The sequence below is a fragment of the Cupriavidus sp. KB_39 genome (assembly GCF_052114485.1).
Lineage (GTDB): Bacteria > Pseudomonadota > Gammaproteobacteria > Burkholderiales > Burkholderiaceae > Cupriavidus.
Window position 1 is genome coordinate 1 of sequence record NZ_JBFREV010000043.1, and the last position, 57671, is coordinate 57671.

Annotated in this window: 53 protein-coding genes, 1 other RNA gene, 1 pseudogene and 1 riboswitch (1 of these 56 running past the window's edge); of the genes and pseudogenes, 30 read left to right on the top strand and 25 right to left on the bottom strand. The window is 67.5% G+C overall.

Annotated elements, in window-relative coordinates; translation table 11 throughout:
* Positions 1-374: 374 nt before the first annotated feature.
* The gene (locus tag AB4Z27_RS24460; RefSeq protein ID WP_441645470.1) at positions 375-1775 is read right to left on the bottom strand and encodes an aminotransferase-like domain-containing protein; all 1401 of its coding nucleotides are present in this window, start codon (positions 1773-1775) and stop codon (positions 375-377) included.
* A 102-nt stretch (positions 1776-1877) separates the two neighbouring features.
* Here AB4Z27_RS24460 and cyoA point away from each other — a divergent pair, with 102 nt between their 5' ends.
* The 4 genes from cyoA to cyoD are packed head-to-tail and all read left to right on the top strand — an operon-like array spanning position 1878 to position 5876.
* A complete protein-coding gene (gene cyoA / locus AB4Z27_RS24465) occupies positions 1878-2870 on the top strand; it encodes a ubiquinol oxidase subunit II (protein ID WP_092290785.1) in 993 nt (330 codons plus the stop codon).
* Positions 2871-2875: 5 nt separating this feature from the next.
* Positions 2876-4852, top strand: coding sequence for a cytochrome o ubiquinol oxidase subunit I (cyoB, locus tag AB4Z27_RS24470; RefSeq protein ID WP_092290783.1), 1977 nt, complete (start codon positions 2876-2878; stop codon positions 4850-4852).
* Between the two features lie 2 nt (positions 4853-4854).
* The gene (cyoC, locus tag AB4Z27_RS24475; protein WP_092290781.1) at positions 4855-5520 is read left to right on the top strand and encodes a cytochrome o ubiquinol oxidase subunit III; all 666 of its coding nucleotides are present in this window, start codon (positions 4855-4857) and stop codon (positions 5518-5520) included.
* A complete protein-coding gene (gene cyoD / locus AB4Z27_RS24480) occupies positions 5520-5876 on the top strand; it encodes a cytochrome o ubiquinol oxidase subunit IV (protein ID WP_441645471.1) in 357 nt (118 codons plus the stop codon). The genes cyoC and cyoD overlap by 1 nt, the downstream gene beginning before the upstream one ends.
* 52 nt (positions 5877-5928) lie before the next feature.
* Here cyoD and AB4Z27_RS24485 read toward each other — a convergent pair whose 3' ends face one another.
* From AB4Z27_RS24485 to lptF, 3 genes are read right to left on the bottom strand one after another with little or no spacing between them, the layout of a single operon-like run.
* On the bottom strand, positions 5929-6342 hold the full coding sequence (locus AB4Z27_RS24485; protein ID WP_441645472.1) for a sirohydrochlorin chelatase: 414 nt from the start codon (positions 6340-6342) through the stop codon (positions 5929-5931).
* Positions 6339-7502: an LPS export ABC transporter permease LptG gene (lptG, locus tag AB4Z27_RS24490; RefSeq protein WP_092290775.1), complete on the bottom strand. Its 1164-nt coding sequence runs from the start codon at positions 7500-7502 to the stop codon at positions 6339-6341. The genes AB4Z27_RS24485 and lptG overlap by 4 nt, the downstream gene beginning before the upstream one ends.
* Positions 7499-8620 (bottom strand): LPS export ABC transporter permease LptF, encoded by a 1122-nt coding sequence (gene lptF / locus AB4Z27_RS24495; protein ID WP_092290773.1) that lies wholly within the window; start codon positions 8618-8620, stop codon positions 7499-7501. Before lptF ends, lptG begins: the two co-directional genes overlap by 4 nt.
* A gap of 163 nt (positions 8621-8783) precedes the next feature.
* On the opposite strand from lptF, the gene AB4Z27_RS24500 reads away from it, so the two are divergent.
* Genes AB4Z27_RS24500 through AB4Z27_RS24510 form a run of 3 tightly spaced genes read left to right on the top strand, consistent with a single transcriptional unit; the run spans position 8784 to position 11278 of the window.
* Positions 8784-10313: a leucyl aminopeptidase gene (locus AB4Z27_RS24500; protein WP_092290771.1), complete on the top strand. Its 1530-nt coding sequence runs from the start codon at positions 8784-8786 to the stop codon at positions 10311-10313.
* Positions 10314-10334: 21 nt separating this feature from the next.
* Positions 10335-10772: a DNA polymerase III subunit chi gene (locus AB4Z27_RS24505; RefSeq protein ID WP_441645473.1), complete on the top strand. Its 438-nt coding sequence runs from the start codon at positions 10335-10337 to the stop codon at positions 10770-10772.
* Positions 10769-11278 (top strand): hypothetical protein, encoded by a 510-nt coding sequence (locus tag AB4Z27_RS24510; RefSeq protein WP_092290767.1) that lies wholly within the window; start codon positions 10769-10771, stop codon positions 11276-11278. The genes AB4Z27_RS24505 and AB4Z27_RS24510 overlap by 4 nt, the downstream gene beginning before the upstream one ends.
* A 75-nt stretch (positions 11279-11353) precedes the next feature.
* On the opposite strand, the gene ilvD is transcribed toward AB4Z27_RS24510, so the two are convergent.
* Positions 11354-13027 (bottom strand): dihydroxy-acid dehydratase, encoded by a 1674-nt coding sequence (gene ilvD / locus AB4Z27_RS24515; RefSeq protein WP_441645474.1) that lies wholly within the window; start codon positions 13025-13027, stop codon positions 11354-11356.
* 165 nt (positions 13028-13192) lie between these two features.
* On the opposite strand from ilvD, the gene AB4Z27_RS24520 reads away from it, so the two are divergent.
* Together AB4Z27_RS24520 and lgt are read left to right on the top strand one after the other, a co-directional pair.
* On the top strand, positions 13193-14170 hold the full coding sequence (locus AB4Z27_RS24520) for a LysR family transcriptional regulator (protein ID WP_092290763.1): 978 nt from the start codon (positions 13193-13195) through the stop codon (positions 14168-14170).
* A gap of 47 nt (positions 14171-14217) precedes the next feature.
* Positions 14218-15036, top strand: coding sequence for a prolipoprotein diacylglyceryl transferase (lgt, locus tag AB4Z27_RS24525; RefSeq protein WP_092290761.1), 819 nt, complete (start codon positions 14218-14220; stop codon positions 15034-15036).
* 6 nt (positions 15037-15042) lie between these two features.
* Here lgt and AB4Z27_RS24530 read toward each other — a convergent pair whose 3' ends face one another.
* A complete protein-coding gene (locus tag AB4Z27_RS24530; RefSeq protein ID WP_441645475.1) occupies positions 15043-16062 on the bottom strand; it encodes a M48 family metallopeptidase in 1020 nt (339 codons plus the stop codon).
* Positions 16063-16082: 20 nt separating this feature from the next.
* Positions 16083-17171, bottom strand: a complete 1089-nt coding sequence (locus tag AB4Z27_RS24535) for a YjgN family protein (protein WP_092290756.1) — start codon at positions 17169-17171, stop codon at positions 16083-16085.
* Between the two features lie 770 nt (positions 17172-17941).
* Here AB4Z27_RS24535 and AB4Z27_RS24540 point away from each other — a divergent pair.
* From AB4Z27_RS24540 to AB4Z27_RS24560, 5 genes are all read left to right on the top strand, one after another.
* Positions 17942-18667 (top strand): GntR family transcriptional regulator, encoded by a 726-nt coding sequence (locus AB4Z27_RS24540; protein ID WP_255370682.1) that lies wholly within the window; start codon positions 17942-17944, stop codon positions 18665-18667.
* A complete protein-coding gene (locus tag AB4Z27_RS24545) occupies positions 18664-20115 on the top strand; it encodes a malonyl-CoA decarboxylase domain-containing protein (RefSeq protein WP_092290754.1) in 1452 nt (483 codons plus the stop codon). Before AB4Z27_RS24540 ends, AB4Z27_RS24545 begins: the two co-directional genes overlap by 4 nt.
* Before the next feature lie 96 nt (positions 20116-20211).
* Complete coding sequence (locus AB4Z27_RS24550; RefSeq protein WP_092290752.1) at positions 20212-21222, top strand: Bug family tripartite tricarboxylate transporter substrate binding protein; 1011 nt, start codon at positions 20212-20214, stop codon at positions 21220-21222.
* Positions 21222-22004, top strand: coding sequence for an enoyl-CoA hydratase/isomerase family protein (locus AB4Z27_RS24555; protein WP_441645476.1), 783 nt, complete (start codon positions 21222-21224; stop codon positions 22002-22004). Before AB4Z27_RS24550 ends, AB4Z27_RS24555 begins: the two co-directional genes overlap by 1 nt.
* A gap of 90 nt (positions 22005-22094) precedes the next feature.
* A complete protein-coding gene (locus AB4Z27_RS24560) occupies positions 22095-23648 on the top strand; it encodes a malonate--CoA ligase (protein ID WP_441645477.1) in 1554 nt (517 codons plus the stop codon).
* A 54-nt stretch (positions 23649-23702) separates the two neighbouring features.
* On the opposite strand, the gene AB4Z27_RS24565 is transcribed toward AB4Z27_RS24560, so the two are convergent.
* From AB4Z27_RS24565 to AB4Z27_RS24590, 6 genes are all read right to left on the bottom strand, one after another.
* On the bottom strand, positions 23703-24395 hold the full coding sequence (locus AB4Z27_RS24565) for an SIMPL domain-containing protein (RefSeq protein ID WP_441645478.1): 693 nt from the start codon (positions 24393-24395) through the stop codon (positions 23703-23705).
* Between the two features lie 119 nt (positions 24396-24514).
* Complete coding sequence (locus AB4Z27_RS24570) at positions 24515-25327, bottom strand: sulfite exporter TauE/SafE family protein (RefSeq protein WP_092290744.1); 813 nt, start codon at positions 25325-25327, stop codon at positions 24515-24517.
* 10 nt (positions 25328-25337) lie between these two features.
* Complete coding sequence (locus tag AB4Z27_RS24575) at positions 25338-25778, bottom strand: EVE domain-containing protein (protein ID WP_441645501.1); 441 nt, start codon at positions 25776-25778, stop codon at positions 25338-25340.
* Between the two features lie 112 nt (positions 25779-25890).
* Positions 25891-26107, bottom strand: a non-coding RNA gene (ssrS, locus tag AB4Z27_RS24580) — 6S RNA.
* A gap of 324 nt (positions 26108-26431) precedes the next feature.
* Positions 26432-26770, bottom strand: a complete 339-nt coding sequence (locus tag AB4Z27_RS24585; protein WP_092290740.1) for a cell division protein ZapA — start codon at positions 26768-26770, stop codon at positions 26432-26434.
* A complete protein-coding gene (locus AB4Z27_RS24590; protein WP_092290738.1) occupies positions 26767-27102 on the bottom strand; it encodes a hypothetical protein in 336 nt (111 codons plus the stop codon). The genes AB4Z27_RS24585 and AB4Z27_RS24590 overlap by 4 nt, the downstream gene beginning before the upstream one ends.
* A gap of 201 nt (positions 27103-27303) precedes the next feature.
* A riboswitch (cobalamin riboswitch) is annotated at positions 27304-27567 on the top strand.
* A gap of 74 nt (positions 27568-27641) precedes the next feature.
* Here AB4Z27_RS24590 and AB4Z27_RS24595 point away from each other — a divergent pair.
* The 7 genes from AB4Z27_RS24595 to cobC are packed head-to-tail and all read left to right on the top strand — an operon-like array spanning position 27642 to position 34580.
* Positions 27642-29600, top strand: coding sequence for a TonB-dependent receptor plug domain-containing protein (locus AB4Z27_RS24595; protein WP_441590724.1), 1959 nt, complete (start codon positions 27642-27644; stop codon positions 29598-29600).
* Between the two features lie 36 nt (positions 29601-29636).
* Positions 29637-30644: a FecCD family ABC transporter permease gene (locus AB4Z27_RS24600; RefSeq protein ID WP_441645479.1), complete on the top strand. Its 1008-nt coding sequence runs from the start codon at positions 29637-29639 to the stop codon at positions 30642-30644.
* Positions 30641-31456 (top strand): ABC transporter ATP-binding protein, encoded by an 816-nt coding sequence (locus AB4Z27_RS24605; protein ID WP_441645480.1) that lies wholly within the window; start codon positions 30641-30643, stop codon positions 31454-31456. Before AB4Z27_RS24600 ends, AB4Z27_RS24605 begins: the two co-directional genes overlap by 4 nt.
* On the top strand, positions 31457-32116 hold the full coding sequence (gene cobO, locus AB4Z27_RS24610) for a cob(I)yrinic acid a,c-diamide adenosyltransferase (protein WP_092290730.1): 660 nt from the start codon (positions 31457-31459) through the stop codon (positions 32114-32116).
* A gap of 19 nt (positions 32117-32135) precedes the next feature.
* Positions 32136-33200, top strand: a complete 1065-nt coding sequence (gene cobT / locus AB4Z27_RS24615; RefSeq protein ID WP_092290728.1) for a nicotinate-nucleotide--dimethylbenzimidazole phosphoribosyltransferase — start codon at positions 32136-32138, stop codon at positions 33198-33200.
* A gap of 22 nt (positions 33201-33222) precedes the next feature.
* Complete coding sequence (locus AB4Z27_RS24620; RefSeq protein WP_441645481.1) at positions 33223-33999, top strand: adenosylcobinamide-GDP ribazoletransferase; 777 nt, start codon at positions 33223-33225, stop codon at positions 33997-33999.
* A complete protein-coding gene (cobC, locus tag AB4Z27_RS24625) occupies positions 33984-34580 on the top strand; it encodes an alpha-ribazole phosphatase family protein (protein WP_441645482.1) in 597 nt (198 codons plus the stop codon). Before AB4Z27_RS24620 ends, cobC begins: the two co-directional genes overlap by 16 nt.
* Positions 34581-34596: 16 nt before the next feature.
* Here the strand turns inward: cobC and AB4Z27_RS24630 are convergent, their stop codons facing one another.
* Genes AB4Z27_RS24630 through cobU form a run of 4 tightly spaced genes read right to left on the bottom strand, consistent with a single transcriptional unit; the run spans position 34597 to position 38218 of the window.
* Complete coding sequence (locus AB4Z27_RS24630; protein ID WP_441645483.1) at positions 34597-35496, bottom strand: cobalamin-binding protein; 900 nt, start codon at positions 35494-35496, stop codon at positions 34597-34599.
* Between the two features lies 1 nt (position 35497).
* Positions 35498-36526, bottom strand: a complete 1029-nt coding sequence (cobD, locus tag AB4Z27_RS24635) for a threonine-phosphate decarboxylase CobD (protein WP_441645484.1) — start codon at positions 36524-36526, stop codon at positions 35498-35500.
* Positions 36523-37491 carry an adenosylcobinamide-phosphate synthase CbiB gene (gene cbiB, locus AB4Z27_RS24640; RefSeq protein WP_441645485.1) on the bottom strand — a complete coding sequence of 323 codons (969 nt, stop codon included), beginning with the start codon at positions 37489-37491 and terminating at the stop codon, positions 36523-36525. Before cbiB ends, cobD begins: the two co-directional genes overlap by 4 nt.
* A gap of 10 nt (positions 37492-37501) precedes the next feature.
* The gene (cobU, locus tag AB4Z27_RS24645) at positions 37502-38218 is read right to left on the bottom strand and encodes a bifunctional adenosylcobinamide kinase/adenosylcobinamide-phosphate guanylyltransferase (RefSeq protein WP_092290717.1); all 717 of its coding nucleotides are present in this window, start codon (positions 38216-38218) and stop codon (positions 37502-37504) included.
* A 169-nt stretch (positions 38219-38387) separates the two neighbouring features.
* On the opposite strand from cobU, the gene AB4Z27_RS24650 reads away from it, so the two are divergent.
* Positions 38388-39860 carry a cobyric acid synthase gene (locus tag AB4Z27_RS24650; protein WP_441645502.1) on the top strand — a complete coding sequence of 491 codons (1473 nt, stop codon included), beginning with the start codon at positions 38388-38390 and terminating at the stop codon, positions 39858-39860.
* A 61-nt stretch (positions 39861-39921) separates the two neighbouring features.
* Positions 39922-40587: a nucleotide-binding protein gene (locus tag AB4Z27_RS24655; RefSeq protein WP_441645486.1), complete on the top strand. Its 666-nt coding sequence runs from the start codon at positions 39922-39924 to the stop codon at positions 40585-40587.
* On the opposite strand, the gene AB4Z27_RS24660 is transcribed toward AB4Z27_RS24655, so the two are convergent.
* Positions 40576-41136 carry a GNAT family N-acetyltransferase gene (locus AB4Z27_RS24660; protein ID WP_441590711.1) on the bottom strand — a complete coding sequence of 187 codons (561 nt, stop codon included), beginning with the start codon at positions 41134-41136 and terminating at the stop codon, positions 40576-40578. The two genes, AB4Z27_RS24655 and AB4Z27_RS24660, sit on opposite strands and share 12 nt — an antisense overlap.
* A 206-nt stretch (positions 41137-41342) precedes the next feature.
* Between AB4Z27_RS24660 and AB4Z27_RS24665 the strand changes: the two genes are divergently transcribed.
* Positions 41343-42539: a PepSY-associated TM helix domain-containing protein gene (locus tag AB4Z27_RS24665; RefSeq protein ID WP_441590709.1), complete on the top strand. Its 1197-nt coding sequence runs from the start codon at positions 41343-41345 to the stop codon at positions 42537-42539.
* A gap of 8 nt (positions 42540-42547) precedes the next feature.
* On the opposite strand, the gene AB4Z27_RS24670 is transcribed toward AB4Z27_RS24665, so the two are convergent.
* The 5 genes and pseudogenes from AB4Z27_RS24670 to AB4Z27_RS24690 all read right to left on the bottom strand — a co-directional run bounded on the left by AB4Z27_RS24670 (position 42548) and on the right by AB4Z27_RS24690 (position 45491).
* Positions 42548-43066: a type II toxin-antitoxin system YhaV family toxin gene (locus AB4Z27_RS24670; protein ID WP_441645487.1), complete on the bottom strand. Its 519-nt coding sequence runs from the start codon at positions 43064-43066 to the stop codon at positions 42548-42550.
* Positions 43066-43419, bottom strand: coding sequence for a type II toxin-antitoxin system PrlF family antitoxin (locus tag AB4Z27_RS24675; RefSeq protein ID WP_441645488.1), 354 nt, complete (start codon positions 43417-43419; stop codon positions 43066-43068). The genes AB4Z27_RS24670 and AB4Z27_RS24675 overlap by 1 nt, the downstream gene beginning before the upstream one ends.
* Before the next feature lie 130 nt (positions 43420-43549).
* Positions 43550-44187, bottom strand: a pseudogene (locus AB4Z27_RS24680) (4-phosphopantoate--beta-alanine ligase).
* A 156-nt stretch (positions 44188-44343) separates the two neighbouring features.
* Complete coding sequence (locus AB4Z27_RS24685) at positions 44344-45246, bottom strand: segregation and condensation protein A (RefSeq protein ID WP_092290703.1); 903 nt, start codon at positions 45244-45246, stop codon at positions 44344-44346.
* A gap of 53 nt (positions 45247-45299) precedes the next feature.
* Positions 45300-45491: a DUF3460 family protein gene (locus tag AB4Z27_RS24690; protein ID WP_092290701.1), complete on the bottom strand. Its 192-nt coding sequence runs from the start codon at positions 45489-45491 to the stop codon at positions 45300-45302.
* A gap of 342 nt (positions 45492-45833) precedes the next feature.
* Here AB4Z27_RS24690 and AB4Z27_RS24695 point away from each other — a divergent pair, with 342 nt between their 5' ends.
* Genes AB4Z27_RS24695 through bamE form a run of 3 tightly spaced genes read left to right on the top strand, consistent with a single transcriptional unit; the run spans position 45834 to position 52335 of the window.
* Complete coding sequence (locus tag AB4Z27_RS24695) at positions 45834-47597, top strand: autotransporter assembly complex protein TamA (protein WP_441645503.1); 1764 nt, start codon at positions 45834-45836, stop codon at positions 47595-47597.
* Positions 47597-51745 carry a translocation/assembly module TamB domain-containing protein gene (locus AB4Z27_RS24700; protein ID WP_441645489.1) on the top strand — a complete coding sequence of 1383 codons (4149 nt, stop codon included), beginning with the start codon at positions 47597-47599 and terminating at the stop codon, positions 51743-51745. Before AB4Z27_RS24695 ends, AB4Z27_RS24700 begins: the two co-directional genes overlap by 1 nt.
* Before the next feature lie 44 nt (positions 51746-51789).
* Entirely contained in the window at positions 51790-52335 is a 546-nt protein-coding gene (bamE, locus tag AB4Z27_RS24705; RefSeq protein ID WP_441645504.1) for an outer membrane protein assembly factor BamE domain-containing protein, read from the top strand.
* A 55-nt stretch (positions 52336-52390) separates the two neighbouring features.
* On the opposite strand, the gene metG is transcribed toward bamE, so the two are convergent.
* The gene (gene metG / locus AB4Z27_RS24710) at positions 52391-54469 is read right to left on the bottom strand and encodes a methionine--tRNA ligase (RefSeq protein WP_441645490.1); all 2079 of its coding nucleotides are present in this window, start codon (positions 54467-54469) and stop codon (positions 52391-52393) included.
* 263 nt (positions 54470-54732) lie between these two features.
* The gene (locus AB4Z27_RS24715; RefSeq protein ID WP_092290695.1) at positions 54733-55368 is read right to left on the bottom strand and encodes an OmpA family protein; all 636 of its coding nucleotides are present in this window, start codon (positions 55366-55368) and stop codon (positions 54733-54735) included.
* 375 nt (positions 55369-55743) lie between these two features.
* Here AB4Z27_RS24715 and apbC point away from each other — a divergent pair, with 375 nt between their 5' ends.
* The 3 genes in view from apbC to AB4Z27_RS24730 are tightly spaced (at most 18 nt apart) and all read left to right on the top strand, a layout consistent with a single transcriptional unit that may run on beyond the window.
* Positions 55744-56832 carry an iron-sulfur cluster carrier protein ApbC gene (apbC, locus tag AB4Z27_RS24720; protein ID WP_092290693.1) on the top strand — a complete coding sequence of 363 codons (1089 nt, stop codon included), beginning with the start codon at positions 55744-55746 and terminating at the stop codon, positions 56830-56832.
* 14 nt (positions 56833-56846) lie between these two features.
* Complete coding sequence (locus AB4Z27_RS24725; protein ID WP_092290691.1) at positions 56847-57392, top strand: DUF3305 domain-containing protein; 546 nt, start codon at positions 56847-56849, stop codon at positions 57390-57392.
* An 18-nt stretch (positions 57393-57410) separates the two neighbouring features.
* A protein-coding gene (locus AB4Z27_RS24730; RefSeq protein WP_441645491.1) for a DUF3306 domain-containing protein crosses the window boundary here: on the top strand, positions 57411-57671 show its 5' end (the start). 363 nt of this gene lie beyond the right edge of the window; the window shows 261 of its 624 coding nt (coding positions 1-261); the start codon lies at positions 57411-57413; its stop codon lies beyond the right edge, outside the window.

A 57671-nucleotide genomic window follows, 5' to 3' on the forward strand; every position in this document is an offset into this window, starting at 1 on the left:
CCGCTGTCTATTTCATGGCGTTTGGCGATCTCACCATAGCCTGCCTGACCGTCCAGGTAGCTCTGGATAACTGTCAGCCTGAACTGCTCCGAGTACCGATACATGAAAACACCCCAAAAGTTGGTGTCCAACTTTTGGGGTGCAGTTCATGTGCACCGGGGCTTTTTTTGGTTCATCGCCGATCACGAATCCGGTTTGCAAATCCGTACATCGACGCAGAAKATACGGATTATCATTGGCTTGAATGCATACAAACGATGTAGTTGCATGGATTGTGGTAGGCTCAGCCATCGAACTGGTTTGTCCGTCAGGCGCTGAGCCAGGCGGACTCACGATCGGAGGCTGGAACGGTTTGAGCGGACTGAGCCGACGTCTCAAATGACCTGAAAYGTGTCGCGCRCCGGCCTTCGCGCGAGAAGCCCTGACAGCTTCTTGAGCGCAAGCGACAACTGCCCGCGTTCGGCGACCCCACCGAGTGAAATCCGGATGGCACCTGGCACGGACGTGCCGTCCGCAAAAGCGTCGGCGCCGGTCACGCGAAGATCTTCGGAACGCGCGGTCCGGGTGAAGTCTGCCGATGTCCAGTAGCTCGGCAGTGGATGCCAGATATGAATGCCCAAGGCAGGGTTGGCATCGAAGCCCGCCAGCCATTGTCTGGCGATTTGCTGCCGCGCGTCAGCCTCCGTCCGAATGCCGTCAAGGAGCGTCTTCGCGGCACCATCGAGGATCCACTGCGTGGCGAGCGCCGTCGCCAGCGGCGACGCCATCAGCGTGATGGCCCGGAGCGCRGTCAGCATCGCGTTCTGAACGGTCGGATCCTTCACGACCACATACGCGGTCCGCAGCCCCGGGCTCAGACACTTCGAGAGCGTCGAGACATAGGCGGTCTGCTGCGGCGCCAGGGTAGCGATAGGTGGGGGCGCATCAGGTGTGAGCAGCCAGTAGGGGTCGTCTTCGATAATCAGGATGCCCTGCCGCTCCGCGACACGGGCGATGTCTCGGCGTCGTGCCTCGGGCATCGTATGCGTCGTCGGGTTCTGTAGCGTTGGATTGAGGTAGACCAGCCGGACCCCTTCCGTCTGACATGCCGCTTCCAGGCTGTCTGGGCGCATGCCGTCGCCATCGACCGCAATCGTGACGATGCGCCTGCCGAGTTGCGATGCGGCGGCCCGGACCCCGGGATAAATCAAGGGCTCGGCGGCAATCGCGCCGCCTTGTTCCGTGCCAGCCATGATCAGGGCTGCCAACGCCGTCTGCGCACCGGGGCATGCCACGACGTCGTCCTCGGCGACCGAGCCCAGCATCGGCGCTAGCCAACGCGCGCCGGCAGACCGGTCGGTTGTCGTGCCGCCACCCAGGTGGTAGGTCATCAACAGTGCCGGATCCGCGCGCAGGGTGAGTTGCCCAATTCCCCGTCGCAGCATCTCGCCGACATCGATGCCGGGCGCCGGAGGTGGCACGTTCATGCTGAGATCCACGGCCTGGGACAACTCGTAAGCCGGTAGCGCAATGAACGTCCCTTGAGAGCCACGGGCGACGGTAAGACCGCGTCGGGCCGCCTCGTTCAGGCCACGGGTCACGGTCGTCAGGTCGACGCCGAACAGGGACGCGAGCTGTCGCTGCGAGGGCAGGCGGTCGCCCGGGGTAAGACTCCCGCCTTGCATCGCCGTCTCGATCAGGTCGGCGATCTGAAGGTATCGCGATCCGCTTCCTTCTCGAAGTGGCCGGGCCCAGTCGGGCCGGGCGGGTGCCTCGTTCGAGTGTTGATTCGGCATCGAAATCTYTTGTATGGGCGTTGTCTTACATTAGCATGCCTCGCGGTTCGGGTAAATCCATACAAAACCGGATAACCCGTTTTTCTTGCGAAGGTGGTTGTTATGCATGTGCGTGTGGCCGATACGCGGGGCGTCCGTCGGCGAAAGTCTCCCCGTTTCCTTTCTCCTGTTCTCTGGCGTTGGCTGACCCTCGCCGCGCTACCGCTAAGCCTGGCCGGTTGTTCGTGGGATCTGCTTGACCCCAGCGGGTCCATCGGCGTGCAAACGCGGGACCTGATCGTGCTGGCCACGGCGTTGATGCTGATGGTGGTGATCCCCGTGATCATCCTTACGCTGGTGTTTGCGTGGCGGTACCGCGAAGGCAATACCAAGGCCGAGTACGCGCCGCGCTGGTCGCATTCGACCCGCATTGAAGTGGTGGTGTGGGGGATTCCGTGCGTGATCGTGGCGCTGCTCGGCATCATCATCTGGGACACCACGCACAAGCTCGACCCGTTCCGCCCGATCGAATCGAAGGTGGCGCCGCTGGAAGTGGACGTGGTGGCGCTCGACTGGAAGTGGCTGTTCATCTATCCGCAATACGGCGTGGCGTCGCTGAACGAGCTACCCGTGCCAGTGGGGACGCCGATCAACTTCCGCATCACGGCCGAATCGACCATGAACGCGCTGTTCATCCCGCGCCTGGGCAGCATGGTCTACGCCATGGCCGGCATGCAGACGAAGCTGCATCTGATTGCCGACAAGCCTGGCGTGTTCGATGGCCGGTCCGCGGCGTATAGCGGCGCCGGTTTCTCGGACATGCATTTCCGCACCGTCGCCACGTCGCGGGCCGAGTTTGATGCGTGGATCGAGCGCGCCCGGGCATCGGGCCACATGCTTGACGAACAGACCTACCGCAAGCTGGAGCAACCCAGCAGCAAGGACCCCGTCACGCTCTACGCCAAGGTCGATCCGCGCCTGTTCCAGGGCGTGGTGGACCAGTACATGGCCAGCAATGGCGACATCTGCCGCGCTGACAGCCCGGTGACCATCAGCGCCATTGCCGGCGCCAACATGCCGCCGCTCCCGGCGCAGCAGCAGACCCTGGAGCGCTAATCATCATGCTTGGAAAACTCTCTCTCGACGCCATCCCCCTGCACGAGCCCATCATCATGGGCACGCTGGTGATGGTGCTGCTGGGCGGCGCCGCGCTGTTGGGCGCCATCACGTACTACAACAAATGGTCCTACCTCTGGAAAGAGTGGATCTGCTCCGTCGACCACAAGCGCATCGGCGTGATGTACATCATCCTGGCGCTGGTCATGCTGCTGCGCGGCTTTGCGGATGCCATCATGATGCGCACCCAGCAGGCCATCGCCGTGGGCGAGGCAACCGGCTACCTGCCTCCGCATCACTACGACCAGATCTTTACCGCGCATGGCGTGATCATGATCTTCTTCGTGGCGACGCCGTTCATCCTCGGCTTGATGAACGTGATCGTGCCGCTGCAACTCGGCGCGCGCGACGTGGCGTTCCCGTTCGTCAACTCGCTGAGTTTCTGGATGTCGGCGATGGGCGCGGTGCTGGTCATGATGTCGATGTTCGTCGGCGATTTCGCGGCCACCGGGTGGGTCGCTTATCCGCCCTTGAGCGGGCTCGGCTACAGCCCCACGGTAGGCGTCGACTACTACATCTGGTCACTGCAGATATCGGGGCTGGGCACCACGCTGACCGGCATCAACTTCATCGTCACGATCCTGCGCATGCGCGCACCGGGCCTGAACCTGATGAAGATGCCGGTGTTCACGTGGACCGCGCTGATCACCAACATCCTGATTGTCGCCATCTTCCCGGTGCTGACCGCCACGCTGGCGCTGCTGGCCGCCGACCGCTACCTGGACATGCACTTCTTTACCAGCGAGCTTGGCGGCAACGCGATGATGTACGTGAACCTGATCTGGATCTGGGGCCACCCCGAGGTCTACGTGCTGATCCTGCCKTGCTTTGGCGCGTTCTCGGAGATCATCGCCACGTTCTCGCGCAAGCCGCTGTTCGGCTACACGTCGATGGTGTACGCCACATCGTCCATCGGTGTCCTGTCGTTCTTCGTCTGGCTGCACCACTTCTTCACCATGGGCTCGGGCGCCAGCGTCAATGCCTTCTTCGGCATCATGACGTCGATCATCTCGATTCCGACCGGCGTGAAGCTGTTCAACTGGCTGTTCACGATGTACCGCGGACGCATCCGCTTCCATTCGTCGACGCTATGGACGATTGGCTTCATGGTGACGTTTGCCGTGGGCGGCATGACCGGCGTGCTGCTGGCCGTGCCGGGCGCGGACTTCGTGCTGCACAACAGCCTGTTCCTGATTGCCCACTTCCACAACGTGATCATCGGCGGCGTGGTGTTTGGCTGCCTGGCGGCCATGACGTTCTGGTTCCCGAAAGTGTTCGGCTTCACGCTGAACGAGTTCTGGGGCAAGGTCGCGTTCTGGTGCTGGCTGATTGGCTTCTACCTGGCGTTCATGCCGCTGTACGCGCTGGGCCTGCAAGGCATGACGCGCCGCATGAACCACTATGAGAATCCCGATTGGCAGCCCTACCTGATCGTTGCCCTGGTGGGGGCGGTGGTCATCGGCTGCGGCATCCTGGCGATCCTGTGGCAGCTGTTCGTCAGCGTGCGCGACCGGAACAAGAACCGCGACCTGTCCGGCGATCCATGGGACGGCCGGAGCCTGGAGTGGGCTACTGCCTCGCCAGCGCCGTTCTACAACTTCGCGCACGTCCCGCACATCACGTCGCTGGAACAGCATTGGGATGACAAGGAAGCGGGCCGCGCCTACGTGGCGCCTGCCGCGTACGAAGACATCCACATGCCGCGCAACACGTCAGCGGGCTTCATCGTCTCGGTGTTCGGGCTGGTGCTCTGCTTTGGCCTGGTCTGGCACATCTGGTGGATGGCGGGCTTTGGCCTGGCCGCGATGATCTGCACGTTCATCGCCCGCGCCTATGACCGCGATGTGGACTACTACGTCCCGGCCGCCGAAGTGGAGCGCATCGAGCGCGCCCGCTTTGCGCAACTGAAGGGGGCCAACTGATCATGACGACGACCTTGAAACTGCGCGCAGACGCCGCGCAGGCACCGCACCACGAGACCCACGCCGCGCATGCGCACGATGACGATCACGCGCATCACGCCGAACAGGCGCAAGGCAGCCTAACGCTTGGCTTCTGGCTGTACCTGATGAGCGACTGCCTGATCTTCGCCTCGCTGTTCGCGACATTTGGCGTGCTCGTCAACGGCACGGCCGGCGGCCCGACCGGACGCGAACTGTTCGATCTGCGCTTCGTGCTCGGCGAAACGGTGCTGCTGCTGACCAGCAGCCTCACCTTCGGCGTGGCGATGCAGAAGGTACGGAACGGCAAGGGCAACCCCAACGAAGTCATCCGCTGGATGGTGCTGACGTTCGCGCTCGGTGCCGCCTTCGTCTGCATGGAGATCTTCGAGTTTCACGAACTGCTGCACGAGGGCGCAGGCCCGAACCGCAGCGCCTATCTGTCGGCGTTCTTCATGCTCGTGGGTACGCACGGCCTGCACGTCAGCGCCGGGCTGCTCTGGATCATCGTGATGGTCAACCAGGTGCAGGTGTTCGGTCTCGATGACATCGTGCGTCGTCGCCTGGCCTGCCTGAGCCTGTTCTGGCACTTCCTGGACCTGGTCTGGATCGGCGTTTTCACCATCGTCTACTTGCGGGAGTTCCTGTGATGGCCAACCRACGACATGCGCATGAGGATGACCATGGCAGCCTGCGCAGCCACCTGACCGGCTACGTGCTCTCGCTGGTGCTGACGTTCATCTCGTTCGGTGCGGTGATGGGCGAGCTGTTGCCGCCGCGCGCGGGGCTGCTGATGATCGTGACGCTGTGTATCGTCCAGTTGCTGGTGCAGCTGGTGTTCTTCCTGCACCTGGGCCCGCGCAAGGGCCAGCGGGGCAACACGGCCATCTTTGCGTGTACCGTGTTCCTGATCGCCATTGTCGTATCGGGGTCGTTGTGGGTCATGCACAACGCCAACCTGAACATGATGCCGATGCAGTCGGTGCCTGTTGGCAGCAGCCGATAGATTGCAGGCAATTGGCACGTCCATCGGTGAGGCTGATGGACGTGTCTTCAGATCATTCCCCTATCGGCGATTGCCGCGATGGTGTTGTTGCCACCGCCCCCACGCAGTACGCCGCAATCGCGTCCAGCACGCTTTCGGCCTCGCCCACCGCCGTGGCGCAGCCAATCCGCATCGCCGGAAATTGCGCCCGGCATTGGTCGATCAGCGCCGGCAGGTCGCGGCGGATGTGGCCGCCCTGGCCGAAGAACACCGGTACGACAGTGACTTCCGCCACGCCAACGCCGGCCAGTTCGGCCAGCGCCACGGGCAGCGACGGTTCCATCAGTTCGAGGAATGCCAGCCGCACGGCGRTGTCCGGCAGCAGGGCAGACAGCTTGGCCTGCAGCCGGTCGAAGGGCTCGCGCCAGCGCGCGTCGCGCGCGCCGTGGGCGAAGAGGACCAGGCCGGTGGTGGCCACGGCCGTCAATGCCGGTCCACCCAGCGCAGGGCGCTCAGCGCCAGGGCCAGGTAGAGCGTGCCGGGGACGAGCGCCGAGACGATCGGCGGCCAGGTGTGCAGCAGGCCGACGTGCGAGAACAGYGTGTTCGACAAGTGGAACGACAGCCCCAGCATGATGCCGCCGAACACCTTCACGCCCACCGCGCCGGCGCGCGCGTGCAGGTACGCGAACGGCAGCGCCAGAGCCACCATCACGAACAGCGTCAGCGGATAGACCACCTTCTTCCAGAAGGCGATTTCATAGCGCTGCGTGTCCTGCTTGTTGTCGCGCAGGTGGCGGATGTAGCGGAACAGGTCGAGCGTGGACATCCGCTCCGGGGTGACCAGCAGCACCGACAGGATCTGCGGCGTCAGCTCCGAGTGCATCACCATGTTCGGGAACTTGGCCTGCTCGGCGCGGAAGTCCGGCGCCAGGGCGTCGCCCTTGGCGCCGTCGGGGTGGGGCAGCTCGATGAAACGGGTTTCGTTGACGTCATTGAGCTGCCACGCCTGACCGCCCTGGTAGCGGCCTTCCTTGGCCACGCGGATCACGCGCAGGCGGTATTGCTGGTCGAATTCGTAGATGGTGATGCCGTTGATGGTCTGGTCCGGCTTCAGCCCCTGCACATTGACGAAGCGGGTGACCTCGCCGCCGGCGCCCTCGGGCGTGGTGTCCTTGTCGCGATCCTTGACCCAGACCCCGGAGCGGAAGCCCGCCGACACCGTGGCGCCAATCGCCTCCAGTTTCACCTTCTGGGCGTATTGCTCAGCCGCGGGGCCGATGAATTCGCCGAAGATGAAGGTGACGACGGCCAGCGGCACGGCCAGCTTGAACAGCGAGAACAACGCCTGCCGCGTGTTCAGGCCGGCCACGCGGAAGATCGTGTATTCCGACTGGCTGGCCAGTTGCGAGAAGACGTAGATCGCGCTGATCAGCACCGCGATCGGCAGCACCTCGTACACCCGGGTGGGCGCTTCCAGCATGACGTGGAAGAACGCCACCAGCGAGGTGTAGCCGCCTTGCACGCTCTCCAGCTCATTGAGCAAGTCGAAGAAGACGAACAGCGACAGCACCGCGAACAGGATGAACGCGAACACGCCATAGATCAGGCGGCCGAAATACCGCTCGTAGACCTGGAGGATCCTCATGCCTGGCTCCCCTTGGGCGCCTTGCGGCGCATGCCGAACACGGCGCGCCAGCCGCCCAGGCTGCGGTTCTGCCGGTATCGGAACATGCCCACGGCGCCCAGGAAGGCCAGCACGTGGATCGGCCAGAGCGCCATCCAGAAGGAAAGCGTCCCGGAGCGCACCCAGGCCTGCGCCAGGTTGATCATGTTGCTGTAGGTCAGGTAGATCAGCACGGCGAAGACGAGCGGCGTATAGCGGCCCAGGCGCGGGTTCACGTACGCGAGCGGAATGGCGATCATCACGAAATTGAAGGCGAGGATCGGCAGCGAGACACGCCAGAGCAGTTCGCCCAGGTTCTCACGGGTGGGATTGCGGATCAGGTCGATCGTGTCGCGGGACTTGGGCGGGATGTCGCTCTCGCTCTCGGGTGGCTTGTTGTCCACCTTGACGGCATAGCGGTCGAATTCCAGGATGCGGTAGTCGAGCTGGCCCGGCGTGCCGGCGTAGCGCCGGCCGTGTTCCATCACCACCAGGCGGTCGCCGTTCGGCATGGTCTGGAACTGGCCCTGGTGGGACAACGCCACGCCGATCTTGCCCGCCTCGGCATTGGCCACGAAGACGTTGCGCGCGTACTTCATGTCCGCGTCGATGCCCTCGATGAACAGCACGTAATTGCCGTTGGCCGGCTCGATGAAGCGGCCCGAGGCGATCATCGACAGCACGCCGCGCTGCTGGAAGCGGTCGCGGAACAGGCTGCTCTGCTGGTTGGCCCACGGCCACGCGAACATGCCCAGCAGCAACGCCATGACGAAGAACGGCGCGGCGAACTGGAGCACCGGCTTGATCAGGTCGCGCAGGGAGATGCCGGCCGAGAACCACACCACCATCTCGGAGTCCTTGTACCAGCGGGTCAGGACGATCAGCGTGGAGATGAACAGCGTGGCCGACAGCAGGATCGACAAATAGCCGATGGTGGCCAGGCCGATCAGCATCAGCACGTCGTTGGGGCTGGCCTTGCCATTGGCGGCCATCCCCAGGATGCGGATCACGAGCGACGTGAGCATGAAAGTCAGCATCACCAGGAACACCGCGCCGGCGGTGTAGGCGAGCTCGCGTCGCAGGGCTTGTTGAAAGATCATGCGGAATCGCTTCCGGCTGCCGGCCGGAGCGGGCGATGTACCGGGGGCCGAGGGACTGGCAGGACCGCGGGCTGTCAGCGTGGCGGATCGGCGGCGGCAGATCGCGGATGAAAATCGCGGATAATGGGGCCTTTCTTTTCGACGAGCCCCTGAAGGAAGCGCGATGGAATTTAGCACAAAAGCCCTGGATTGGAGCAAAGCCGGCCAAAATGGTTTCCTGGCCACGAAGACCGACTGCCTGGTGGTTGGCCTGTTCGAGGGCCAGAGCCTGGCTGGTGTGGCCAAGGCACTGGATGTCGCCACCAAGGGGCTGGTGGCGCGTCTGGTGAAGCAGGGCGACTTCGAGGGCAAGCGCGGCACCCAGCTGATGCTGCACGAAGTGGCCGGGATTGGCGCCGCCCGCGTACTGCTGGTGGGCCTGGGCAAGGAAGCCGAGTTCTCGGACAAGGCTTTCGTGGAGGCCGTGCGCACCGCCGTGCGTGCGCTGTCCGGCACGCGGGCCGCATCCGCCCTCTGGTGCCTGGCCCAGCAGCCGCCGGCCCAGCGCGACGTGGCCTGGGCCGTGATCACCACCATCACCCTGGTGCGTGACGCCGGCTACCGCCTGCTGGAGCGCCATCCGGAACTCAAGCGCCCGCCCAAGGGCGTGGGCACGGACAAGTCGTCGCTGCGCAAGATCGTGCTGGCCGTGGATGCCGCCGACGCCAAGCAGGCCACCCAGGCCGTGGTGCGCGGTACCGCCATCGCCAACGGCATGGAGCTGACCCGCGACCTCGGCAACCTGCCGTCCAACATCTGCACCCCGACCTACCTGGCCAATACCGCCCGGGCCATGGCCAAGCGCCACAAGCTCAAGGCCGAGATCCTGGGCCGCAAGCAGATCGAGGCCCTGAACATGGGCGCCTTCCTGGCCGTGACCAAGGGCAGCGTCGAGCCGCCGCAGTTCATCGTGCTGCGCTACGACGGCGCCGCCGCCAAGCAGGCCCCGGTGGTGCTGGTGGGCAAGGGCATCACCTTCGATACCGGCGGCATCTCGCTGAAGCCGGGCGAGGGCATGGATGAGATGAAGTACGACATGTGCGGCGCCGCCTCGGTGCTCGGCACGATCCAGGCCGTAGCCGAAATGGGCCTGAAAATCAACGTCGTGGCCGTGGTCCCGACCTGCGAGAACATGCCCAGCGGCATCGCCACCAAGCCGGGCGACGTGGTGACGAGCATGTCCGGCCAGACGATCGAGATCCTGAACACGGACGCCGAAGGCCGCCTGATCCTGTGCGATGCGCTGACCTACGTGGAACGCTTCAAGCCCGCCGCCGTGGTGGACGTGGCCACGCTGACCGGCGCCTGCATCATCGCGCTCGGCCACGTGAACAGCGGCCTCTTCGCGCGCAACGACCTGCTGGCCGACCAGCTGCTGGACGCCGGCCGCAAGGCCATGGACACCGCCTGGCGCATGCCGCTGGACGATGACTACCAGGACCAGCTCAAGTCGAACTTCGCCGACATGGCCAATATCGGCGGCCGCCCGGCGGGCAGCGTCACGGCGGCCTGTTTCCTGGCGCGCTACACGGAAAAGTACGACTGGGCCCACCTGGACATCGCCGGCACGGCCTGGAAGAGCGGGGCGGCCAAGGGCGCCACCGGTCGTCCGGTACCGCTGCTGACGCAGTTCCTGATGGATCGCGCGTCGTAAATCGACGGAAAGGTAGCCGGGATGACGCGCATCGACTTCCACAGCAACGTGCCGGACACGCTGGCCTACGTCTGCCGCCTGGTTCGCAAGGCGTACGGCGCSGGCCAGAAGGTGGTGGTAWACGGCACGGCACAGCAGCTGACGCAGCTCGATGCGCGGCTGTGGACGTTCTCGCCGCTCGACTTCCTGCCGCATTGCGGGCTGGACAGCCCCAACGCGGCGGTGACGCCGATCATCCTGGCCGCCACGCTCGAGGGCGTGCCGCACCACCAGATCCTCGTCAACCTGTCGCCCGAGGCGCCGGCGCAGTTCGCCAGCTTCGAGCGGCTGATCGAGGTCGTGGGGGCCGGCGAGGCCGAACGTGCCGCCGGGCGCGACCGTTACCGCTTCTATCGTGAGCGCGGCTATCCGCTCACGCACCACGACATTGGCCAGTCCGCCAAGGGAGAATCCGCATGAGTGAACGTACCACCTCGCGGGTGATTCCGCGGCTGGGCCCGAACGACAGCGTGCCGTTGCTGACCGAGGTCGTGGACCTGCCCGACCTGCCGGAGACCGCCTTCGCGCCGCCGCCGGGGCATGCCTCCATGTCGATCAACACGCCCGCCAGCACGGTCATCGACACGGCAAACATGCCTGAGTCAGGGCTGGTGTCGTCAGTCGGCGATACCGAGGGTGGGGTGGAGGACGATCCGGAAGCGCCGATGATCGACCCGGTGCCCTTTCTGCCGGGTGAGGATGACCTGCGCGCGGTGCGCTCGGAACTGCTGACGCGCGTGATGATGCGTTTCCGCACCGAGTGGCCGCAGGTGGTGGAAGCCCATACCGAAGCCACGCTGCAATCGCGGCTGGCGCCGCTGACCGCGCAACTGGCCAGCGAGCTGACGCAGGCGTTGGAGGCGAGGCTGGTGGAATGGCTGGATGCGACGCTCGAGGAGATCGAGCGCGATCCGGGCGGGATGTAGCAGAGAAAGCAGGGAAAGCAGAGAGTCTTCCCCTCTCCCGCAGGCGGAAGAGGGGAGACGGGGACCCAGGCAGGGTCAGTCCGTCACGGCGCCCTTGCTGGCCGTCGAGGCCAGTTTCGAGAACTTCGCCAGCACGCCACGCGTGTAGCGCGGCGCCGGCTGCTGCCACGTGGCGCGGCGCTTGGCCAGTTCCTCATCGGATACGTTCAGCTCCAGCTTCAGCTGGTGCGCGTCGATCGTGATCGAATCGCCTTCCTTCACCAGTGCGATGGTGCCGCCCACGAACGCCTCGGGCGCCACGTGACCGACCACCATGCCCCAGGTACCGCCCGAGAACCGGCCGTCGGTGATGAAGCCCACCGATTCGCCCAGCCCCTTGCCGATGATGGCCGAGGTCGGCGCCAGCATTTCCGGCATGCCCGGGCCGCCCTTCGGGCCCAGATAGCGCAGCACGAGGATGTCGCCGGCGTTGATCTTGTCGGCCAGGATGGCGTCCATCGCGCTTTGCTCGTCCTCGAACACGCGCGCCGGGCCGGTGATGACCGGGTTCTTCAGGCCGGTGATCTTGGCGACCGCGCCTTCTTCGGCCAGGTTGCCCTTCAGGATGGCCAGGTGGCCCTGCGCGTACAGCGCCTTGTCGAGCGGCAGGATCACGTCCTGGTCCGCGCGCGGCTGGTCGGGCACGCCTTCCAGTTCCTCGGCCAGCGTGCGGCCGGTGATGGTCAGGCAGTCGCCATGCAGCAGGCCGGCGTTCAGCAGCAGCTTCATCACCTGCGGAATGCCGCCCGCGCGGTGCAGGTCGGTGGCCACGTACTGGCCCGACGGCTTCAGGTTGCAGATCACCGGCACGCGGCGGCGGATGCGCTCGAAGTCGTCGATGGTCCACTCCACCTCGGCCGAGTGCGCGATGGCCAGGTAGTGCAGCACCGCGTTGGTCGAGCCGCCCGTGGCCATGATCAGCGTCACGGCGTTCTCGATCGACTTGCGCGTGATGATGTCGCGCGGCTTGATGTCCTTCTTGATCGCMTCGACCAGCACGCGCGCCGATTCCGCGGCGCTGTCGACCTTTTCCTSGTCCGGGTTGGCCATCGTCGACGAGTACAGCAGGGACATGCCCAGCGCCTCGAACGACGAGCTCATGGTGTTGGCCGTGTACATGCCGCCGCAGGAGCCGGTGGACGGGCAGGCGTTCTTTTCCACGCCCTCGAAGTCTTCCTGGCTCATGCGGCCGGCGGTGAACTCGCCCACGGCTTCGAACGACGACACGATGGTCAGGTCGCGTCCCTTCCAGTTGCCCGGCTTGATGGTGCCACCGTAGACGTAGATGCCCGGCACGTTGGTGCGCGCCAGCGCGATCATGCCGCCCGGCATGTTCTTGTCGCAACCGCCGATCACGACCACGCCGTCCATCCACTGGCCCTGGGCTGCGGTCTCGATGCAGTCAGCGATCACTTCGCGCGAGATCAGCGAGTACTTCATGCCCTCGGTGCCCATCGACATGCCGTCCGAGATGGTCGGCGTGCCGAAGATCTGCGGGTTGGCGTCGGACGCCTTGATGGCGTCCACGGCCGCATCGGCCAGGCGCTGCAGGCCGGCGTTGCAGGGGGTGATGGTCGAGTGGCCATTGGCGATGCCYACCATCGGCTTGTCGAAGTCTTCCTTCTGGTAGCCGAGCGCGTAGTACATCGAACGATTGGGGGAGCGCGCCACGCCTTGCGTGATGTGCTTCGAGCGTTTGTTGAATGCCATGGTGGGGGTCTCTCCGGGGAGTTTGCGGCGGGCTCGGACGTGGTCGATGCCACGGCCTGCCGTGTTTGTGGCCTGAAGGATGCCGCCTGCGTAGTATCATGTCAAATATATTATTTGACCTGTATTGAGTCGAAAAAYCTATCACAGCGACGAACGGGAGCGTGCGTGGACCTGCGGCAACTGCGGTACTTCGTGACAGTGGCGGAAGAGCTACATTTCGGCCGCGCGGCAAGGCGGCTGGCCATGACCCAGCCGCCGCTCTCGCAGCAGATCCAGTCGCTGGAGGAGGAGATCGGCGTGCAGCTGTTCGCGCGCACGCGCCGGTCCGTGATGCTGACGCCCACCGGCCAGCAGTGGCTGCCCGAGGTGCGCCGCGTGCTGGCCGATGCCGCCGCGCTGCCCGGGCTGGCCCAGCGGCTGGCGCGGGGCGAGGTGGGCTCGCTGGCGCTGGCCTTCGTCAGCACGGCCGACTACGGCATCCTGCCCGAGCTGCTGCGGCATTTCCGCGCTCGGCACCCCGAGGTGCAACTGCAACTGCGCGAAGCCACCAGCGACGTCCAGCTGGAGGCGCTGGCCGAGGGCGCGATCGACGCGGGTCTTGTCATCCGTCCGCAACTGGCCGTGATGCCGCACGGGCTCTCGTACCTGCCGCTGGTGCGCGAGCCGCTGGTGCTGGCCGTGCCCGATGGCTGGCGGCCCGCCAGCCTCGCCGCCGATGCCCCTGCGCCGACCGAAATCGCCCTGCGCGACGCCGCGCACGAGCCGCTGATCATCTTCCCGCGTCGTAGCGCGCCGGCGTTTTATGACATCATTACGGGCTACTATGCGCGGGACGGCCTGACGCCGGCGATTGCCCAGGAGGCCATCCAGATGCAGACCATCGTGAGCCTGGTGTCAGCTGGCATGGGCGTGGCGCTGGTGCCCGCATCGCTGTGCAACCTGCGGCGTACGGGCGTGTCCTACCTGACGCTGCGCGATGCCGGCCCGCTGATCGAGACCGGCCTGGTCTGGCGCGAAGGCGCCGCCGGGCCTTCGGCCGGGCAATCGGGGATGGCGCCGGTGCTGCGGTCGTTCATCGACATCGCGGCCGGGCTGGCCACCGCCATCGGCCTGTCGCAGGACGATGGTATCAAGGCAGCATGACCCCGACGGCATCACCCCAGACACTATATAAATACCTCTCCTCCGCCATGCTCGTTCATCCGCAATTCGACCCGGTCGCGCTTCACCTGGGCCCGYTGGCCATCCGCTGGTACGGTCTGATGTACCTGGCCGGCTTCATCATGTTCCTGTGGTTCGGCCGCCTGCGCGTGCGCCAGCCGCACATCGCCGCGCGCGGCTGGGCCACGCGCGACCTCGACGACATGCTGTTCTACGGCGTGCTCGGCGTGATCCTGGGCGGGCGGCTGGGCTACGTGCTGTTCTACAAGCCGACCTACTACCTCACGCATCCACTCGAGATCTTCAAGGTCTGGGAGGGCGGCATGGCGTTCCACGGCGGCTTCCTCGGCGTGCTCGTGGCGATGTGGGTGTTCGGCAAGGTGCGGCGCCGGCACTGGCTGGAAGTGACCGACTTCATCGCGCCGATGATCCCGTGCGGGCTGGCTGCCGGCCGCATCGGCAACTTCATCAACGGCGAACTGTGGGGCCGTCCGACCGACCTGCCGTGGGGGATGATCTTCCCGCAGGCTGGCGACAACATCCCGCGCCACCCGTCGCAGCTGTACCAGTTCGCGCTGGAAGGCGTGGCGCTGTTCCTCATCCTGTGGCTGTTCTCGCGCAAGCCGCGCCCGATGGGGGCGGTGTCCGGCGCGTTCCTGATCGGCTACGGCGGCTTCCGCTTCCTGGCCGAGTTTGCGCGCGAGCCGGACACCTTCCTCGGCCTGYTGGCGCTGAATTTCTCGATGGGCCAGTGGCTGAGCCTGCCGATGGTGCTGGCCGGCGTGCTGATGATGGTCTGGGCCTATCGCCGCCAGGGCAACGGCGCCGCGGCGGGCGCGGCGCGCTGATCGCCGTCAGTTCCCGGCGGCCCGGATGGCCTCGATCCGCTCGCGCGTGAGCGGGTGGGTCGAGAAGAAGCTGGCATCGTCCTCGGACTTGTCCGACGACTTGCCGCCATGGGCGTCTTCCAGCTTCCCCAGCACATCGGCAAGGGCGGAGACCGGCAAGCGGTTCCGCCGCATCACCTCTACCGCGTAGGCGTCCGCCTCGCGCTCATGGTCCCGCGAATAGCGCATGGTCAGCATCGCGGCCGGCACCGTGGCGAGCACCGTCGAAAAATCCCCGAAGAAGTACGCCGCCAGCGCGCCGACGGCCGATGCCTGGATCACCTGCTGCAGCCCGTGGCGCTGCGCCACGTGGCCGGCCTCGTGCGCCAGCACGCCCATCATGCCGGCACCGGTGCCGATCAGGGCCACCAGTTCGTCCGTGACCACGATGGTGCCGCCCGGCAGCGCCAGCGCGTTCGCGCCGAGCCGGTCGCCGTGGCGGAACAGCAGTTGGTAGGCGTGGTCGGGATCGTCGGGGCGACGTAGCGCGGCAAAGTTKTCGCGAATCCGCTGCTGGTCGGCGGCGGGCAGCTTGCTTGGCGTCACGAGGCCGTGGTCGAGGCTGTCGAGCGTGGCCTGGCCCAGTTGCGCCTCGATGGATGCCGGCACGGTCGACGCCAGCACCCCGGCGCTCCACGGCAGCAGGTAGAAATAGGCGCCCAGCACGACGGCCAGCATCCCCAGCAGGGCGAGGCCCGTAAGCCGCCAGCTGTTCTGCGCGCGCGACACCCAGCCCTCGCGGTGGCCGGTGCTGGCCAGCATGGCCTCGAACGTGGCGTGGTCAGCCACCTCGCAGTACGCGCCGTCATCGAAGGTCACCAGGCGCGGCGCCCGCTTGTTGCGCTCGGACACCCGCAGCGAGGCCAGCGGCGCACGGCGCACCTCCGCGCCCTCGGCATCGTGCAGGATGGCCTGCCCGCCCTGCACGATCAGCACGACGGGATGGGCGCGCGACGAGCGCGTGTCGAAATACCGGGCCGCTACCATGGCGATGCTCCGCGCCGCGCTCAGAGCGCGATGTCGATGTCGTACCAGTCCACGGTGGCGTCGCCCAGCGCGCTGACCTGCTCGGCTTCGCCGGCCACGAAGGCGTCCAGCGGACCGGCGGCGAACATCGTCACCGATTCCACGCGGTAGCGGGTGGAGCGGACTTTCGCGAACGGCAGGAACAGGCCGCAGGTGAGGGCGATGGCGATCCAGTTGGTAATCGTGATGAAGATCATGCGGCCCGCGCCCACGCGGCTCTCGAAGCGGTGCGGGGCCAGCGTGGTGTGGCTCCAGACCAGGTTCTGGAGCTTGGCCGTGAAGTAGGGGCCGGTCAGCATGATGCCGAAGTAGGTGAACGCGACCGTCCCACCGAGCACGATGGCCACGCCGCCCTTGGTATCGGCCCCGGCCGGGATGGCGATGGCGCTGAGCACGGCGCCGACGATCATGAACAGCGCCGTCACCATGCCGGTACGCAGGTACACGCCATAGAAGTCACCAGACGTGGCATCGAACGCGAACGGTGCCGTGCCAAAGCGCGTGTGGTTGTGCTGGTACTGCTTGAAGCGCTGGTGCGCCAGCGGCGCCAGCAGGCCGAGCGTCAGCGTCGACAGGATCGGCCACAGCAGGAACACCTTGTAGGCTTCCTTGTCGCCGCCGGTGAAGGCAAAGCGCAGTCCGCGATAGCTCGAATTGGCCATGCGGAAGCGCAGCGAGCGCACCAGCAGGTACGGCCACACGGCGGCAAAGACCACCGCGAACACCAGCGGCAGCACCGGGCTCACCACGCCGCTGAACTGGACCACCATGGCCAGCACCAGCACGATGGCGCGGCCCTTGAGGATGGCGCCCGGTTTGCCGTGATAGTCGAACGCGGCGTCATCGAGCCGTGTGTTGCGATAGAAATACTGGAGCGTGCGGACCTTGGCCCACGCGGAGTAGATGCCGAGCGTGACCACCGTGAGCAGCGCGTTGACGATCCAGATACGGAAGTATTCCGAGCCCGATCCGGTAAACGAGAGCTGAAGCGGTGCCGGCGGCGGGGGCGTATGCCCAAAATCCGATGATCCCGCACCGATGAAGTGCTCGCCCTTGTGATCCCATGCCATGTTTTGACCTCCCTGGTCGTCGGGGCGTCGTGGGTCGGCATTCTGGCGCCAACCGCCCTCGTTTCATATTTGCAACCGATTTGCCCGGGCCTTTCGTGCGCCGGGCGACACATTGTGGCACTGCGCTGACGGCTGTCCATCACAAAACGCCGGAATAGACGTGTCAGAGAGTGTTGGCGCGTCGAGGTCAGTCGTAACGACGGAGAAACATCCTGTTACATGCTCCATGAAATGTAACAAGTCGTCAATCGTCCACCTCAATAAAATCAATGACTTAACTCGGATGGCACGGTATTCGCTTTATGACTTGTTACAAAAAGACGGGTGGCATGGCGAAGCTGCCCGCGGCGATGGACCGAGGGAGGACATCGACCGGGATGACGCCACGCAGCAGAAAAGCAACGGGAAAGTCCGCGTCCCAACGGGACGCTTCAGCGGGGGCAGGCGCGGGCCAGCGCCAGGTAATCACTCTGGTCCACGCACGTCGGCAACGARCGCCGGCAAGCGATGAGATGTCCGACGGCGGTTCTTTCAGGCGCGGACGATTTCCCCGGCAGGGAGGCCTGGGGAAGTCGTCCGCTGCACCTATTTGTACTCCCCGAATGTCTCCGAAACGGCTGGCGAGGTTTGCGCGCCACGCCTTTTGTCGCTTTCCGCATTGCAGCATCGAAACCGCTTGCCACGCTGCCGGCGCTCCCCATAATTATGAATTATTGCGGCGCATACGCCGCGTGGGCAGTCTTCCCCGGCATCCCGGGACCGGAGGCATCGTGCGAATCATCCGGCAGGCGCTGTACCTCGAAGTGGCAGACCGTTTGCGGGCGATGATCGACGATCACACGCTGATGCCCGGCGCATGGATCGACGAAGTGGCGCTGGCCGCCTCGCTCGGCACCTCGCGCACGCCGTTGCGTGAGGCGCTCAAGGTGCTCGCGGCCGAAGGRCTGGTGCGGCTGGAGCCCCGGCGCGGCTGCTTCGTCAACGCGCTGACCGAGCAGGATCTCGATGAGATCTTCCCGCTGATGGCGCTGCTCGAAGGCCGCTGCGCCTACGAGGCCGCGCGCAACGTCACGCAGGCCGATCTCGACGCGCTGGAGGGCCTGCACGCCGACCTCGCGCGCTACGCCCAGGCTGGCGACATCGACGCCTATTACGAAACCAACTATCAGATCCACGAGGCGCTCCAGCGCCTGGCCGGCAACCGCTGGCTGTCCGGCGTGGTCAGCGACCTGCGCAAGGTGCTGCGCCTGTCGCGCCACAAGAGCCTGAAGCTGCCGGGCCGGATTCACGAATCGTGCGCCGAGCACATGTCGGTGTTTTCCGCGCTCAAGGCGCACGACCCGGAAGGGGCCGAGGCGCTGATGAAGACCCACGTGCTGCGCCAGCGCGGCGCGCTGCGGGCGCTGGATCGTGCCGATCCGGCCCCGGAGCCTGCCGAGTCCGCAGCCGCCGCCTCACCCGTTCTCCGCAACGTTCTCGCCGCAGGAGTCTCATGAGCGCCCTCGATCCCGCCGAACAGAAAGTCAGCGCCCCGCTGGAAGCCACGGAACCGGTCGGCGATACCTTGTTGTCGCGCTTCGGCCGCTGGTGGAGCCGCAAGGGCGAAGGGGAAACCGCCCCGGCCAAGCGTGCCAAGGCGGAGGAGGCTGACGCCCCGGCGCTCTCCACGCGCGCGATGAAGCGCCAGCGCGAGCAGCTTCGCCCCTGTTTCGATGCCCGGCTGACCGATGGCGCCGCCAACGCCGCSGCACAGGCSTGGCAGGCCGAGTACGAGGCCGCGCCKGAGCCGGTGCGCCAGGCGATGCTGACGGTGCTGGCCGAAGTGGCGGCGGGTGCCGATGGTGCTGGCGCGAAGTCGGGCAGCGCGCAATCGGCCTCCCAATCTGGCGCGGCGTCCGGCCTGTCGCAGGCGCTGTCCAACGCACGCATCCGCTTCTTCAAGCGGCTGGCCGCGCACCATGGCAAGAGCGACAACAGCGCGTGCGGCCTGCACTTCCTGATCCAACTGCGCGCGGACATGCTCCGCTGGCACAAGCGCGTGCCGGGCCTGCGCGTGCTCGACGAAGACCTGGAAGCGCTGTTCTCGAACTGGTTCGATGTCGGCCTGCTCGAGTTGCAGCCCATCACCTGGGACTCGCCCGCCTCGCTGCTGGAAAAGCTGATCCGCTACGAGGCCGTGCACGAAATCGCCTCCTGGACCGACCTGCGCAACCGGCTCGATTCGGACCGCCGCTGCTACGCGTTCTTCCATCCGCGCATGCCGCGCGAGCCGCTGATCTTCGTCGAGGTGGCCTTCGTGCCCGAGATGGCGGCCAACGTGCAGGCGCTGCTTGACGAGGCCGCGCCGCTGGAAGACCTGCGCCGGGTCAAGTGGGCYATCTTCTATTCGATCTCCAACACGCAGGCCGGGCTGCGCGGCGTGAGCTTCGGCAATTTCCTCTTGAAGCGTGTCATCGAGGAATTGCAGCGCGAGTTCCCCAAGCTGAAACAGTTCGCCACGCTGTCTCCGCTGCCCGGGTTTGCCGACTGGCTGCGCAAGCAGCACGGCGACGCCATCGTGACGATCCTGGGCGAGAAGCGCCTGGCGCGCTGGACCGAGCGCCAGGGCACGCCGCCCACGGATGGCGCCGGCTGGCTGGCCGCGCTGCCCGCCGACGCGCCGGACCCCGTGGTGCGCGATACCGCGCTGACGCTGGCCGCCCACTACCTCGTGCGCGAGGGCGCGCCGGGGCAGCCGGCGGACCCCGTGGCGCGCTTCCACCTGGGCAATGGCGCCTGCGTGGAGCGGCTGAACTGGGCTGCCGACCTGTCGCGAAAAGGCCGCGCCCAGTCGTGCGGCATGATGGTGAATTATCTTTACGTGCCGGAGGCGCTGGATGACAATCTGGCACGCCTTGGCGATGGCAATCCCCGCATGAGCCGTGCGGTGGGCAAGCTGCTGTGACCCCTGGGTCGGGCACGGATGRCGCCAGGCATTTTTGTCGGGTGAATGTAGTACTTCGATTGACTTTCCGCAGCAAGTAGAGAGAGGAGACAGTACATGAAACGTCGTCAGTTCCATCTGACCGCGTGCGCGCGTGCGTTCGCGGTCGTGGCGGGTGTAGCCGCCGCGTCGGCAGGGTCGATGTATGCGCCGGCCGCGCTGGCCGATACGTGGCCGAGCAAGCCGGTCACCGTGATCGTGCCGTTCCCCGCCGGCGGCGGCACCGACGCCTTCGCGCGTCCGCTGACCGCCCAGTTGTCCAAGCAGCTCGGCAAGCAGTTCGTGATCGACAACCGCGGTGGCGCGGGCGGCACCGTGGGCGCCAGCATCGCCGCCAAGGCCGCGCCGGACGGCTACACCATCTTCATCGGCGGGGCGCACCACGCCATCGCCCCGTCGTTCTACAAGAAGCTCGATTACGACATCGAGAAGGACTTCATCCCCGTCACCGTGATTGCCCAGCCGCCGCAGGTGGTGGTGGTGAATCCGACCAAGGTGCAGGCCAACACGCTCAAGGAGCTGATTGCCTACGCCAAGGCCAATCCGGGCAAGCTGAACTATGGTTCGGCCGGCAATGGCTCGTCGCACCATCTGGCGGGCGAGCTGTTCAAGCTGCAGACGCAGACCTTCATCACGCACATCCCCTACAAGGGCGCCGGCCCGGCGCTGTCGGATTTGATCGCCGGCCAGGTGGACATGCTGTTCGACGGCCTGGGCTCGTCGGCGCAACACATCCGCGCGGGCCGTATCAAGGCGCTGGCGGTGGCGGCGAACAAGCGCTCGCCGGCCTTCCCGAACGTGCCGACGGCGGCCGAGGCGGGCGTGCCRAACTACGAGGTGTCGACGTGGTACGCGCTCTGGGCGCCGAAGGGCACGCCGAAGGAAGTGATCGACCGGCTCTACACCGAGACCACCAAGGCGCTGAACTCGCCGGAAATGAAGCAGATCTGGCTCCAGAACGGCTCGGAAACGCCGGCGTTCACGCCTGACCAGTTCGCCACGTTCCAGCATGCCGAAATCAAGCGCTGGGCCGAGGTGGTGCAGCGCTCCGGCGCCAAGATCGACTGATGGGCGGCACCGTCACGTTCGCGCGGGACGGCGCCGTGGCCACGGTCACGCTGTCGCATCCGGGCAAGCTCAACGCGATCTCGACCAGCATGTGGCAGGCGCTGACCACGGGCTTCGCGGAGCTGGCGGCGGATACGTCGCTGCGCTGCGTGGTGGTGCGGGGCGCCGAAGGCAATTTTGCCGCCGGCGCCGACATCGCCGAGTTTCCGGTCGTGCGGSGCGACGAGGCGTCGGTGCGCCGCTACCACACGGAGATCCTCGCCCCGGCGCTGGCGGCCATCGCCACGTGCCCGCATCCGACGCTGGCGATGATCGAGGGTGTCTGCGTGGGCGGCGGGCTGGAAATTGCCTGCCACTGCGATCTGCGCATCGCCGCGGCGGGCAGCCGCTTCGGCGTGCCAATCAACCGGCTGGGTTTCCCGATGGCGCCCGGCGAGTTGGGCGGGCTCCTGGCGCTGGCCGGGCGCGCCGTCACGCTGGAAATCCTGCTGGAAGGCCGTGTGTTCGATGCGGCCGAGGCGGAGCGTAAGGGCTTGCTCACACGCGTGGTGGCCGAGTCCGCGCTCCACGACGAGGTAGCCGCCACCGTGCAGCGCCTCTGCGCCGGCGCGCCGCTGGCCGCCCGGATCAACAAGGCGACGATCCGTCGCCTGTCGCCCGATCCCGCGCCGCTCACGGCGGCCGAGATCGACGCGCATTTCGCCTACGCCGGCAGCCGCGATCACGCCGAGGGCGTGGCCGCCTTCCTGGCGCACCGGCGGCCCGAGTTCACCGGGGAGTAAGATGGCGGCCGGCCGGCACGTCCGCGTGCCGGTTTCGCCACCGCAATCCCGTCTTATTCGCCGGCATCCTATTTCCTTCGATTCCGTACCATGAACGCCAATCTGTTCGCCCTGTTCGAATCCCGCTTTCCCGTCGACCGCAGCGCGTGCTGCATCGAGACCCATGACGGGCTGTACTACAGCTGGGATGACCTGGACCGTGCCACCGCCAAGATCGCCAACCTGCTCGCCGCGCTGAAGCTGCCGGCCGGCGCGCGCGTGGCGGTGCAGGTGGAGAAATCGCCCGAGGCGCTGTTCCTGTACCTGGCCACGCTGCGCGCGGGCTATGTGTACCTGCCGCTGAACACCGCGTACCAGGAATCGGAAATCGACTATTTCGTGGGCAACGCCGAGCCCGCCGTGGTGGTCTGCGGCAGCAAGAACTTCGGTTGGGTGTCGAAGGTGGCGTTCCGCCACAACACCGCGCACGTGTTCACGCTGGACGACGACCGCAGCGGCTCGCTGCTGGCCCGCGCGGCCGCCCAGCCGGACACCTTCCAGACCGTGACGAAGGGCGACGATGACCTCGCGGCCATCCTCTATACCTCCGGCACCACGGGCCGCAGCAAGGGCGCGATGCTGACGCACCGCAACCTGGCTTCCAACGCCCAGACGCTGCACGAATACTGGGGCTGGCGCAGCGACGACGTGCTGCTGCACATGCTGCCGATTTTCCACGTGCACGGGCTGTTCGTAGCTTCCCACGGCGCGCTGCTGGCCGGCGCCAAGATGATCTGGGCGCCCAAGCTCGACMTGGCGCAGATCCTTGCCTTCCTGCCGCGCGCGACGGTGATGATGGGCGTGCCGACCTACTACGTGCGCATGCTGCAGGAGCCGCGCTTCAACCGCGAGGTGTGCGRCAACATGCGGCTGTTCGTGTCTGGCTCGGCGCCACTGCTGCTGGAGACGTTCGACGGTTTCCGCGAGCGCACCGGCCACACCATCCTGGAGCGCTACGGCATGAGCGAGACCGTGATGCTGGTCTCGAACCCGTACGATCCCAAGCTCGGCGAGCGCATCGGCGGCACGGTGGGCATGCCGCTGCCGGGCGTGTCGGTGCGCGTGATGGATGGCGAGGGCAACCCCTGCGCGCCGGCCGCGATCGGCAATGTGGAGGTCAAGGGGCCGAACGTGTTCAAGGGCTACTGGCGCATGCCGGAGAAGACCGCCGAGGAATTCACCGCCGACGGCTGGTTCAAGACCGGTGACGTGGGCCGCTTCGGCGGAGCCATCGTCAGCCAGGCCGGCGAGCGCAAGGTGCCGGACGACTACCTGACGATCGTGGGCCGCAGCAAGGACCTGATTATCTCGGGCGGCTACAACGTCTATCCGAAGGAAATCGAGAGCTTTATCGACGAACTGCCGGGCGTGGTGGAATCGGCCGTGATCGGCGTGCCGCATGCCGATTTCGGCGAGGCCGTGGTGGCCGTGGTGGTGCGCAAGCCGGGGGCGGAGATCGACGAGGCGGGGATGATCGGCACGCTGCGTGGCCGTATCGCCAACTTCAAGGTGCCCAAGCGCGTGCACGTGGTGGACGAGCTGCCGCGTAACACGATGGGCAAGGTGCAGAAGAACGTGCTGCGGGAGCAGTTCGCCGCGCTGTGATGGATTTCCCCCTCGCCCTGTAGAACTGGGRGAGGGGGAAGCCGAACTACCTGTTTACTTCACCATCTGGACCGACCCATTGACCGACACGGTCACATGGGCTTTGCCGCCTTCCATGGGGATCGGCGCGCCGGCGTCTGCGGACATCGCCTTGGCGGCATACATGCGCGGCGTCGGCGGCACCACGCCGCCGCTGTCGTTCATCGACACTTCACGAATCGTATAACTGCTATAGCCGAACAGCTTGGTGCTGGTCTGGGCCTTGTCGCGGAACGCYGACACGGCCTGCTCGGCCAGCTTCGCCTCGGTGGCCTGGCGTGCCTCGCGCGAGAGCGAGAAGGCGACGTTCTGCACCTGCATCTGGTTGGCCAGTTCGCCGGCCAGCTTCGACACCGCCGCGAAATCCTTCGACTTCAGGATCACTTCCGAGCGCCCGCGCCACGTGCTGATGCGGCCGTTGCGGTCCGTGCTCGGATGGATGGTGAAGCCGCCCGACTGCGCTTCCACGCCCGAGGTGCGCTTGGCCTGCGCCAGCACGGCCTGCGTGCGGGCCGACAGCGCGGACGAGATCGCCGACGGCTCGGCGCCTTCCTGTTCCGCGGCCAGCGTCAGTTGCACCACGTCCGTGGGTACCTCGGTGACCGCCTCGGCGGACAGCGACAGTACGCCGGCGGGCGGCGGCAGGGTCTGGGCCGATGCCACGGCAGCGGTGGTACTCAGCAAAGTGGCCGCAAGCAGTTGTTTCATTGTTGTTCTCCCGATCAAAGTGGTGGCTTTCAGACGCCTTTCCGCGCACTTCGTTCCGTGCGCGGCTGCAATGACTGTATCCGGGTGTTTCGCCGTGTAATACGGAGGGAGCGGCGCGCTCAGAACGTCCGCCACGCCTTCCAGAGCATGTACGAGGCGAGGCAGGCCAACAGCACGGCGAACACGCGCCGCAGCGCGTTGACGTCCATGTTGTGCGCCGCCCGCGCGCCCAGCGGCGCGGTGAGCACGCTGGCGATGGCGATGATGCCCAGCGCGGGCAGGTACACATAGCCGAGCGAGCCGGCCGGCAGGCCGCCCACGTCCCAGCCGCCCCAGACGTAGCCGACCACGCTGGCGAGCGCAATCGGGAAGCCGAGCGCGGCCGACGTGGCCACGGCGTTGTGGATCGGCACGTTGCACCAGGTCATGAACGGCACGGAGATGAAGCCGCCGCCGGCGCCCACCAGGCTCGAGATCAGGCCGATGACCGACCCCACGCCGACCATGCCCGGTGTGCCCGGTAGCCGGCGCGCGGCCGGTGGCCGGCGGCTGCGCAGCATCTGGAGCGCCGAGAAGCCGACGAAGACCGCGAACAGCAGCGACAGCCAGCCGGTCTTGAGCACGCTGAAGATCTTGCCGCCGCCGATCAGGCCACCCACCAGGATGCCCGGCGCCAGCGCCAGCACAATGCCCCAGCGCACCGCGCCGCGCTTGTGGTGGGCGCGCACGGAGGAGAGCGAGGTGAACAGGATGGTCGCCATCGACGTGGCGATGGCCATATGGACGATGTGGCTGTCGGAGACCTGCATGGCTGTATAAAACAGCGTCAGGAAGGGCACCATCAGCATGCCGCCGCCCACGCCGAGCAGCCCGGCGCAGAAGCCGGTGAAGGCGCCGAGGATCAGCAGCCCCGGAATCAGGACAGGACTCATGGTCGCCCCGTCACTTCATCAGCCGTTCGGTGATATAGCGCCATTCGGCCGGCGTGACCGGCGTGATGGAGAGGCGGTTGCCGCGCCGGAGCACGACCATGTCCGCCAGCGCCTCGTGCTCGCGCAGCGCGGGCAGCGGGACCAGCGCGCTCTTGCGCACGAAACGCACGTCCACGAGCGACCAGCGCGGCTCATCGGGCTTCGAGGCCTTGTCGTAGTAATCGCTCTTGGGATCGAACTGCGTGGGATCGGGGTAGGGCTGGGAGCAGACCTCGGCCAGTCCGGCGATGCCGGGCTCGGGGCAGGAGGAGTGGTAGAACAGCACGCCATCGCCGATGCGCATCTGGTCGCGCATGAAGTTGCGCGCCTGGTAGTTGCGCACGCCCGTCCACGGCAGCGTGCCGCGCTTGGCAAGATCGTCGATGCTGGCTTCGTCCGGCTCGGACTTCATCAGCCAGTACTGGGGGGCGCGTTGGCCCGATTTGGCGGCGGGTGGCGTCACGATACCAGTATCCGTCGATCAAAGAAAAAAGGCGGTGGTTCTGAAAACCACCGCCTTCTGAGGGGTCCCCGCCTCGGCCGCTGGGTCGGCATCCTGAACCCAAGTGAGGTTCAGAGTGGCTGCGGAAGTCGCATTTTGGGTACATCACCCACTCAGGGAGTCCAGGCAGAACCAAGACTATGAATGCGGTGACGCGCTCGCCCACACGACATAATCCCGCACCATGCAATGCATATCGGTTCAAGGAGTTATGACCCTCACGAACCAGGCAGGGAAACTGTCAAACGTCTGACTTTATATTCACCTTACGCTGCGAGCAGCTGGGGTGATGTCAGACGTTTGCCGTTTCGAAACAGGATGGGATGAAAACGGCGGTCGGGCGCGATAACCTGACCTGTATGCTGCACCGGTAAGGCGTTTGTGCAGTCTGGCTACACTATACACCGCGTCGTCAGGCATACCAAGTTCGGCATGTYGCAYCGTTACATTTTCAACACCGGACATCGGCCAAATCCGACATTGCGCCATCGGCTTCACATGCCTGTCATGTGCGGCCGATGCGGTGTGATTTCAAGTCCGGCCAGATCCGTCCGATGTCGATGTCAGCCCGGCGCGCGCGGGTCGGTGCCCACGTGCGCGTACTGCCGCAGTGCCTCGTCGGCGCGCTCGTTCAGCTCGCGGATGCGGGCGCGCACGGCGTCCACGGGAATCTGCCCGTCCTCCTCCTGCTTGCGGCGCATGGCCAGCAGGTCCGAGGCGATGCTGATGGCCGCCATCACGGCCACGCGCTCCACGCCCTTGGCGGAGACGTTGCCCTTGAGCTTGTTCATCTGGTTGTCCACCAGCGCCACCGCCTCCAGCAGCGCGGCTTCGTTGTCTGGCGCGATGGCGAAGCGGTAGGGCTGCCCCGCGATGTTCACTTCGACTTGCTTATTGCTCATGCGTGTTCTCCGGGGGCGGGGTGCGCGCCGCTGGCATCGGGGTCCGAGCCGGTGGCCGGGGCGCCTTCGCCCAGCAGGTCGAGCTGGCGCGCATCGCTGGCCGTGGGCAGCTTGTCCAGAATCGACTGGATGCGCAGCTGGGCTTCCTCGATCTTGATATTGAGCAGTTCGCGGTCGGCCGCCATGGATTCGCGGTCCGTGCGCAACTGGCTCGCCTCGGCCCGCAGGCGGTCGATCTCCGCGCGCAGCCGCTGGTTTTCCGCCGCCAGGGTGTCTGCGTGATGCAGCACGCGCCCGATCTTGGCGGCCAGTTGTTCGAGTTCGTTGAGCATAGTGCCTGTCTGTCCGATGGAATGTGGGTCAGGTTTCGGGATTCTAGCCGATGCCGGATCGGCCACGTCGTCAACGAGACGTTTCTGACTGCAGCGTCGCCAGGAAGTTGCATCGATCGTCACGCAACGTGCGGGTAACCGGCCCCGGAGTGGACGGTTCCGCACCACGTCCGCCAGATTGACGGCCCCGGTGAAACTGCCTACACTCGCGCACGTTCCAGGTGCTCGCGACCCTGCCCACAGGGCCGCAGTTCAACGGGAAACAGGGAGTCCGGGGCGCGCCGCGCGCTGGGCCAACCTGTGCTGCCCCCGCAACGGTAAGCGACCGCGCRCGCGCCATGCGCCGCGCAAGGGCCTGCCAGCATGCCACTGATCCACCCCGCCATTTGACGGGGATCCAGCGATCGGGAAGGCGGCCGGCCTGATGTCGTCAGCCCGGATACCGGCCTGAACGCGGGCGCACCGCTCCACAGCGGCGCGCCACTTCGCCACAAGGCCCGCGGGGACGGGCCCGGCCGTACTTCCATCCATCCAGCAACATGCGTTCCTCGCTCCACAGGCAGACCGCCGCGACCCAGCCGCCGGTCCGCCCGCGCGTGCCCGCCATCCTGGCGGCCATCGCCGCCTTCGTGCCCGCCCTTGTACCCGCTTTCTACCCCGCCATGGTCCACGCGCAAGCCGCGCCGGATGCCAGCGGCGCCGCCCCCGGCCAGACGCTCGCGCCGGTGGTCGTCACCGCCTCGCGCACCGCGCAGGCCGTGACCGAGGCGCTGCCGCACACCACGGTGGTCACTCAGGAAGACATCGTCAACACCCARGCGCCGGACCTGCGCTCGCTGCTGCGCGGCCAGGCGGGCGTGGAGTTCGCCACCACGGGCGGCATGGGCGCCAACACCACGCTGTTCATGCGCGGCGCCAATTCCAACCAGGTGCTGATCCTGGTGGATGGCGTGCGCATCGCCGGTGCCAGCGGCGGCACCGCGCAGCTCAGCAATATCCTGCCGGACCAGATCGACCATATCGAGGTGGTGCGCGGCAACGTCTCGGCGCTGTACGGCTCCGACGCCATCGGCGGCGTGGTGCAGATCTTCACCAAGAGCGGCGCCGGCCAGGCCCCGGCGGCYAACGCTTCGGTGGAGTACGGCAGCAACAATACGCGCCAGGGCACCGTCGGCTATGGCGGGCAGGTGGGCGATACCTCGTTCAACGTYACCGGCTCGATGTTCAAGACCGACGGCTATTCGTCGATCGACGCCGCGAAATGGAATCGCGACAACCCCACGCGCGCCCGGCAGGGCATCGGCCCGAACCCGGCCGACAACCCGTACGAGAACAAGAGCGTCTCCGGCCAGGTGAAGCACAAGTTCAGCCAGGACTGGGACGCCGGCGTGGCCGCGTACTACTCCAACAGCCAGTTGTCGTACGACAGCACCAGCGGCAAGCCGACCGACGACCTGCGTATGGATAGCGAGCTGTACACGCTGTCCGCSTTCGTCAACGGCAAGYTGCTGCCCGACTGGCGCACCCATTTCAAGGTYGCCCAGAGCGAGGACCGCGCCGAAACCACCAAGAACGGCCTGTTCGACAGCCTGTTCAGCACGCGCTCGCGCCAGTTCAACTGGCAGAACGAGTACGCGCTGACGCCTGACCACACGCTGCTGTTCGGGACCGACTACCTCCAGCAGGAACTGTCGTCCAGCGCCTACAACGCGCCCATCCGCAATGTGTTCTCGGTYTACGGCGGCTACGAAGGCAAGATCGGCCGCCACCAGCTGCAGCTGAACGCGCGCAACGACCATTATTCGGACTTCGGCAACCAGGGCAGCTTCTTCGCCGGCTATGGCTTCCACCTGACCCAGGCGGTCAAGCTGATCGCCAACGTCAGCAACGCCTTCCGCGCGCCGACCTTCAACGAACTCTATTACCCGAACTTCGGCCAGCCGAACCTCCAGCCCGAGCGTGCGAAGTCGGCCGAGCTGGGCGTGCAGGTGGAGACTGCCGCCACCGGGTTGCTGCGCGTGACCGCGTTCGAGACCCGCTACAACGACCTGATCGTCTCCACGCAGCAGGCCAACGGGCTGTTCCTGGCGCAGAACGTCAACAAGGCCAAGGTGCAGGGGGTGGAGGCGTCCTGGCGCGCCAACCTGCTCGGCACCGATGTCGGCGCCAGCGTGACCTTCCAGAATCCGGTCGATGAGACCAACGGCACCCAGTTGCTGCGCCGCGCGCGCCGCCATGCGTCGTTCGATGTGGGCCGGAATTTCGGCGATTTCCGATTCGGGGGCGAGTGGCTGGTGTCGTCGTCGCGGATGGACAACGGCTCGCGCCGGCTGGGCGGATACGGTATCTTGAACCTCACCGCCCGCTACAACATCGACAAGCAATGGTACGTCGCCGCCCGCGTGGAAAACCTGTTCGACAAGAACTACCAGCTCGCCTATCCGTACGCCACGCAGGGCCGGGCGGGGTTCGTCACGCTGGGATGGCGCCAGAAATGAGGCCCGGCAAGGCGCCGCGCCCGGGCGGGGTCCGCCATGGCTGAGGCGCGCCGCGCGCTRGCCGTCTGGCTGGTCCTCGCCCTGGCGGGGCTGGCCGTGTTCGGCCTGTCGCTCGCGCTGGGCAGCGTATCGCTCGATGCCTCGCAGCTCTGGCAGGCCCTGACCGCCACCGATGCCGGCATGGCCGGSGCGATTGTCAGGGAATTGCGACTCCCCCGYGCCGTCGCCGCSTTCGCGTGCGGCGGCCTGCTGGCGCTCTCTGGCGCGCTGATGCAGGTGCTGCTGCGCAACCCGCTGGCCGAGCCCTATGTATTAGGCGTCTCGGGCGGCGCCGCCACCGGSGCGYTRCTGGCGATGCTGCTGATGCTGCCGCTGTGGACCGTGCAGGCCGGCGCCGCCGGSGGGGCGYTGCTGTCGATGGTGCTGGTGGCTTCGCTGGCGCGCCGGGACCTGCTGCACCCGCGCGTGCAGGGCGGCCACCACGAGGCGGGCGCCCGCCTGCTGCTGACCGGCGTGATCCTGGCCGCCGGCTGGGGCGCGCTGATCACGCTGATCCTGGCCATCGCGCCGGAATCGCGGCTGCGCGGCATGCTGTTCTGGCTGACGGGCGACCTCGGCGGCACCGCCAGCTACGGCGCCGCGCTGGCCACGCTGGCCGTGGCGCTGGCGCTGGCCATGCCGATGGCCCGCTCGCTCAACGTGATGCTGCTCGGCGAGACCGTGGCGCAATCGCTGGGCGTGCAGGTGGGCCGGGTACGGCTGGCCACCTTCCTGATCGCCTCGTTCGCCATCGCGGCGGCGATCACCACGGCGGGGTCGATCGGCTTCGTCGGCCTGGTCGTGCCGCATATGGTGCGGCTGGCCTGGGGCAACGACCAGCGGCTGCTGCTGCCGGCGTCGGTGCTGCTGGGCGSCACGCTGCTGATGGCGGCGGATCTGATCGCCCGCACCGTGATCGCCCCGACCCAACTGCCGGTGGGCGTGATTACCGCGCTGCTCGGCGTGCCGACCTTCCTTTATCTGCTGCTGCGGAGGCCGCGATGAACCACTGGTCTACGCCGCTYGCGCCTTGTCCCAGCCTGCACCTGCGCGAYGTCGCCCTGCGCACCGGGTCGCGCGTGCTGGTGGAGCATCTGTCGATGGCCATCGSGCCGGGCGAGTTCTGGTGCGTGGTCGGCCCCAATGGCGTGGGCAAGTCCACGCTGATGGGCGTGCTGGCCGGCCTGCGCGCGCCCGAGGGCGGCGAGGTCTGCATCGACGACATCCCGGTCACCCGCGCCGCGCCAGCCGCGCTCGCCCGCCAGCGCGCCTACCTGCCGCAGGCCGTGCACGACACCTTCTCGATGGCCGTGCAGGACGCCGTGCGCGTGGGACGTCATCCGCACATGAGCGGSTGGGGCTGGGGCCAGGGCGACGATGACCGCGTGGTGCGCGACGTCATGACCGAACTCGACCTCGACGCCCTGACCACGCGCGACGTCCTCACGCTCTCCGGCGGCGAGCGCCAGCGCGTGTCGCTGGCCGCCGCCATGGCCCAGCAGGCGCCGCTGCTGCTGCTGGACGAGCCGGTGGCCCACCTCGACCTGCGCCACCAGATCCTCGTGCTGGAACTGCTGCGCCGCCTGACCACGGCAGGCCGCCACGCGGCCGTCGTGATCCTGCACGATCTCAACCTGGCGCGCCGCTACGCCACGCATGCGCTGCTGATGTCCGAAGACGGTCAGGCGCTGCACGGCYCCGCGCCGGAWGTCCTCACCCCCGCGCAGTGCTCCCGCGCGCTGCGCACCCCCATCGTCAGCGTCAGCGACGGCCTCCATACGGCGCTGATTCCCGATGGGATGACTGGAAATTCGTAAATGAGCGATATCGACAACAACCCGCCGGACACCCCGGAAACGCCCGACACCCCAGACGATGCCGGCCGCGACGCCCGCCACAAGGCCCGCATGGCGCGCAAGAAGGAAGTGGTGGACGCCAAGATCTCCGCCGCGCAGACCGAGCGCGGCGTGATCGTGATCACCACCGGCAACGGCAAGGGCAAGTCCAGCTCGGGTTTCGGCATGGTCGTGCGCGCGATGGGCCACGGCATGCGCACGGGCGTGGTGCAGTTCATCAAGGGCGCCATCCCGAGCGGCGAGGAGATGTTCCTCCAGCGTTTTCCGGAAGCCTGCGAGTTCCACGTGATGGGCGAGGGCTACACCTGGGAGACCCAGGACCGCGCGCGCGACGTGGCCAAGGCCGAGGCCGCCTGGGAAATCGCCCGGCGCATGCTGCAGGATCCGGCCATCGGGCTGGTCCTGTTCGATGAACTGAATATCGCGCTGAAGCTGCACTACCTCGACGTGGAGCAGGTCATTGCCGACCTGCGCGCCCGTCCGCCGATGCAGCACGTGGTCATTACCGGCCGCGGCGCGCCGCCGGCGCTGGTCGAGGCCGCCGACACCGTGACCGAGATGACCCCGGTCAAGCACGCGTTCCAGCAGGGCATCAAGGCCCAGCGCGGCGTAGAAATGTAAAGACACTGCGGAAATGACGATGTCCACCTTCACCGACACCCCCCTGCAACTTCCCCCGATCGCCCCGCTCGATGACTCGCTGCGTGCCGCGCTCCAGGCCGCCATCGACGACAAGACCAAGCCGCCCGGCTCGCTGGGCCGGCTGGAGTCGCTGGCGATGCAGATCGGCCTGATCCGGGGCGAGACCCAGCCGGTGCTGACCCGCCCGACCATCATCGTGTTTGCCGGCGATCATGGCGTGGCCGATGCCGGCGTGAGCGCTTTCCCGCCCGAAGTCACGGCCCAGATGGTGCTGAACTTCCTCGGCGGCGGCGCGGCGATCAATGTCTTCACGCGCCAGCACGGCATGGTGCTGGAAGTGGTGGATGCCGGCGTGCGCGCGCCGCTGCCGGCCGCGCCGGGTCTGGTCAACTGCCGCGTGGCGGACGGCACGCGCAATTTCGTCGAGGAAGCCGCGATGACGCCGGCGCAGGCTGGCGCGGCCATCCAGGCCGGCATGGCGCGCGTGCTGCGCCATGCGGAGCAGGGCACCAAYGTGATCGGYTTCGGCGAGATGGGTATCGCCAACACCTCCGCCGCCGCCTGCCTGATGAGCCGGCTGACCGGCCTGCCGCTGGCCGACTGCGCCGGGCGCGGCACCGGGCTGGACGACGCCGGCGTGGCCCGCAAGCGCGAGATCCTCGAGCGCGCGCTGGCCCGCCACGCCGAGGTCACCGCGCCGCTGGACGTGCTGGCSACCTTCGGCGGCTTCGAGATCGCGGCGATGACCGGCGCCTACCTGGCCGCCGCCGCCTGCCGCATGGTGATTCTGGTCGATGGCTTCATCGCCTCCGCCGCGCTGCTGGTGGCGGCACGGATCGACCCGACCGTGCTCCAGTACTGCGTGTTCTCGCATTGTTCCGATGAGCGCGGCCACAAGGCCCTGCTGGCCGAGTTCGGCGCCGAACCGCTGCTGGCCCTGAACCTGCGCCTGGGCGAAGGCACCGGTGCGGCGCTGGCGTGGCCGCTGGTGGCGTCGGCGGCGGCGTTCCTTAAGGAAATGGCGACGTTCAGCGGTGCCGGCGTGAGCCCCGGCGCGGCCTGATCGGAATCCGGAAAACCCGACCATGGCCGACGAACTGCGCTTCTTCCTGACCGCCCTCGGCTACTTCACGCGCGTGCCGTTGCCGCAGCGGCTGGCCGGCTGGGTCGGCTTCCAGCCGCACTACCTCAACGCGGCGGCGCGCTACTTTCCGCTGGTGGGTCTGCTGGTGGGCGTGGCCGGCGCGCTGGTCACCTGGGGCGCGCTGGCGTTGTGGAGCGCGCCCGTGGCGGTGGCGCTGGGCATGATCGCCACGCTGCTGCTGACCGGCGCRTTCCATGAGGATGGTCTGGCCGATTGCGYGGATGCCTTCGGCGGCGGCTATCGGCGCGAGGACGTGCTGGCCATCATGCACGACTCGCGCGTGGGCGCCTTCGGGGCCATCGCCATCGTCATGGCGCTGCTGCTCAAGTGGCAATTGCTGCTGGCCACGGGCGAGGCGGGCGGGCTGGCCGTGCTGCTGGCGGTGCTGGTGGCCGGCCATGGCGCGAGCCGGGCGATGGCCATCTCCTTCCTCGCCACGCACGACTATGTGCGCGCRGAGGGCAAGGCCAAGCCGGTGGCGCAGCGGCTGGCCGGGGCCGGGTTGCTGTTCGCGCTGGTCTGCGGCGTGGCGCCGCTGGCGCTGCTCGGGCCGACATTCGCGGGCGTGGCCATCGTCGTGCTGGTTGTCGTGCGCGCGGCGCTGGGCGCGTACTTCGTGCGCCGGCTGGGCGGCTATACCGGCGATTGCCTCGGCATGGCGCAGCAATGCGGCGAACTGTCGATCTACCTCGTGGCGGCCGCATGGACGTGGTCCTGATCCGCCACGCCCGGCCGGAAGTGGCGCCGGGCATCTGCTACGGCGCGCTGGAYCTCGCGCTGGCGCTGCCCGTCTCRCCGCCCGCCGAGCRGATCGTCGCCACGCTGGACGGTCTGCGGCCGGACCGCATCCTGACGAGCCCGGCGGCCCGCGCGCGCGACACGGCGTCGGCCTTGTCCCACGGCATCGACACCCGCATCCATCCGGAAATCGAACCGCGCCTGCGGGAGCTGGACTTCGGCCAGTGGGAAGGGCGGGAGTGGGCGACCATCGACCGCGCCGATCTCGATCACTGGGCGGCCAACCTGATGGCGGCGCGTCCGCACGGCGGCGAGAGCGCCGCGCAGGTCATGGCGCGCGTGGTGGACTGGGCCGGATCGCTGCCGGCCGACGCCGGGGGCTGCCTSTGGGTGGTGACCCACGCCGGCCCYATCCGCATGCTGGCTGCGYACTGGCTGGGCCTGCCGCTGGCGCGCACGCTGGGGTGGGAATTGGGCTTTGGGGCCACGTGCCGCTTCCATCTGGATGGTGCGGATGGCATGGGCGCACGGCTCGGCTGGTGGAACCGGCTGTCGAACTAGATCGAATCAACGAGGATCAGGACGGCCGGCGCGAGCGCGCGATATCGAGATCCTTGCAGATCTCGGCCGCGCCCTGCACCACGCGCGGGCCGGCGCGGTTGACCAGGTCACCGTCGATGATGAACAGGTTGTTGCGCGCCACCGCCGTCACCGACTTCCATTTTTCCCACATCGAGAAATCCGCCAGCGGCTTGTCCGGCCGCGTGGCGCCGATGCCCGCCGTCATCATCGCCTCGGGGTTGCCGGCCACCACCGCTTCCACGGACACGGTCGGCACCAGCGGCGGCTCGTTCCCGAACAGGTTGCGCCCGCCGCACAGCGCCAGCATGTCGCTGACCATGTGCTGGCCGTTCAGCGTCATCAGCGGCTGCTGCCAGACCTGATAGAAGACCGTCACCGGCGGCCGGTTGGCGTAGGTCTTGCGCAGCGTCTCCACCTGCTGGCGGAAGTCCGCGGCGGCGCGCGTGGCCACCGGGCCGGTATCCATCAGCTTGCCGAGCTTCTCCAGGTTTTCCGGGATCGATTCGAGCTTGCGCGGCTCGCTGTAGAACAGCGGCAGCCCGAGCGCGCGCAGGCGGTCGGTCTGCTTCTGCGCGTTGCCGTGGCGCCAGACCACGATCAGGTCCGGCTTCAGCGCGGCAAYCCGTTCGAGGTCCAGCGCCTTGTTGTCGCCCACGCGCGGCAGGTCGCGCGCCTGCGGCGGGTAGTCGCTGTAGGAGACCGTGCCGACGATGCGGTCGCCGCCGCCAGCGGCGTAGAGCAGCTCCGTTACATGCGGCGCCAGCGAGACGATGCGGCGCGCGGGCTGGGCCAGCGTCACGGTGTTGCCGGCATCGTCGATGACCGAAACGGCCGCGTGGGCGGTGGAGGTCAGGAGCGCGGCAAGCAGGGCCAGCGCGGCGGTGGACTTCGTCATGTCAGGGTGCGAGAGAGGAGGTGGCGTCGGCCAGCGCGCGGTCAAGCCGGCGCCAGCAGGGTTCGTCATCGGGYGGCAGGCCCAGGCGCAGGCTGGCGGGGCAGCCGCCGGCCGCATCGAACAGCCGGGTCCACACGCCTTGCTGCGCCAGCGCCGCGTGCAGGGCCGGCGCGCGGGCATCGGGGATCCAGCTGAACAGCGGCTGCGACACCGGGGCCAGCCCGTGCTCGCGCAGCAGCATGGCCAGCCGCTGGCCAGCGGCGGCGAGCCTGACGCGCGCGGCGTGCTGCCAATCGGCATCGGTGAGGGCATGCTGGGCGACGGCGCGCGCCGGTCCGGAGACGGTCCAGTGGCCGAGCTGATCGCCAAGTGCCGCGAGCAGGTCCGGCGCCGCGAACACGAAGCCGCAGCGCACGCCCGCCAGCCCGTAGAACTTGCCGAGCGAGCGCAGCACGACGAGGCCCGGCGCGGCGGCGTCCGCCACCAGCGACGGCGCGGCCAGCGCATCCATGAAGGCTTCGTCCACGACCAGCGTGCCGTGCCGGGCCGCCACTTGCCGATGCCAGTGGCGCAGCGTCTGCGCCGGCAGCASCCGTGCGGTGGGGTTGTTCGGATTCACGACCACCAGATGGTCGAGGTCATCGGCCAGATCAACCCGGGCGAAATCGGCTTCATCGAGCGGCACGACCGTGTGCCCGGCCAGCGCGAACGCCGGGGCGTACTCGCTGTACCCGAGCGCGGCAATGCCCACCCGCCCGGGCCGCAGCAGGCGCGGTAGCGTGCGGATGGCCGCCTGCGAGCCGGCGACCGGCAACGCGTGCGCACCGCCGTAGGCGCGCGCGGCGATGTCCGCCAGGGCGTCGTCATCCTGCGGCAGCCGTTGCCAGACCTCGGCGGGCAGCGGCGGCACCGGGTAGCCGTCCGGATTGATGCCCGTGGACAGGTCGAGCCATTCGGCCACGGGCCGGCCATAACGGCGCGCGGCGGCGAGCAGGTTGCCGCCATGGCGGATCGGGGCGATGGCGGTCATGGGGCCATCCCCATCGTCATCGCCAGCGGCACGCTCAGCATCGCCAGCCCGAGCCAGAGCCACAGCGTGCGTTGCACCAGCCGCAGGCAGGCATCGACATGGGCCGCGCCGGGCCGCTCGCCCACGCCGAGGGGCGGCCGCTCCTCCCACTCGCCGTGATAGCGCGCGCCGCCACCGAGCGCCACGCCCACCGCGCCGGCGCCGGCCGCCATCACCGGACCCGCGTTGGGGCTGGACCACGCGGGCGCCTGCGTGCGCCAGCAGCGCAGCGCCTGCCCGGTAGCGCCGAGCAGCGCATAGGTCAGCGCGGTCAGCCGGGCGGGGATCAGGTTGAGGCCATCGTCGATCCGCGCGGCGGCCCAGCCGAAATGCAGCAGGCGCGGCGTGCGATAGCCCCACATCGCGTCGAGCGTATTGGCGAGCCGGAACACGATCGCCGCCGGGGCGCCGCCGATAAAGAACCAGAACAGCGCGCCGAAGATCGCATCGTTGCCGTTTTCCAGCGCCGATTCGCAGGCGGCACGGGCCAGCGCCTCGGCGTCGGCATCGGTGGTGTCGCGGGAGACGATGCGCGCGGTCAGCCGGCGGGCATCGACCAGGTCATGGCGCGCCAGCGCGGCGGCAATCGGCGCGATGTGCTGCGTCAGACTGCACGCGCCCAGCGCCGCGTAGAGCGCCACCGCGTGCAGCGCCCAGGCCAGCGCCGGGTGCGCCTGCTGCGCAAGCGCGACCAGCCCCCAGGCCAGTGCGGCCGGCACGAGCACCATCGTCGCCCAGGCCAGCAGTCCGGCGGTGCGTTGGCGTAGTGAGGAACATGCGGGGCGATTAAGACGCGCTTCCAGCGCGGCGGCCAGACGGCCGAAGCCGACCAGCGGATGCCAGCGGCGCGGCTCGCCCAGCCAGCGGTCCAGCAGCACGCCGGCGAGCGCGGCGGCCACGCAGGCCGCCCAGGACATCATCAACATGGTGGGAAGATCACGCGGGGTCGGCGCCCTTGACCGCAACCGGAATGCCGGCCACGAGCAGGCGCACGCGGTCTGCGGCGGCGGCCAGCTTCTGGTTCAGGCGGCCCAGTTCGTCCACGTAGAAACGGGTGATGGCGCCCGTGGGCACCACGCCGAAGCCGATCTCGTTGGAGACCAGGATCACGTGGCCCGGCAGCATCGGCAGCGCGGTGAGCAGCGCGTCGATTTCCTCGGTGAAGGCGGGCGGYGGGGTAATCACGCCGTACTCGGGGTAGGCGCGGTTCTCGTCGAAGATCAGGTTGTTGAGCCAGAGCGTGACGCAATCGACGAGGATGCAGCCGTCATGGCGCGCGTGCGCGTAAAGGGCGTCGGCTAGGTGTACCGGCTCCTCCACCAGCGCCCAGTCGGCCGGGCGGCGGGCGCGGTGCAGCGCGATGCGCAGCTCCATTTCCTCGTCGGCCGGCTCGGCGTCATGGCGCGCGGTGGCGATGTAGGTCACCGGGCCGCACGTCAGCGTGGCGTGGTCCGTGGCGAGCTGTTCGGCGAAATGGCTCTTGCCCGAGCGCGCCCCGCCCAGCACCAGCGTGAGCATGCGCGGGACCGCCGTACCGGCCTGCGGCTGCGGCGCGGTCTCCGTCTCGGGCGTGCTGGCAACGGCGGCGCCGGCCGACGCGGGGTCGGCGGGTCCGGTGATGCCGAGTGACTTGGCGATGGCCTTGGTTTCCATCCGGCGTATTGTAGCGGCGGCATGCGGTGCCCGCACGCATGGAACTTGCAGGGCCACCGCGCGTGGCGCACCGGCCGGGCAACGACGCTGCGATAATCGCGCCATGCAATCGAAAACTATTTCCAGCGCTGCGCCGCTGGCCGGCGGGCGTGCCCTGCGCGGCACCCTGATGGTCCAGGGCACCACCTCCGATGCAGGCAAGAGCACCATCGTCGCCGGCCTGTGCCGCGTGCTGGCGCGCGCCGGYGYGGCGGTGGTGCCGTTCAAGCCGCAGAACATGGCGCTGAACAGCGCGGTGACCGTCGATGGCGGCGAGATCGGCCGCGCGCAGGCGTTGCAGGCGCAGGCGGCGGGGCTCGCCCCCCATACGGACATGAACCCGGTGCTGCTCAAGCCGAGCAGCGACATCGGCGCGCAGGTCATCATCCACGGCCGCGCGCGCATGGATCTGGACGCCCGCGCCTATCACGCCTACAAGCCGCAGGCGATGGCCGCCGTGCTGGAGAGTCACGACCGCCTGAAACAGGCGTACGAAGTGGTGCTGGTGGAGGGCGCCGGCAGCCCCGCCGAAATCAACCTGCGCGACCGCGACATCGCGAACATGGGGTTTGCCGAGCGGGTGGACTGCCCGGTGGTGCTGGTGGCCGATATCGACCGGGGCGGCGTGTTTGCCCATCTGGTGGGTACGCTCGATTGCCTGTCCGAGACCGAGCGCGCGCGCGTGACCGGTTTCATCATCAACCGCTTCCGGGGGGATATCCGCCTGCTGGAGCCGGGGCTYGACTGGCTYACCGCGCGCACCGGCAAGCCGGTGTTCGGCGTGCTGCCTTACCTGCACGGGCTGCAYCTCGATGCCGAGGACGCGATCATCGACGCCCAGCCCGCCCGGGAWGGCGAYGACGTGCTGCGCGTGATCGTGCCGGTGCTGCCGCGYATCTCGAACCATACGGATTTCGACGCCCTGCGCGCCCATCCCGGCGTGGACCTGCGTTTCATCGGCCCGGGCATGCCGGTGCCGCCGGCGGACCTTGTGATCCTGCCCGGCAGCAAGAGCGTGCGCGCGGACCTGGCCTTCCTGCGCGCCAACGGCTGGGACCACGCGCTGGCGCGGCATCTGCGCTATGGCGGCAAGCTGATCGGCATCTGCGGCGGCATGCAGATGCTGGGCCGGCGGATTCATGACCCGGACGGCCGTGAAGGCCCGGCCGGCAGCAGCGATGGCCTCGGCTGGCTCGACTTCGACACCACGCTGGCCCCGGAAAAGCAGTTGCGGCAGGTCGGCGGCCGGCTGGCGGGCGATGACGCGGCGCCGGTACGCGGCTACGAGATCCACCTCGGCGTGACCGAGGGGGCGGCGCTGGATCGGCCCGCTTTGTGGCTGGAAGACAACATTTCGGGCGATGGGGCCGGGCGGCCCGATGGCGCCCGTTCGGACGACGATCAGGTGCTGGCGACCTACGTCCACGGCCTGTTCGACGACCCCGCCGCGTGCGGCGCGCTGTTGCGCTGGGCCGGTTTGCGGCACGCGGAGGGGGTGGACCTCGACGCGCTGCGGGAGGCATCGATCGACCGGCTGGCGGACACCATGGCCGCCCATCTCGACCTGGCTGCGTTGCTCGGACCGCTTTCAGGGCAGTCCTGACCATTCAGTCCGGGGCGCCGAGCCGGTAGACTATCGCAGCCATCGGTTCCTGGAGCTTTTCATGCCGGTAGTCGTGATCGCGAATCCCAAGGGCGGCGTGGGCAAGACCACGCTGGCCACCAATCTGGCGGGCTATTTCGCCCGCCACGGCCATGCCGTGATGCTGGGCGACACGGATCGCCAGCAGTCCTCGCGCGCCTGGCTGGGGCTGCGTCCGGCCGCCGCGCCGCCCATCCGCACCTGGGAAATCAATGGCGATCACATCGCCCGGCCACCCAAGGGCACCACCCACGTGGTGCTGGACACCCCGGCCGGCCTGCACGGCTGGCGCTTCGGCGATGTCATGAAGCTGGCGCACCGCGTGGTGGTGCCGCTGCAGCCGTCGATGTTCGACATCCTCGCCACCCAGGACTTCCTCACCAAGCTGGCCGATGAAAAGCGCGTGCGCCACGGCGAGGTAGCCGTCGGCGTGATCGGCATGCGCGTGGACATGCGCACGCGCGCGGCCGAGCAATTGCAACGATTTGTCGAAGGTCTTGGCTTGCCGGTGCTCGGCTACCTGCGCGATACGCAGAACTACGTGCAACTGGCCGCGCACGGGCTGACGCTGTGGGACGTGGCGCCGTCACGCGTGGCGCGGGATTGGGAGCAGTGGCAGCCGATTTTGCACTGGCTCGATGGGGGTTCGGCGATGCRGCCKGCCGCGCCTTCCCCTTCAGCCGCCTGAACTCCCGGTCAGCCGTCGCAGCAGCGCGTCCACATCGACCCACGTCACCCGGCGGATCGGCACCATCAGGTCGGTGCCGGGGAACGGGTCGTCGAAACTCGCCGATTCCTCGCCGCCCAGCGCCTGGTAGAACGCCCGCGCCTGGGCGTTGCCATCCAGCACATAGAGAAACAGGGGCTTGCCGGGCCATTCGTAGGCCACGCGCGCGGCGCAGTGCGTCATTAGCCGCTTGCCGAGGCCGAAGCCCTGGTAATCGGCCATCACATGGAGGTTGTCGAGGTAGATGCCGTAGCCCGGTTCGGCCAGCGGCATCAGGCAACTGAAGCCGGCCGGCTTGCCGTCCACGCGCAGGATGGTGACGATCAGCGGCGCCTCGGCGTCCTCCAGCATGCGYGCGCGCCAGGTGGCGAGGCGCTCGGCCGGGGCGTGGTCTTCGAGGTATTCGGTGGGAATCAGGCCGCCATAGGCGCGGCGCCAGCTGTCGGTGTGCAGCGCGGCCAGCAGGTCCGCGTCAGCGGCCGTGGCGGGGGCGAGTTCGATATCGGACATGGCAGGGCAGGTGTGGGCAGCGCACGACGGCAACGCCCCCGCACGATCACCGATCTTAACGTGCCACTGTTAGAATCGCGAATTCTTCGCATTTGCATTTGCGGGCTGCCCCACAGATGCCGAGCGGTCGCCTCCGGTGTGGTGGATCGGCACCTTATTTAGTGACTGATGCGGCACTCTACAATCCCCAATCCGCCCCTGACACCATGGTCTCCGGCCGTCTTCGTACCGTCTTCCTCAAGCTCCATCTCTATATCGGCCTGACTTTCGGCCTGTTGTTCGTGCTGATGGGCCTGACCGGCACCATGATTGCGTGGCGCGAGGAACTGGACACCTGGCTCAACCCGGACCTGCTCGTGGCGTCCTCGTCGGCGCGGATTCCGGTGGGTGCGGCCACGGTGGAGACGGTGACCGCCAAGCTGATGGCCGACCCGCAGTACGGCAAGCCGAACCTGCTGATGCTGCCCACGCACGAGCACGGCGTGTTCACCGCCTATTACCCGCTCAAGGGGCCCGAGGCCGGGCTGGGGCGCTCSCGGCAGGTGATGATCGATCCGATCACGTTGACCGTGAAGGGTGAGCGATTCTGGGGCATTCCGGGGCTGTCGCGCCAGCAACTGATGCCGACGCTGTTCCACCTGCATCGCTACCTGCTGAGCGGCGAGACCGGCAAGACCATCACCGGCGTGGGCGGCATGATGCTGCTGATCCTGGTGCTGGTGGGGATCGTGCTGTGGCTGCCGAAGCTGACGGCGCGCGGGCTGAAGCAGTCGGTGCGCATTGCGCACGGCGGCTCGTGGTCGCGCTTCACCTACACGCTGCACCGGGCGGGCGGCATCTTCGTGGCGCCGGTGCTGGCCACCATCGCGTTCTCGGGCTGGTACCTGAATTTGCCGAAGTGGGTCACGCCGATCATCAGTAGCGTGATGACGGTGAGCCCCAACGACAAGCCGCAGTCGGCCACGCCGCCGGCTGGCGTGCACGCGATCACCCCGGCCCAGGCCATGACGGCCGCCCAGCGCGAGTATCCGAACGCGCTGGTCACGCGCATCGGCCTGCCCCGCAAGCCGGGCGATTCCTATGAGATGCGCGTGCGCCAGCCCGGCGAAGTCCGTAACGACAGCGGCTCCACGCGCCTCTGGCTGGACGCTTACACGGGCCAGCGCCTCGGCGCCCGCGACCCGCTGGCTGCGGAAACGCCGTCCGGCGACACCCTCATCACCTGGCTGTACCCGCTGCACTCCGGCGAAGCCTTCGGCACCCCGGGCCGCGCCTTCATCACCGCCTTCGGCCTGATCCCCCTGATCTTCGCCATCACCGGCGTGCTGATCTGGTGGAAACGCCGCAGCGGCCACCGCCGCCATCTGGCGCGGGAACGGGAGAGGATGCTGCGGGCGGGGTGAGCGGGGGGTTAGTTCATCGAGACACTGCGCAGCGGCGTGACGAGGCCAGCAAGCTCTCGCTCGGCCAGTTGCGCCGCGGCCAGCAGGCTGTCCCAGTCGTCGGGCGGATTGCCGTTCGCCAGCATCTTCGCGAACACGCGGTACGCATCGGTCTTGCTTTCGTAGGCGCGCTTGGTGGTCTCGTCGTTGACCCAGCCAAACACGATGACCTTCTGCTGCGCGTTGAAGCGGTAGAACAGCCGGTACTGCTGGAAGAACCGCGCGCGGCACCAGTGCTTGTGCGTGTCGCCCAGCGTCCCCCCGAGCCGGTATTCGGCGTTCGACGGGTCGGACGGAATCCTGTTCATCATCAACTCGAAGATCGCCCTGAGCCGCTTCGCGGCGTTCTTCTGCCGATAGCCTTCCGGATCTTTYCTTGCCAGCSCCTCGACGGTGWTGGYCAGCGACGTCAGTTGATCGATGAACAGCGGATGGGCGTACAACCGCCACCCGTTGACGACCGGGGTCTCGGTTTGCGGCTCTGCCATCAGTCTTCGTCCGGCAGCGGGGCGTCGAGGTCGATCYCGATTCGATTCGTCAGCTTGTCGATCCGGGCCAGCAGTTCCACGCTCAGTGCACGCAGGCGTTCCGGATGCTGGGCGATGTCGCGCTCCAGCAGGTCCAGGAAGGGGGCGAGTGCCGGGTCATGGGATACCGYCGCGCCCGTTGCTCGCTGCATGACGACTTCGCCACTTGGCCGCACCACGTAACGGATCTTGTCGCGGCGCTCAAGTTTCAACGCGCGCCGGATGACGTCGGGCACGGTGGTCTGGAATCGGTCGGTCAGCGACGATTCCGCCTCGACAACGGCCTCCTCGGGCGCGTGGTACACGAGCGGCATGGTGGAACTCCTCAACACAATGCCGTCATGGTAATGCATTTGCATTACATGAGCAATGCAAATGCATTACCGATGGGCCGAAAAAAAGCCCGCGCAATGGCGGGCTCTCTTGCAGCAAGAAGCTGAAACCTCAAATCTCGAGGTTATCGATCAACCGCGTCGCGCCCAGTTTGGCGGCGGTCAGCACGACCAGCGGTTCGCCGGCGGCGAATTCCTCGCGGGTGGGGGCTTGCAGGTTTTCGCGTTTGCGGATGGACACGTAGTCGGGCTTCCAATCGGCAGCGCGAACTGCTTGACCATGCGGCGCACGATCATCAGCTGCTGGTAATCCTTCTTGCCGAACACGGCTACGCGCGGTTGGGCGCACGAGAACAGCTTCATCACCACCGTGCACACGCCCTTGAAGAAGCCGGGGCGGAACTCGCCTTCGAGGATGTCGCCCAGGTCGTGCGGCGGCTCCACGCGGTATTCCTGCGGCTCCGGGTACATGTCGCGCTCGGTGGGCGCGAACAGCACGTAGACGCCTTCCCTCTGCAGCTTTTCGATGTCGTCCTGCAGCGTGCGCGGGTACTTGTCGAAGTCCTCGTTCGGGCCGAACTGCAGCCGGTTGACGAAGATCGATGCCACCACCGGGTCGCCATGCTGGCGGGCCAGGCGCATCAGCGACAGGTGGCCTTCATGCAGGTTGCCCATGGTGGGGACAAACGCCGCGCGATTCTGCCCGCGCAACTGGTCCCGCAGCTCTTGGATAGAGGAAATGACTTTCATGTACGTGGTGTGCTGTCGTGGTAGGAGAGCGCCCGGGTGCGTGCCCGGGGTGCACCGGCTCTTGAAATCGCTGAAACGGGGGATGGCCGGTTGTCGGCGGATTGTAGAGCATCCGCGCCATTCGAAATGCCGCCTCGGCGGCTTGACCCGTGGGAATCAGGTCGGCGTGTACGTCAATCGCACATAAATTGGTGCGAACGGCTCGGCCTGCGTGATCTCGACGAGGGCCTCGCGCGACAGTTCCAGCATGGCGATGAAGTTCACCACCACCACCGGCACGCCCTTGCCGGAGCGGATGGCGTCGTCGAACAGTTCGGTGAACTCCATGAACCTGGAGTGCTGCAAACGCCGCAGGATCTGGCTCATGTGCTCGCGCACGGAGAGTTCCTCGCGCGAGATCTTGTGATGCTGGTTGAGCTTGGCGCGCCGGAGCACGTCAGCCCAGGCGGACTGCAGGTCAATCGTTTCCACGTCCGGGAAACGCGGCGACAGGCTCTGCTCGATATAGACCTGCGAGCGCAGGAAGTCGCGGCCGAGTTGCGGCACGGTGTCCAGCCGCTGCGCGGCCAGCTTCATCTGCTCGTATTCGAGCAGGCGGCGGACCAGTTCGGCGCGGGGATCCTCGGCTTCGTCGTCGCTGTCGGCCTTCTTCACCGGCAGCAGCATGCGCGACTTGATCTCGATCAGCATCGCGGCCATCAGCAGGTATTCGGCAGCCAGCTCGAGGTTGGTCTTGCGGATCTGCTCGATGTACAGAAGATACTGACGCGTCACCTGGGACATCGGGATGTCCAGCACGTTGAAGTTCTGCCTGCGGATCAGGTACAGCAAGAGGTCCAGCGGCCCTTCGAATGCTTCCAGGAAGATCTCGAGCGCGTCGGGCGGGATGTAGAGGTCCTGCGGCAGCTTGAACAGCGGCTCGCCGTACAGGCGCGCGAAGGCCATGCCGTCGACCATGTCGCCGGGGCTGGTCGAGGCCGCACCGCCGGCGGGCGCCACGGTTGGCAGCTCCACGGGCAGCGTCAGCTTTTCCTGCGCGTCTTTCTCGCTCGGATGCATCCGGGTCAGGTCGGGTTCGGGATCGGGCGGGCCGGGATCGGGYTCAATCGGGCTTAGTTGCCCGACGAGTACACRTACGGCTTCTGGGCCACGCGCGAGTCGTTGGCGCGGGCGCGTTCCTCGAGGTCGATCGGGGTCTTGTCCCACAGCAGGGCGCGGCCTTCGCGCTGCTCGGCTTCAAGGGCAGGACGTTCCTGCTTGAGCGTCTTGATGAACTGGGTGATTTCCGATTCGTACATGGCCATGATGAAACTCGCCGCCCGGTGGCGGAGTGGGGGAATAGTGGGGCACGATTTTACCGTATCGGCGACCGGGCAAGGAGGAATCGGCGGACGATGTCCGGGGCGCGAACCGGGAAGCGGCCCCGGGCGCCGGTTTCCGGTGTAATTTGACGCGATTCCGGCGTCGGACGCGGGGCCGGGTGTGGTCAAATAGCGACTTTGCCGGATCGACACGGACGGATGAGGATCGACTTGGGTCACGTGGCCACAAGGAGCGCCGCAAGCCGGGCGTTGCAATGCCCCCCACAGCCCCCCCAAGCCGGGGACGGTTGCCGCGCGCGCCTGCGCCGGGCAGGGCTGGCCCTGATGCTCGGGCTGGCCGGGCTGCTGATCCAGCTGCTGGCGTTCGAGGCGCTGGCCGCCCGCGCCGCCTACAAGGTGGAGATCGAGGCCCCCAAGGTCCTCAAGGACATCCTYGAGGAACACCTCGACCTCGCGCGCTACACCACCCGCACCGACATTTCCGAAGACCAGTTCGCCTACATGGTGGAAACCGTGGGCGAGCAGGTGCGCCAGTTCGCCTCCACCGAGGGCTGGTTCGATCCCGAAACCAAGGCCACCGTGACCGGCGAGGGCGACAGCCGCGTGGTCCATATCAGCGTGGACGCCGGTGCGCGCACGCTGATCCGGCGCGTGGACCTGGAGGTGACCGGCCCGGCCGCCACGCAGAACCCGCAGCAGGTGAACGAGATGCGCGCCAAGTGGGGCCTGCCCGTGGGCGACCCGTTCCGCCAGGCAGACTGGGACAAGGCCAAGGAAGACGCGCTGGTCGCCCTGCAAAGCCATACCTACTATGGCGCGAAGCAGACGGCGTCGCGCGCGCGGGTGGAGCCGGACGAGCATGCCGCCGATTTGTCGGCGCGCTTCGAGAGCGGGCCGGCCTACGTGCTCGGGCCGCTCGAGGTGGAGGGCACGCGCCGCTATCCCGAACAGATCGTCCGCAACGTGAACCCGCTCCGCGAGGGCGAGCCATACCGCGTAGAGCGGCTGCTGGAGTTGCAGCGGGCGATCCAGAACCAGCCGTACTTCTCCAATGTGCAGGTGGATCTGGCCGAGCCGACGCCGGCCGAATCGGCCGAGGCCGCCGCGAAGGACGAGACCGTGGTGGCGCCCGTGAAGGTGCGCGTGCGGGAATATCCGACGCACCGCGTCAGTTCCGGTGTCGGCTTCACCACCGATACCGGCGCGCAGGTGGAAGGCCGCTACTCGTACTACAACCTGTTCAACCGCGCGTGGGTGCTCGACACCCAGGCGCGCATCGAGCAGAAGCGCCAGTACGGCTTTATCGAGGCGGCCATGCCGCCGGACTCGCATACCTACCGCAACAGCATCTACAGCAGCTACGAGCGCACGATCGACATCGAGAGTACCGACCTGACCAGCTGGCGCGCCGGCCTCAAGCGCTCGCGCTCGCGCGAGAAGTACGACACCACCGTGTCGCTCGATTTCTACTACGACAACCTCGTGCCGTTCGGCCAGCCGGAGCAGATCTCGAAGGCGCTCGTGCCGGCCTTCGCCTGGACCCGCCGCGACGTGGACAACCCCGTGTTCCCGCGCCGGGGCAACGTCATCAGCACGCAGATCGGGGTGGCGGCCAAGAATATCCTGAGCGATGCCACCTTCCTGCGCATGTATGGCCGGATTCGCCAGTACGTGCCAGTGGGCAACCGCGACCTGTTCATYGCCCGGCTGGAACTGGGTGCCAATATGACYTCGGCCGATCCGGCGCTGATTCCGGCCTCGCTGCGCTTCCGCGCGGGCGGTACCGATTCCATCCGCGGCTACAGCTACCAGTCGATCGGCACGCCGAACGGCGCCAGCGTGCTGCCGGCGCGCTTCCTGGGCACCGGYAGCCTGGAATACCAGTACTGGTTCAAGCCCGAATGGGGCGTGGCGGCGTTCTGGGACATGGGCACGGCCACCAACGACCTGCACGGCGTGAAGCTCTATCACGGCGTGGGCGTGGGCGCGCGCTGGCGCAGTCCGGTGGGCCCGGTGCAGCTGGACATCGCCTATGGCATCCAGCAGAACCAGTTCCGGCCGCATATCTCGCTTGGGGTGGCGTTCTGATGCATATGGACATGCCACCCGTGCCCCGCCGCAATGAAGATGAACCGCGCGCGCCGCGCCCCCCCCGTCCAATACGCCGCCGCGTCTGGCGAGTGCTCGGCTGGACGCTGGCCGTACTGCTGGCGCTGCTGATCGCCGCCATCGCCACCGCCGTGGTGGCGCTGCGCACCGAGGCCGGCACGCGCCAGCTCTGGACGCTGGCCACGCGCTTCTCCGCCGGCATGCTGGCCGGCRCGTTCGAGGGCGGCACGGTCGTCAGCGGCCTGCGGCTGCGCGATGTGGTCTACGCCAGCGGCGACACGCGCGTCAGCATCGACAAGATCGATAGCCGCTGGAGTGCGACGTGGTCGCCGGCGCGCCTGCATGTGGAATGGCTGCGCCTGGGCAAGATCGACGTGCGCCTGCCGCCGTCCGCGCCCACGCCGGACACCGGGCCGGCGCAGATGCCCAAGTCGCTGGAGTTGCCGCTGGCCATCGACGTCGACACGCTGACGATTGCCGAACTGTCGCTGCTGCAGGGCCCGCCCGCAACGGCCACGCCGCAGGTGTTTTCCGATCTTGCCGGCGCGCTCCATTCCGATGGCATGCGTCACCGCGTGGTGGTGGACAAGCTCGTCACGCCGTACGGCAAGCTGCAGGCCAACGCCCAGATTGCCGGGCAGGCGCCGTTCGCGCTCTCCGCCGAGGCGCTGCTGGAGGGCCATTGGCAGGACGAATCGTTCGCCGTATCGGCCACGGCCAACGGCGCGCTGGACGCCCTGCGCGCCGAGGCGGAAGCCACCGGCGACCGCATCCGCGCGCGGGCCGGCATCGACGTGACGCCGTTCGGCAAGGTGCCGTTCACCCACCTGCTGATCGATGGGGACCGGATCAACCCGCGCCTGTTCAGCCCCACGGCGCCGCAGGCCAACCTGACCGTGCATGCCGAGCTGCGCCCCGTGGAAGCGGTGGCACCGCCGCCGCAGATCGCCCAGCCGGCGCCGGGGCAGTCCACGGCGAGTGCGGTGGCGGCGGCTTCGGCGGCATCGGCCTCCGCGCCGGTGCCACAGCCGGCGCCGCGCACGCGCAACCCGCTGGCCGTGGCTGGCGAGGTCACCGTGCGCAACCTCGATCCCGGCCCCATCGACAAGGAACGGCTGCCGGTGCACAGCGTGCGGGCGCGCGTGGAGGTCAGCGAGATGGCCCAGACGCTGCGCGACCTGCGCATCGCGCTGCCGGGCAAGGCCGAGATCGTCGGGCAGGGTGCGCTGCACGACGGACGCGGCGGCTTCGACCTCGACGTGCACCGGCTCAACGCGGCCGATCTGTATACAACGCTGGTGCCGACCAATCTCTCCGGGCCGGTGATCCTGCGGCTGGAGCCGGGCCGCCAGAGCGTGGCGCTGGACCTGGCCGGCGGCGAACTGAAGCTGTTYGCCGATGCGCGCGTGGACGAAGACGCCGTGACGCTGTCCGCGCTGCGCGCCGGGCTGGGCGCCGGCACGCTGACCGCMGAGGGCAAGCTCGGCCTCAAGGACACCCAGCCGTTCAGCTTCAAGGGCAAGCTGGCCAATTTCGATCCGGCGCGGCTGGCCAAGGTGGCGCCGGGCCGCATCAATGCCGATTTCTCGACCACGGGCTCGCTGGCCARGGTGCTCAGGGTGGCGCTCGATTTCGGTCTGCACGAGAGCGAGTACGCCGGGCTGCCGATGACCGGCACCGGCAAGATCCGGCTTGAGGGCGGGCGGCTGCTGCCCAGCGAGGCGTCCCTGCTGATGGCCGGCAATCAGGTCAACCTGCGCGGCAGCTTCGGCGCGCGCGGCGACCGGCTCAAGGTCAATGTCGATGCCCCGCAACTGGAGCGCCTCAAGTTCGGCGTGGCCGGGCGCGCCAAGCTGGACGCCGAGGTCACCGGCACGCTCAAGCGTCCCGAGGTGGTGGGCGACTACAGCGCGCAGGCGCTGGTGATCGGCCCGCACAAGGTGGCCAGCGCCAGCGGGCATGCCGAACTGCGCGGCGGCCTSGACGGCACCGTGTCCGTGCAACTCGCCGCGCGCGACTATCAGGGGCCGCAGGCCACCGTCCATACGCTCGATGCCAACCTGAGCGGCACGCAGGGCAACCACACCTTCGACGCCAAGGCGGCCGGCACGGTGAACCGCCAGCCGATGCAGCTGACGCTGGCTGGCCAGGGCGCGTGGCAAGGTGACAAGGGCTGGAACGGCACCATCCGCACGCTCGACTTGCGCGGCACGACCATCGTGCGGCTGGCGGCGCCGACGCAGCTGCTGGTGGCGGACCAGCACATCCGGCTCGGGCAGGCGCGGCTGTTGTTCGAGCGCGCCACGGCCAACATCGACGGATTCGAGTTCGACCATGGCCGCATCCGCACGCAGGGCAATCTCGATGGGGTCGAGGTGGCCAATATCTTGAAACTGATGCAAACGCTGACCGGGGAGCCGCCGCCGCTGCGCTCGGACCTCGTGCTGGACGGCCGCTGGAACCTGAACCTGGCCGAGACGGCGACCGGGTTTGCCGAGATCCGCCGGCGCAGTGGCGACGCCTCGATCAGCGCCGGGCGGGGCTGGACCACGCTGGGGCTGGGCGAGACCGCGCTGCGCGCCGAGTTCGTTGGCAACCGGGTCACGTTGCGCGGCGGCACCACGGCGGCACGGATCGGCAAGATCGACGTCGATGCGTCGGCAGGGCTGGTGCAGGAGCAGGGGCTGCTGACCGTGGGGCCGGCTTCGACGCTGGCCGGCACAGTGTCGGCGGACATCCCCCGGTTGAAGTCGCTGGAATCCCTGACCGGCCCGCAGTACGCGTTCGAGGGCAAGCTGGCCGCCGCGATGCGGCTCGGCGGCACGGTCGGCAATCCGCTGCTGACCGGCACCCTGGACGGCAGCGAGATCGCCGTGACGCTGTATGACCAGGGTATCCGCCTGACCGACGGCGTGGTCCATATCGTGCTCGACCAGAACACGGTGGAAATGAAGGAAGTGCGATTCCGGGGCGGAGACGGCACGCTGGTGGCTACCGGCAACGTCAAGCTGGGCGAGACCGACCCGAACCTCACCGCCAAGATCGTGGCCGACAAGCTCCAGCTATTTGCCAGCCCCGAGCGCACGCTGATCGTCTCGGGCGAGGCCGGCATCGCCAACGAGAACAAACAGATTGCGATACGCGGCAAGTTCCGCGTCGATCGTGGCCTGTTCGACCTGCCCAAGTCCGGCGCGCCGGTGCTCGGCGACGACGTGGTGGTGGTGCGCCGCAGCGACCAGCGCGAACTCAAGACCGCCGCCACGCCGGTGGTGCCCGAGTCCCAGCCGGCAAGCCGCTTCAGCCCGCTGATCGACATCACCGTGGATCTGGGCGACGACTTCCGCTTCCGGGGCGCCGGCGCGGACATCAAGCTCGCGGGCCAGCTCGGCGTGAAGAGCGAGCCGCTGGCGCCGATGCGCGCCACGGGAACGGTGCGCGTGGTGGATGGCACGTACGAGGCGTTCGGCCGCAAGCTCAACATCGAGCGCGGCATCATCAACTTCAACGGGCCGATCGACAATCCGAACATCAACATCCGCGCCATGCGCCGCAACCAGGAGGTGGAGGCGGGCGTGGAGGTTACCGGCACGGTGCGGATTCCGCGCGTGCGGCTGGTGTCGGAGCCGAATGTGCCGGAGGAAGACAAGCTGTCTTGGCTGATGTTCGGCTACGGSGCGGAGAGCGCCGGGGCGGGCCAGCAGCGGCAGTTGAGCGGCGGCGCGCTCGGTGGCGCGGCGCTGGGCATGATCGGCGGCCGGGCGGGGAAGGGCATCGTCTCGCACCTCGGCATCGACGAATTCTCGATCGGGCCGTCCACGGCGGGCCTGAACGACCAGCAGGTGGTCAGCGTCGGCAAGGCCGTGACCGAGCAGATCTCCGTGGGCTACGAGCAGAGCCTGACGTCGGCGTCGAACGTGGTGAAGCTGACCTGGGCGTTCTCGCGCCGCTGGTCGCTGATTGCCAAGGGCGGGTCGATCAACGGGCTGTCGGTGCTTTTCAACCGCCGCTTCAATAACTGGAGTAGCCTGTTTGCCGCCGAMCCACCGCGCCGGTCCACGGCTGCCGACGCTGGCACCGCGTCGGCCAGCGAGCCGGCCGGCGACCCTGTGGAAGCCATCAAGCGATAACCACCATGACCTTCACTTACGCGTCGCGCAGACGCCTTGCCACCATGGGACTGATTGCCTCCTTGCTTGCGCTGGTCGGCTGCGACCAGCAGAAAGTGGACGAAGCGATGAAAAAGGCCGGCAACGTGGCCCGCGRCACGTGGAACAGCGTGAAGCCGGACAGCCAGCTATTCAAGGGCATCGAGATCGGCAAATCGACCGAGGATGACGTGCGCCGCCAGGCCGGCAAGCCCGAGATCGTGTGGGAGGAGGCCGATGGCGGCAAGCGGCTGGAGTACCCGCGCGGGCCCGAGGGCGTGACCACGTGGATGGTGACCACCGCGCCGGACGGCACCGTGCGCACCATCGAACAGGTGCTGACGGCCGAGAACTTCCAGCGCGTGCGCCCCGGCATGAGCCAGGACGGCATCCGGCGCATGCTCGGCAAGCCGACCAAGGTGGAGGCGTTCGCGCTGAAGCAGGAGGAGGTGTGGGGCTATCGCTGGCAGGAGTCGCCCGCGGACCGGGCGTTCTTCAACGTCCACTTCAACAGCCAGGGCGTGGTGACCACCACGTCACGCAGCGACGACCCGTCGCGGCAGGGGGGATGAAGTCTTTTCTCCCCTCTCCATTGGGAAGAGGGGAGCGAACACACGGTAGGCGAACTTAGCCGATCCGCATGCCCGGTACCGCGCCGCTGTGCGGTTCCAGGATGTACAGGCCCGGATTGGCCTTCTCGTCGGCCGCCGAGGCTGCCAGCACCATGCCTTCGGACATGCCGAACTTCATCTTGCGCGGCGCCAGGTTGGCCACCATCACGGTCAGCTTGCCCACCAGCTGCTCCGGCGTGTAGGCCGACTGGATGCCCGAGAACACGTTGCGGGTCTTGCCTTCGCCCACGTCCAGCGTCAGTTGCAGCAGCTTGCTGGAGCCTTCCACCTTCTCGCACGCCACGATCTTCGCCACGCGCAGGTCGATCTTCGCGAAATCATCGATCGTGATGGTGTCGCCGATCGGCTCGATGCCGGCCGGGGCGCCTTGGGCACCATCAGCGCCAGCCGGGGCGGCGGTGGCCTGGAGCGAGTCGCGGTTGGCAGCCACCAGCGCCTCGATCTGCTTGGTGTCGACGCGGGTCATCAGGTGGGCGTACGGCTGCACCGGACGGTCGGCCGACAGTTGCTTGTCGATGGCGCGCCAGTCCAGCGGCTCGATGTTCAGGAAGCGCTCCACGCCGGCGGCCATGGCCGGCACCACGGGCTTCAGGTAGACCGTCAGCAGGCGGAAGGCTTCGAGCGAGACCGAGCAGGCTGCGTGCAGCGCATCGCGCTTCGCCTCGTCCTTGGCCAGCTCCCACGGCTTGTTGGCGTCCACGAAGCCGTTCACGGCATCGGTCAGCTCCATCACCAGGCGCAGTGCCTTGCTGTACTCGCGGCCCTCGTAGAAGGCGGCGAGCTGCGGCGCGGCCTGGCGCAGCTGCACCAGCAGCGGGTTGCCGAGCGCGGCCTCGTTGACCTTGCCGTCGAAGCGCTTGACCAGGAAGCCCGCCGCACGGCTGGCGATGTTCACGTACTTGCCGATCAGGTCGCTGTTCACGCGGGCGACGAAGTCGTCCAGGTTCAGGTCCAGGTCTTCCATGCTCGCGTTGAGCTTCGCCGCGAAGTAGTAGCGCAGCCATTCCGGGTTCATGCCGGTGTCGATATAGCTCTGCGCGGTGATGAAGGTGCCGCGCGACTTGCTCATCTTGGCGCCATCCACCGTCAGGAAGCCGTGCGCGAAGACGTTGGTCGGCGTGCGGTAGCCCGAGAAACGCAGCATGGCCGGCCAGAACAGCGTGTGGAAGTACAGGATGTCCTTGCCGATGAAGTGGTACTGCTCGGCGGTGGAGTGCGGGCCGACCCAGGCGTCGAAGTCGATGCCCTTCTTTTCCGCCAGGTTCTTGAAGCTGGCGTAGTAGCCGATCGGGGCGTCCAGCCAGACGTAGAAGTACTTGCCCGGGGCACCCGGGATCTCGAAGCCGAAGTACGGGGCGTCACGCGAGATGTCCCAGTCGCTCAGCGTGGAGGCCTCGCCTTCGCCGCCCAGCCATTCCTGCATCTTGTTGGCGGCTTCCGGCTGAGCCAGGTCGGCCACCCACTCGCGCAGGAAGCTCTCGCAGCGCGGATCGGACAGCTTGAAGAAGAAGTGCGTCGACGTCTTGCGCACCGGCGTGGCACCGGAGACCACCGAATACGGGTTCTTCAGGTCGGTCGGCACGTAAGTTGTGCCGCATACYTCACATGAATCGCCATATTGGTCCTTGGCGCCGCACTTCGGGCACTCGCCCTTGATGAAGCGGTCCGGCAGGAACATGTTCTTGACGGGGTCGTAGAACTGCTCCACCTCGCGCTCGGCGATCAGGTCCTCGGCCTTCAGGGCCAGGTAGATCTTCTCGCAGAGCTGGCGGTTTTCCTCGGCGTCGGTGCTGTAGTAGTTGTCGAAAGAGACCAGGAAGCTGTCGAAATCGCGCTTGTGCTCGSTCCAGACGCGGTCGATCAGCTGTTTCGGGCTGATGCCTTCCTTCTCGGCGCGCAGCATGACCGGCGTGCCATGGGTGTCGTCGGCGCCCACGTAATAGACCTCGTTGCCCATCATGCGCTGGAACCGGACCCAGATGTCGGTCTGGATGTATTCCACCAGATGGCCGATGTGGATCTGGCCGTTGGCGTACGGCAGGGCGGATGTGACGAGGATGCGACGTGCGGTCATGAAGGAGGCCGGGGAATGATGATGAGGTCCGGCGGGCCGCCGGAGGGCGGGCGCGAGGACGGAAAGCGGCTATTTTAGCAAGCGGGGCGCCGGCGCGTCCGGAATCGGCATTGCAAACCGTTCGACCAAAAAAAAAGCGCCGGTTGGTACCGGCGCAGCTTTCCACAACGGAAAAGGAGGAGAAATCAGATACCGCCCGGGAGGTCAGCCACCCATCGCGAGCCAGCAACGGTGGCAAGCGGTATCTGAACGGTATGACCCGCTCACCCCTGAATTGGTTTCAAGAAAATTTCGACTCGTCGATTTTGGGCCCGGCCAGCCTCGGTGGCGTTGTCCGCCACGGGCTGCGTCTGGCCCCGGCCCTCGGCGCTCAGGCGGTTCCGGGCGACGCCGCGGTCACCCAGGTACGACGCCACGCTCTGGGCGCGGCGCTGCGAGAGCTGCATGTTGTAGTTCGGGTTGCCGGTGCTGTCCGTATGGCCCACCACGTTGGCGACCACGTCCTGGTGCTGGCCCAGGGTCTGCGACACCTGGTCGAGCACCGAGCGGAACGACGGCTTGATGCTCGCGCTGTCCGTATCGAACGTCACCTGGCTCGGGATATTCACCTTGAGCGAGCCGTCCGGCTGCTCGGTGATCTGGGTGCCCGTGCCCGCCGTGTCCTTGCTCAGCTTGCCGCGGATGGCATTCCAGTTGTAGCCGGTGGCCCCGCCCACGGCACCGCCCACCGCCGCGCCCACGAGCGTGCCAGTGGTGTTGCCGCCGATCAGGTTGCCCAGGCCGGCACCCACGGCCGCGCCCACGCCAGTGCCGACCGCGGTATGGGTCTGCTGCTCCGTGGCGCAACCGGCCAGGGCTGCGGCAACGGCGAGCGAGACGGTGACGAGCTTGAATCTCATGCTTTCTCCTTCTGATGACATGCTGGGATATTTCACAAATGTTCGGCCAACGGCATACCGCATGGTAACTGCATCCGCCGGATTGACGCATCGAGCGCCCACAAGTTTCATCATGCGTTTGAAAACAAGCAGGACGATGGGGGCCGGGCGCCTTGCCGGCGTTGCCCCAGGCGGGTGGCCGGGCACTGGCGCACTACAATAGGGACATGGCAGCACCCGCACAAGGGCAAAGGTGTCAGAGATGTAAATGTCTGTAATTCCACACTCGATGGAGGGGATCTCGCCCGGCGCTATCGCGCCCCTGGCTGCTCCTTCATACTTTGATACATTACGCGCCTAATCCCCACCGACCTATATAAAGAAGCGGAGTCTGCCTTGAGCCTCACCATTGAACAGGTAACCGATGCCCTGCGCACCGTGATCGATCCCAACACGGCCCGCGACCTGGTGTCCACGCGCTCCGCCCGCAACGTGCGGGTGGACGGCGGCGATGTCTCGGTGGAAGTGGAACTGGGCTATCCGGGCAAGAGCCAGATCGAACCGATCCGCAAGCTCGTGATTGGCGCGCTGCGCACCCTGCCCGGCGTGACCAACGTCAGCGTGACCGTGACCATGAAGATCGTGGCCCACGCGGTGCAGCGCGGCGTGAAGCTGCTGCCGGGCGTGAAGAACGTGATTGCGGTGGCCTCGGGCAAGGGCGGGGTGGGCAAGTCCACSACGGCCGTGAACCTGGCACTGGCGCTGGCCGCCGAGGGCGCCCGCGTGGGCATGCTCGATGCCGATATCTACGGCCCGAGCCTGCCGATGATGCTGGGCATCGACGGCCGCCCCGAGTCGGCCGACGGCCAGACCATGGAGCCGCTGGAGGGCCACGGCCTGCAGGCCAACTCGATCGGCTTCCTGATCGAGCAGGACAATCCGATGGTGTGGCGCGGCCCGATGGTCACGTCCGCCCTGGAACAACTGCTGCGCCAGACCAACTGGCACGACCTGGACTACCTGATCGTCGACATGCCGCCGGGCACCGGCGATATCCAGYTGACSCTGTCGCAGAAGGTGCCGGTGACCGGCGCCGTGATCGTGACCACGCCGCAGGACATCGCGCTGCTGGACGCCCGCAAGGGGCTCAAGATGTTCGAGAAGGTCGGCATTCCGATCCTCGGCATCGTCGAGAACATGGCGGTCTACTGCTGCCCGAACTGCGGCCACGTCGAGCATATCTTCGGCGAAGGCGGCGGCGACAAGATGAGCAGCGAGTATGGCGTGGACCTGCTCGGCAGCCTGCCGCTGAACCTGTCGATCCGCGAACAGGCCGATTCCGGCCGCCCCACCGTGGTGGCCGAGCCGGATAGTCCGATTGCCGGGATCTACCGCGAAGTGGCGCGCAAGGTCGCCATCAAAGTGGCTGATAAGGCRCGTGACATGACGAACAAGTTCCCGAGCATCGTGGTGCAGAACACCTGAGGCCGGCCGCCGCCATGGACGAAACCCTTCCCGCATCGCCTGTCTCGCCCGAGACCCCGCCGGCTGGCCGGCCTGGGGTCACCATGGCCGTGGTGATGCGCAAGGTGCCACTGGCCAACCGTTGGCAGCCCTGGAAGTGGGAGCTGGACGCGGTGCTGCCGGACCTGGGCGAGTACGGCGCCGCGCCGCTGCGGCTCGATGCCGACAGCCACGGCGCGCGCTGGCTCTATCCGGGCCATCCCGTGACGCTGTATCGCGACGAGGGCGAGGGCTACTACCTGAACCTGACCTCGACCACGCCGTGCTGGTTCGTGCTGTGGCGCATGGCCGAGGAGCCCGATGCCGATGGCGAGACCCGCGCGGTGCCGGTGACGGTGACGCTCTCCTACAACGAGGCCGGGCGCTGGCTCGATGCCGGCGAAAGCGTGGAGAACGTGCCGCTGGAACCCGCGCAGCGCGAGTGGCTCGAAGCGTTCACGCAGGAAAACTATCGCCCCGAGCCCAAGAAACGGCGCCGTCCGGAGTCCTTCAAGGCGCCGGAAGACCGCGCGCGGTACTGACCGGCCCCGGACCCTGCCATGAGCGACGCCGATTCCTCCTTCCTCTCGCGCTGGTCGCGCCGCAAGACCGCCGTGCGCGAGGGCCAGCCGGTGCCCGCCGAGCCGGCGCTGGTGCCTGAAGCCACCCCGGCGGCGTTAGCGGAATCCCCCGCTGCGCCACCTGCCGACACCCAGGAAGCCGCGCCGCTGCCCACCCTGGCCGACGTGGCGCTGCTGCAGCCGGGCGACAACATCGCCCGCTTCGTGGCGCGTGGCGTGGACGAGACGGTCAAGCGCGCC

Coding starts and splice junctions, on each gene's coding strand:
- cyoA (WP_092290785.1), top strand. CDS start 1,878: ATGCATGTGCGTGTGGCCGATACGCGGGGCGTCCGTCGGCGAAAGTCT.
- cyoC (WP_092290781.1), top strand. CDS start 4,855: ATGACGACGACCTTGAAACTGCGCGCAGACGCCGCGCAGGCACCGCAC.
- lptF (WP_092290773.1), bottom strand. CDS start 8,620: ATGATCTTTCAACAAGCCCTGCGACGCGAGCTCGCCTACACCGCCGGC.
- AB4Z27_RS24500 (WP_092290771.1), top strand. CDS start 8,784: ATGGAATTTAGCACAAAAGCCCTGGATTGGAGCAAAGCCGGCCAAAAT.
- AB4Z27_RS24510 (WP_092290767.1), top strand. CDS start 10,769: ATGAGTGAACGTACCACCTCGCGGGTGATTCCGCGGCTGGGCCCGAAC.
- AB4Z27_RS24535 (WP_092290756.1), bottom strand. CDS start 17,171: ATGGCATGGGATCACAAGGGCGAGCACTTCATCGGTGCGGGATCATCG.
- AB4Z27_RS24570 (WP_092290744.1), bottom strand. CDS start 25,327: ATGAGTCCTGTCCTGATTCCGGGGCTGCTGATCCTCGGCGCCTTCACC.
- AB4Z27_RS24575 (WP_441645501.1), bottom strand. CDS start 25,778: ATGAAGTCCGAGCCGGACGAAGCCAGCATCGACGATCTTGCCAAGCGC.
- AB4Z27_RS24585 (WP_092290740.1), bottom strand. CDS start 26,770: ATGAGCAATAAGCAAGTCGAAGTGAACATCGCGGGGCAGCCCTACCGC.
- AB4Z27_RS24590 (WP_092290738.1), bottom strand. CDS start 27,102: ATGCTCAACGAACTCGAACAACTGGCCGCCAAGATCGGGCGCGTGCTG.
- cobO (WP_092290730.1), top strand. CDS start 31,457: ATGAGCGATATCGACAACAACCCGCCGGACACCCCGGAAACGCCCGAC.
- cbiB (WP_441645485.1), bottom strand. CDS start 37,491: ATGTTGATGATGTCCTGGGCGGCCTGCGTGGCCGCCGCGCTCGCCGGC.
- AB4Z27_RS24685 (WP_092290703.1), bottom strand. CDS start 45,246: ATGCATCCGAGCGAGAAAGACGCGCAGGAAAAGCTGACGCTGCCCGTG.
- AB4Z27_RS24715 (WP_092290695.1), bottom strand. CDS start 55,368: ATGAGATTCAAGCTCGTCACCGTCTCGCTCGCCGTTGCCGCAGCCCTG.
- AB4Z27_RS24725 (WP_092290691.1), top strand. CDS start 56,847: ATGGACGAAACCCTTCCCGCATCGCCTGTCTCGCCCGAGACCCCGCCG.